The 55,157-nt window shown below is 58.7% G+C and carries 55 protein-coding genes, 4 tRNA genes and 2 pseudogenes (1 of these 61 only partly in view); 38 read left to right on the top strand and 23 right to left on the bottom strand.

Going from position 1 to position 55,157, the window contains the following annotated elements; translation table 11 throughout:
* The first annotated feature begins 352 nt into the window (after window positions 1-352).
* From J5M72_RS03390 to J5M72_RS03360, 7 genes and pseudogenes are all read left to right on the top strand, one after another.
* Window positions 353-853: an Imm21 family immunity protein gene (locus J5M72_RS03390; protein WP_207864015.1), complete on the top strand. Its 501-nt coding sequence runs from the start codon at window positions 353-355 to the stop codon at window positions 851-853.
* Between the two features lie 82 nt (window positions 854-935).
* Window positions 936-2,744: pseudogene (locus tag J5M72_RS03385) on the top strand (RHS repeat-associated core domain-containing protein); the annotation flags it as partial.
* Window positions 2,745-3,113, top strand: coding sequence for a hypothetical protein (locus tag J5M72_RS03380; RefSeq protein WP_169431049.1), 369 nt, complete (start codon window positions 2,745-2,747; stop codon window positions 3,111-3,113). It abuts the pseudogene before it with no gap.
* Window positions 3,114-3,192: 79 nt separating this feature from the next.
* Window positions 3,193-3,456 (top strand): PAAR domain-containing protein, encoded by a 264-nt coding sequence (locus J5M72_RS03375; RefSeq protein ID WP_169431048.1) that lies wholly within the window; start codon window positions 3,193-3,195, stop codon window positions 3,454-3,456.
* A 308-nt stretch (window positions 3,457-3,764) separates the two neighbouring features.
* Window positions 3,765-5,225 (top strand): annotated as a pseudogene (locus tag J5M72_RS03370) (RHS repeat-associated core domain-containing protein); the annotation flags it as partial.
* 218 nt (window positions 5,226-5,443) lie between these two features.
* Window positions 5,444-5,695 carry a hypothetical protein gene (locus tag J5M72_RS03365; RefSeq protein WP_207864014.1) on the top strand — a complete coding sequence of 84 codons (252 nt, stop codon included), beginning with the start codon at window positions 5,444-5,446 and terminating at the stop codon, window positions 5,693-5,695.
* Window positions 5,696-5,707: 12 nt separating this feature from the next.
* Window positions 5,708-6,136, top strand: a complete 429-nt coding sequence (locus J5M72_RS03360) for an SUKH-3 domain-containing protein (protein WP_207864013.1) — start codon at window positions 5,708-5,710, stop codon at window positions 6,134-6,136.
* 183 nt (window positions 6,137-6,319) lie between these two features.
* Here J5M72_RS03360 and J5M72_RS03355 read toward each other — a convergent pair whose 3' ends face one another.
* Window positions 6,320-7,468: an aldose epimerase family protein gene (locus J5M72_RS03355; RefSeq protein WP_207864012.1), complete on the bottom strand. Its 1,149-nt coding sequence runs from the start codon at window positions 7,466-7,468 to the stop codon at window positions 6,320-6,322.
* A gap of 246 nt (window positions 7,469-7,714) precedes the next feature.
* Here J5M72_RS03355 and J5M72_RS03350 point away from each other — a divergent pair, with 246 nt between their 5' ends.
* Window positions 7,715-8,464 carry a hypothetical protein gene (locus tag J5M72_RS03350; RefSeq protein WP_207864011.1) on the top strand — a complete coding sequence of 250 codons (750 nt, stop codon included), beginning with the start codon at window positions 7,715-7,717 and terminating at the stop codon, window positions 8,462-8,464.
* Window positions 8,465-8,485: 21 nt separating this feature from the next.
* Here J5M72_RS03350 and J5M72_RS03345 read toward each other — a convergent pair whose 3' ends face one another.
* Window positions 8,486-9,157, bottom strand: coding sequence for a hypothetical protein (locus J5M72_RS03345; protein ID WP_207864010.1), 672 nt, complete (start codon window positions 9,155-9,157; stop codon window positions 8,486-8,488).
* Window positions 9,158-9,451: 294 nt separating this feature from the next.
* Here J5M72_RS03345 and J5M72_RS03340 point away from each other — a divergent pair, with 294 nt between their 5' ends.
* Both J5M72_RS03340 and J5M72_RS03335 read left to right on the top strand, forming a co-directional pair.
* Window positions 9,452-10,237, top strand: a complete 786-nt coding sequence (locus J5M72_RS03340) for a sulfite exporter TauE/SafE family protein (protein ID WP_207864009.1) — start codon at window positions 9,452-9,454, stop codon at window positions 10,235-10,237.
* Between the two features lie 12 nt (window positions 10,238-10,249).
* Window positions 10,250-10,576 (top strand): hypothetical protein, encoded by a 327-nt coding sequence (locus tag J5M72_RS03335; RefSeq protein WP_207864008.1) that lies wholly within the window; start codon window positions 10,250-10,252, stop codon window positions 10,574-10,576.
* 4 nt (window positions 10,577-10,580) lie between these two features.
* Here J5M72_RS03335 and J5M72_RS03330 read toward each other — a convergent pair whose 3' ends face one another.
* Window positions 10,581-11,045 carry a GNAT family N-acetyltransferase gene (locus J5M72_RS03330; protein WP_207864007.1) on the bottom strand — a complete coding sequence of 155 codons (465 nt, stop codon included), beginning with the start codon at window positions 11,043-11,045 and terminating at the stop codon, window positions 10,581-10,583.
* Window positions 11,046-11,255: 210 nt separating this feature from the next.
* On the opposite strand from J5M72_RS03330, the gene J5M72_RS03325 reads away from it, so the two are divergent.
* The gene (locus J5M72_RS03325; protein WP_169431038.1) at window positions 11,256-11,822 is read left to right on the top strand and encodes a DUF4174 domain-containing protein; all 567 of its coding nucleotides are present in this window, start codon (window positions 11,256-11,258) and stop codon (window positions 11,820-11,822) included.
* A 66-nt stretch (window positions 11,823-11,888) separates the two neighbouring features.
* On the opposite strand, the gene ampC is transcribed toward J5M72_RS03325, so the two are convergent.
* The gene (gene ampC / locus J5M72_RS03320; RefSeq protein WP_207864006.1) at window positions 11,889-13,055 is read right to left on the bottom strand and encodes a class C beta-lactamase; all 1,167 of its coding nucleotides are present in this window, start codon (window positions 13,053-13,055) and stop codon (window positions 11,889-11,891) included.
* Between the two features lie 160 nt (window positions 13,056-13,215).
* Here ampC and J5M72_RS03315 point away from each other — a divergent pair, with 160 nt between their 5' ends.
* Window positions 13,216-14,091 (top strand): LysR family transcriptional regulator, encoded by an 876-nt coding sequence (locus J5M72_RS03315; protein WP_207864005.1) that lies wholly within the window; start codon window positions 13,216-13,218, stop codon window positions 14,089-14,091.
* Here J5M72_RS03315 and gudD read toward each other — a convergent pair.
* Together gudD and J5M72_RS03305 are read right to left on the bottom strand one after the other, a co-directional pair.
* Complete coding sequence (gene gudD, locus J5M72_RS03310) at window positions 14,088-15,431, bottom strand: glucarate dehydratase (RefSeq protein WP_207864004.1); 1,344 nt, start codon at window positions 15,429-15,431, stop codon at window positions 14,088-14,090. The genes J5M72_RS03315 and gudD overlap by 4 nt on opposite strands.
* Before the next feature lie 24 nt (window positions 15,432-15,455).
* Complete coding sequence (locus J5M72_RS03305; protein WP_169431035.1) at window positions 15,456-16,802, bottom strand: MFS transporter; 1,347 nt, start codon at window positions 16,800-16,802, stop codon at window positions 15,456-15,458.
* 364 nt (window positions 16,803-17,166) lie between these two features.
* On the opposite strand from J5M72_RS03305, the gene J5M72_RS03300 reads away from it, so the two are divergent.
* Window positions 17,167-17,883, top strand: a complete 717-nt coding sequence (locus tag J5M72_RS03300) for a FadR/GntR family transcriptional regulator (RefSeq protein ID WP_169431034.1) — start codon at window positions 17,167-17,169, stop codon at window positions 17,881-17,883.
* Window positions 17,884-17,894: 11 nt separating this feature from the next.
* Here the strand turns inward: J5M72_RS03300 and J5M72_RS03295 are convergent, their stop codons facing one another.
* Entirely contained in the window at window positions 17,895-18,788 is an 894-nt protein-coding gene (locus tag J5M72_RS03295) for a DMT family transporter (RefSeq protein WP_243433179.1), read from the bottom strand.
* A gap of 101 nt (window positions 18,789-18,889) precedes the next feature.
* Here J5M72_RS03295 and J5M72_RS03290 point away from each other — a divergent pair, with 101 nt between their 5' ends.
* Window positions 18,890-19,753 carry a LysR substrate-binding domain-containing protein gene (locus tag J5M72_RS03290; RefSeq protein WP_207864002.1) on the top strand — a complete coding sequence of 288 codons (864 nt, stop codon included), beginning with the start codon at window positions 18,890-18,892 and terminating at the stop codon, window positions 19,751-19,753.
* Between the two features lie 6 nt (window positions 19,754-19,759).
* On the opposite strand, the gene yegQ is transcribed toward J5M72_RS03290, so the two are convergent.
* Window positions 19,760-21,088, bottom strand: coding sequence for a tRNA 5-hydroxyuridine modification protein YegQ (gene yegQ / locus J5M72_RS03285; RefSeq protein WP_207864001.1), 1,329 nt, complete (start codon window positions 21,086-21,088; stop codon window positions 19,760-19,762).
* A 156-nt stretch (window positions 21,089-21,244) separates the two neighbouring features.
* Here yegQ and J5M72_RS03280 point away from each other — a divergent pair, with 156 nt between their 5' ends.
* Complete coding sequence (locus tag J5M72_RS03280) at window positions 21,245-22,306, top strand: AI-2E family transporter (protein ID WP_207864000.1); 1,062 nt, start codon at window positions 21,245-21,247, stop codon at window positions 22,304-22,306.
* Here J5M72_RS03280 and J5M72_RS03275 read toward each other — a convergent pair.
* From J5M72_RS03275 to J5M72_RS03265, 3 genes are all read right to left on the bottom strand, one after another.
* The gene (locus J5M72_RS03275) at window positions 22,303-22,485 is read right to left on the bottom strand and encodes a hypothetical protein (protein WP_169431029.1); all 183 of its coding nucleotides are present in this window, start codon (window positions 22,483-22,485) and stop codon (window positions 22,303-22,305) included. The genes J5M72_RS03280 and J5M72_RS03275 overlap by 4 nt on opposite strands.
* A gap of 102 nt (window positions 22,486-22,587) precedes the next feature.
* On the bottom strand, window positions 22,588-22,782 hold the full coding sequence (locus tag J5M72_RS03270) for a hypothetical protein (RefSeq protein ID WP_065259358.1): 195 nt from the start codon (window positions 22,780-22,782) through the stop codon (window positions 22,588-22,590).
* A gap of 245 nt (window positions 22,783-23,027) precedes the next feature.
* Entirely contained in the window at window positions 23,028-23,372 is a 345-nt protein-coding gene (locus J5M72_RS03265; RefSeq protein ID WP_025108898.1) for a hypothetical protein, read from the bottom strand.
* 254 nt (window positions 23,373-23,626) lie between these two features.
* Between J5M72_RS03265 and J5M72_RS03260 the strand changes: the two genes are divergently transcribed.
* Both J5M72_RS03260 and J5M72_RS03255 read left to right on the top strand, forming a co-directional pair.
* Window positions 23,627-24,445 carry a shikimate 5-dehydrogenase gene (locus tag J5M72_RS03260; protein WP_207863999.1) on the top strand — a complete coding sequence of 273 codons (819 nt, stop codon included), beginning with the start codon at window positions 23,627-23,629 and terminating at the stop codon, window positions 24,443-24,445.
* A gap of 190 nt (window positions 24,446-24,635) precedes the next feature.
* Window positions 24,636-25,154: a cupin domain-containing protein gene (locus J5M72_RS03255; protein WP_207863998.1), complete on the top strand. Its 519-nt coding sequence runs from the start codon at window positions 24,636-24,638 to the stop codon at window positions 25,152-25,154.
* Window positions 25,155-25,171: 17 nt separating this feature from the next.
* On the opposite strand, the gene J5M72_RS03250 is transcribed toward J5M72_RS03255, so the two are convergent.
* Window positions 25,172-25,822 carry a DUF480 domain-containing protein gene (locus tag J5M72_RS03250; protein WP_169431026.1) on the bottom strand — a complete coding sequence of 217 codons (651 nt, stop codon included), beginning with the start codon at window positions 25,820-25,822 and terminating at the stop codon, window positions 25,172-25,174.
* Between the two features lie 125 nt (window positions 25,823-25,947).
* Between J5M72_RS03250 and J5M72_RS03245 the strand changes: the two genes are divergently transcribed.
* The gene (locus J5M72_RS03245) at window positions 25,948-26,457 is read left to right on the top strand and encodes a DUF1993 domain-containing protein (RefSeq protein ID WP_169431025.1); all 510 of its coding nucleotides are present in this window, start codon (window positions 25,948-25,950) and stop codon (window positions 26,455-26,457) included.
* Between the two features lie 64 nt (window positions 26,458-26,521).
* Here J5M72_RS03245 and sstT read toward each other — a convergent pair whose 3' ends face one another.
* Window positions 26,522-27,754 (bottom strand): serine/threonine transporter SstT, encoded by a 1,233-nt coding sequence (sstT, locus tag J5M72_RS03240; RefSeq protein WP_169431024.1) that lies wholly within the window; start codon window positions 27,752-27,754, stop codon window positions 26,522-26,524.
* Between the two features lie 338 nt (window positions 27,755-28,092).
* Between sstT and J5M72_RS03235 the strand changes: the two genes are divergently transcribed.
* On the top strand, window positions 28,093-29,253 hold the full coding sequence (locus tag J5M72_RS03235) for an MFS transporter (protein ID WP_007951570.1): 1,161 nt from the start codon (window positions 28,093-28,095) through the stop codon (window positions 29,251-29,253).
* On the opposite strand, the gene nhaR is transcribed toward J5M72_RS03235, so the two are convergent.
* Window positions 29,250-30,149, bottom strand: coding sequence for a transcriptional activator NhaR (gene nhaR, locus J5M72_RS03230; protein ID WP_007951569.1), 900 nt, complete (start codon window positions 30,147-30,149; stop codon window positions 29,250-29,252). The two genes, J5M72_RS03235 and nhaR, sit on opposite strands and share 4 nt — an antisense overlap.
* A gap of 144 nt (window positions 30,150-30,293) precedes the next feature.
* Between nhaR and J5M72_RS03225 the strand changes: the two genes are divergently transcribed.
* Together J5M72_RS03225 and J5M72_RS03220 are read left to right on the top strand one after the other, a co-directional pair.
* Window positions 30,294-30,536, top strand: a complete 243-nt coding sequence (locus J5M72_RS03225; RefSeq protein WP_169431023.1) for a hypothetical protein — start codon at window positions 30,294-30,296, stop codon at window positions 30,534-30,536.
* 28 nt (window positions 30,537-30,564) lie between these two features.
* Window positions 30,565-31,314, top strand: coding sequence for a TerC family protein (locus tag J5M72_RS03220; protein WP_085712478.1), 750 nt, complete (start codon window positions 30,565-30,567; stop codon window positions 31,312-31,314).
* A 73-nt stretch (window positions 31,315-31,387) separates the two neighbouring features.
* Here the strand turns inward: J5M72_RS03220 and J5M72_RS03215 are convergent, their stop codons facing one another.
* On the bottom strand, window positions 31,388-31,555 hold the full coding sequence (locus J5M72_RS03215; protein ID WP_207863997.1) for a hypothetical protein: 168 nt from the start codon (window positions 31,553-31,555) through the stop codon (window positions 31,388-31,390).
* Window positions 31,556-31,786: 231 nt separating this feature from the next.
* On the opposite strand from J5M72_RS03215, the gene J5M72_RS03210 reads away from it, so the two are divergent.
* Entirely contained in the window at window positions 31,787-32,458 is a 672-nt protein-coding gene (locus tag J5M72_RS03210) for a peptidase C39 family protein (protein WP_169431020.1), read from the top strand.
* Window positions 32,459-32,554: 96 nt separating this feature from the next.
* Window positions 32,555-32,761, top strand: a complete 207-nt coding sequence (locus J5M72_RS03205) for a hypothetical protein (protein ID WP_207863996.1) — start codon at window positions 32,555-32,557, stop codon at window positions 32,759-32,761.
* Between the two features lie 54 nt (window positions 32,762-32,815).
* Here J5M72_RS03205 and pbpG read toward each other — a convergent pair whose 3' ends face one another.
* Window positions 32,816-33,754: a D-alanyl-D-alanine endopeptidase gene (gene pbpG / locus J5M72_RS03200; RefSeq protein ID WP_119428003.1), complete on the bottom strand. Its 939-nt coding sequence runs from the start codon at window positions 33,752-33,754 to the stop codon at window positions 32,816-32,818.
* A gap of 228 nt (window positions 33,755-33,982) precedes the next feature.
* The gene (gene folD / locus J5M72_RS03195) at window positions 33,983-34,837 is read right to left on the bottom strand and encodes a bifunctional methylenetetrahydrofolate dehydrogenase/methenyltetrahydrofolate cyclohydrolase FolD (RefSeq protein WP_085712473.1); all 855 of its coding nucleotides are present in this window, start codon (window positions 34,835-34,837) and stop codon (window positions 33,983-33,985) included.
* Window positions 34,838-35,111: 274 nt separating this feature from the next.
* Between folD and J5M72_RS03190 the strand changes: the two genes are divergently transcribed.
* From J5M72_RS03190 to J5M72_RS03140, 11 genes are all read left to right on the top strand, one after another.
* A tRNA-Arg gene (locus J5M72_RS03190) sits at window positions 35,112-35,188 on the top strand.
* 32 nt (window positions 35,189-35,220) lie between these two features.
* Window positions 35,221-35,296, top strand: a tRNA-His gene (locus J5M72_RS03185).
* Window positions 35,297-35,354: 58 nt separating this feature from the next.
* Window positions 35,355-35,439, top strand: a tRNA-Leu gene (locus J5M72_RS03180).
* 76 nt (window positions 35,440-35,515) lie between these two features.
* A tRNA-His gene (locus J5M72_RS03175) sits at window positions 35,516-35,591 on the top strand.
* A 402-nt stretch (window positions 35,592-35,993) separates the two neighbouring features.
* Window positions 35,994-37,304, top strand: coding sequence for a trigger factor (tig, locus tag J5M72_RS03170; RefSeq protein ID WP_207863995.1), 1,311 nt, complete (start codon window positions 35,994-35,996; stop codon window positions 37,302-37,304).
* A gap of 92 nt (window positions 37,305-37,396) precedes the next feature.
* Window positions 37,397-38,032: an ATP-dependent Clp endopeptidase proteolytic subunit ClpP gene (gene clpP / locus J5M72_RS03165; RefSeq protein ID WP_053161532.1), complete on the top strand. Its 636-nt coding sequence runs from the start codon at window positions 37,397-37,399 to the stop codon at window positions 38,030-38,032.
* Between the two features lie 112 nt (window positions 38,033-38,144).
* Window positions 38,145-39,428: an ATP-dependent Clp protease ATP-binding subunit ClpX gene (gene clpX / locus J5M72_RS03160; protein ID WP_016775335.1), complete on the top strand. Its 1,284-nt coding sequence runs from the start codon at window positions 38,145-38,147 to the stop codon at window positions 39,426-39,428.
* A 163-nt stretch (window positions 39,429-39,591) separates the two neighbouring features.
* Window positions 39,592-41,988 (top strand): endopeptidase La, encoded by a 2,397-nt coding sequence (gene lon, locus J5M72_RS03155; RefSeq protein WP_169431017.1) that lies wholly within the window; start codon window positions 39,592-39,594, stop codon window positions 41,986-41,988.
* Window positions 41,989-42,136: 148 nt separating this feature from the next.
* Window positions 42,137-42,409, top strand: coding sequence for an HU family DNA-binding protein (locus J5M72_RS03150; protein ID WP_002552737.1), 273 nt, complete (start codon window positions 42,137-42,139; stop codon window positions 42,407-42,409).
* A gap of 232 nt (window positions 42,410-42,641) precedes the next feature.
* On the top strand, window positions 42,642-44,513 hold the full coding sequence (locus J5M72_RS03145; RefSeq protein WP_207863994.1) for a SurA N-terminal domain-containing protein: 1,872 nt from the start codon (window positions 42,642-42,644) through the stop codon (window positions 44,511-44,513).
* 226 nt (window positions 44,514-44,739) lie between these two features.
* Window positions 44,740-45,612, top strand: a complete 873-nt coding sequence (locus tag J5M72_RS03140; protein WP_207863993.1) for a DUF2242 domain-containing protein — start codon at window positions 44,740-44,742, stop codon at window positions 45,610-45,612.
* Window positions 45,613-45,900: 288 nt separating this feature from the next.
* Here J5M72_RS03140 and J5M72_RS03135 read toward each other — a convergent pair whose 3' ends face one another.
* On the bottom strand, window positions 45,901-46,941 hold the full coding sequence (locus J5M72_RS03135) for an AraC family transcriptional regulator (RefSeq protein WP_169431014.1): 1,041 nt from the start codon (window positions 46,939-46,941) through the stop codon (window positions 45,901-45,903).
* Window positions 46,942-46,944: 3 nt separating this feature from the next.
* The gene (locus J5M72_RS03130; RefSeq protein ID WP_207863992.1) at window positions 46,945-48,075 is read right to left on the bottom strand and encodes a carbon-nitrogen hydrolase family protein; all 1,131 of its coding nucleotides are present in this window, start codon (window positions 48,073-48,075) and stop codon (window positions 46,945-46,947) included.
* A 205-nt stretch (window positions 48,076-48,280) separates the two neighbouring features.
* Here J5M72_RS03130 and J5M72_RS03125 point away from each other — a divergent pair, with 205 nt between their 5' ends.
* On the top strand, window positions 48,281-50,317 hold the full coding sequence (locus J5M72_RS03125) for an NADPH-dependent 2,4-dienoyl-CoA reductase (RefSeq protein WP_207863991.1): 2,037 nt from the start codon (window positions 48,281-48,283) through the stop codon (window positions 50,315-50,317).
* A 41-nt stretch (window positions 50,318-50,358) separates the two neighbouring features.
* On the top strand, window positions 50,359-51,267 hold the full coding sequence (locus J5M72_RS03120; protein WP_207863990.1) for a pyridoxal-phosphate dependent enzyme: 909 nt from the start codon (window positions 50,359-50,361) through the stop codon (window positions 51,265-51,267).
* Here J5M72_RS03120 and J5M72_RS03115 read toward each other — a convergent pair.
* Together J5M72_RS03115 and J5M72_RS29145 are read right to left on the bottom strand one after the other, a co-directional pair.
* The gene (locus J5M72_RS03115; protein ID WP_169431010.1) at window positions 51,264-51,818 is read right to left on the bottom strand and encodes a cytochrome b; all 555 of its coding nucleotides are present in this window, start codon (window positions 51,816-51,818) and stop codon (window positions 51,264-51,266) included. The two genes, J5M72_RS03120 and J5M72_RS03115, sit on opposite strands and share 4 nt — an antisense overlap.
* 270 nt (window positions 51,819-52,088) lie before the next feature.
* Window positions 52,089-52,511, bottom strand: a complete 423-nt coding sequence (locus J5M72_RS29145) for a hypothetical protein (RefSeq protein ID WP_169431009.1) — start codon at window positions 52,509-52,511, stop codon at window positions 52,089-52,091.
* Here J5M72_RS29145 and J5M72_RS03105 point away from each other — a divergent pair.
* Window positions 52,504-52,830, top strand: coding sequence for a hypothetical protein (locus J5M72_RS03105; RefSeq protein ID WP_207863989.1), 327 nt, complete (start codon window positions 52,504-52,506; stop codon window positions 52,828-52,830). The genes J5M72_RS29145 and J5M72_RS03105 overlap by 8 nt on opposite strands.
* Before the next feature lie 112 nt (window positions 52,831-52,942).
* On the opposite strand, the gene phnX is transcribed toward J5M72_RS03105, so the two are convergent.
* Together phnX and J5M72_RS03095 are read right to left on the bottom strand one after the other, a co-directional pair.
* Window positions 52,943-53,770 carry a phosphonoacetaldehyde hydrolase gene (phnX, locus tag J5M72_RS03100; RefSeq protein ID WP_207863988.1) on the bottom strand — a complete coding sequence of 276 codons (828 nt, stop codon included), beginning with the start codon at window positions 53,768-53,770 and terminating at the stop codon, window positions 52,943-52,945.
* 152 nt (window positions 53,771-53,922) lie between these two features.
* Window positions 53,923-55,032 carry a 2-aminoethylphosphonate--pyruvate transaminase gene (locus J5M72_RS03095; protein WP_207863987.1) on the bottom strand — a complete coding sequence of 370 codons (1,110 nt, stop codon included), beginning with the start codon at window positions 55,030-55,032 and terminating at the stop codon, window positions 53,923-53,925.
* Window positions 55,033-55,145: 113 nt separating this feature from the next.
* On the opposite strand from J5M72_RS03095, the gene J5M72_RS03090 reads away from it, so the two are divergent.
* Window positions 55,146-55,157, top strand: the start of a protein-coding gene (locus tag J5M72_RS03090; protein ID WP_169431005.1) for a LysR substrate-binding domain-containing protein. 849 nt of this gene lie beyond the right edge of the window; the window shows 12 of its 861 coding nt (coding positions 1-12); the start codon lies at window positions 55,146-55,148; its stop codon lies beyond the right edge, outside the window.

Raw genomic sequence — 55,157 nt, 5'->3', positions numbered from 1 at the left:
AACGGTTACCTTTAACGCGAAAGCCCATGCAGAAGTCGAAGCGGTGCAGCATGATTATATAAATCTGTCACCTTTAATGTGTTGCCAATGGATCAATTCCTGCTCGTGGGCCTCAAAGGGACTTCACACGTGAAGAACGCGAGCAAATCAATGCATTTGGTACAACAGACGGATGCCACACTTGTGGTGCTACGGAGCCAGGTACGAAGAGTGGCAACTTCATTCCTGATCACCAAACGCCCAACGCGCTCAATGCGGAGGGTAATCCACAACGGTTGTATCCTCATTACAAGGCGTGCAGTTATAAACAGGCCGGTCAAGTTACTCAGGCAAAAAGGAGAGCATTGCTTCCATGAGTAAATTTAACTTTTCTACATGGCTATCCAGCTCAGGCGGTCCGCTGATAGTAATGGACGAATCTAGGGCAAAATTATGGACAGGGATCGACGGTCAGCCATCGGATTATGATCTTGCCTGTCAGGTAAACGATTATGCGGAAAAACTGACAGTCCACGATTCGCAGGTGATGGTTCTAGGTGATGAACCCCTGCAGACAGCGATAGCCACAGCAGATGGCTTGCAACTGATCGTGAGATGGAGGTGGGCTGAAAGTGAGACTGATGTTGAAGCTGAAGTCGAGAAAATTGATTTCGGCTCGATTTTGTACATCGAAAATCTGGTTGTCGAGTGGGCTGATAGAAAATTGGTGGTGTTTGATGCCGCCGACACGTTTGAGGCAGGCGCGTGCCTGACATTCCAGATTCAATCTCCGCGGAGCGAGGTGTTGACGTTCATATATGACCCAACGCCTGATACTTCTCTCTTGATTCATGTTATCAAGCCTCTTGCTTGATTTGGTGTTTCAATAAAGATGGAATAATGGGGGGCGGATTTATTTTTGCATCACTTTTGCACTATATAAATCTGTCACCTTTAACGAACATTACCTCGGACTGGAAAAGCCCACCGTTGCGATCTGGCAGCACGAGTACGACGTGCTCAATCAGCGTGTCGCCACCGTACGCCCCGACGGCCACCGCGTCAGTTGGCTCACTTACGGCAGCGGCCACCTGCTGGGCATGCGTCTGGATGAGCATGAACTGATCGGTTACGAACGCGACGACCTGCACCGCGAAATCGCCCGCCACCAAGGCAATCGCCTGCTGCAAACTCAAAGCTGGGACCCGGCCGGACGCTTGCAGGAGCAACTGCTGGGGCGCAGCGATGACAAAAGCACTCTGCTCAAGCGCGAATATAAATACGACGCTGCCGGCCAACTGACTGACATCAACGACAGTCGTCGCGGCCCGCTCGCCTATCGTTACGATCCGGTCGGCCGACTGCTCAGCGCTGTGACGCGTCAAGGCGTTGAAACGTTCGCCTTCGACCCGGCCGGTAACCTGCTGGATGACAAGACCGCCGAAATCCGTCGTCCACTGGATCTGACGCCGCCGCGCAGCAAACTGGTCGACAACCTGCTGCGCGAATACGCCGGCACCCACTACGACTACGACGAACGCGGCAACCAGATCCAGCGCTGGCACAACGGCCAACGCAGCGATATGCGTTGGGACCTGTTTGATCGACTGGTACATTTCGAAGATCCGCGCCTGTCCGTTGAATTCGCTTACGACGCACTGGGGCGCCGCCTGCACAAAAACTCCCGCGCGCACTACAAACAGCGCCCGGAAGCCGGTTCCCTCTGGAACAGAAACGAGCACGCCCGCAAACAGCGTGAACTGGGCTGCGGTTTTACGCTTTACGGTTGGGACGGCGACAATCTTGCGTGGGAAAGCAGTCTGGCGCAGGGCGATGGCGAACCGGGTCGCACGGTGCATTACATCTTTGAACCGGGCACTTTTGTACCCGTTGCACAGGCTGTACGACATGCGCCGATCAAGCTGATGGGGCTGCCGGATTACAGTGGTGAATACAGCCTTGATGAAGACCCAGTGTGGAATCACAAGGCAACGGCGTTACCGTTTGATGCGTTGGCCTGGTATCAATGTGATCACCTCGGTACACCGCAGGAACTGACGGATTCACAAGGCAATATGGCTTGGACCGCGCAGTACAAGGCGTGGGGGCAGGTGAAGGAACAGCGCTCGGACTGGGCGCGGCAGCATGGCGTGACGAACCCTATACGGTTCCAAGGGCAGTATCACGATCATGAGACGGGGCTGCATTACAATCGACACCGGTACTATGACCCAAGTGTTGGCCGTTTCATTAGCAAAGACCCGATCGGTTACATGGGAGGGCTAAATCTTTATGCATATGCACCAAATCCGACAGGCTGGGTCGATAGCCTTGGTTTGAGTGCAACATGCCCATGTGAATGTAATAAAGTACTTGAAGCTGAAGGTGTAGTGACAGGTCGCCATGGCGACCTTCGAAAAATAGGGGGGCTCCAAGACTCCCACCACATCTATCAGGATGCGTCGATGAATGGAATTTCAGGTTATAAATACAATGATGCGCCAGCGATAAGCCTTCAAGGAAGAAACCCAGACGGAACCACACGAGGAACTCCGCATTATAATGCTAATCGAGCCCAAGATAAGGCATCAACTGCCGGCCTGCTAGGAAGTGAGACTGTCGTAGCCTTCAAGTCGCTACGTGCTGCGGGACTTAGTCCGAAGGCAGCGAAGTGTGCGACACTCCAGGCTCGTGGCTACTTCACCGGTATTAAAGCCAACGCGGGTACCAGCACCGCAACACCTTCCAAGAGACGGAGTCGATAAATGAGTACACCCACCAATCACGAAGCTTATGCCAAGACCCAATTGCTCGTAGAGGCCATCGATCGACGTGACACGTCTACACTTGAGCAAGATTTTGGAATATCCAGCGCGGTTGCTGATGAGATTTTTGAGTGTATTGATGATTATTTCGCTAAAGGCACCAAGATATCCATCGCGCCTGAAGAAAAGGCTTTTGACTCAAGCAAGCAAGGCCGGCCTTACATTGATGTATATGAAACTAATGAAAAAGCGCTCGGCTTAGAATGTGTTCTTTTTGCTGATGGTGCACCTGGTGAAGCGATCCTTCACCTCGAGATTTCCGGAGTTAATGGGGGGCTGAGGGTTTATTACAAGTACATTGGTTCCTAATGGCTCGCAGAAATGCTAAAGTTATCGCGGTCATTGAATGCAATTGATTACTAATACACCGGTTTAGGAGAGTTGCCCTATGAAAGACGTTATCCGACTGGGCGACTCCACAACTCACGGTGGCAAAGTTCTTGAAGCATTCACCCAAGCCGACTTCAACGGCAAACCTATAGCTGGGGTGGGTCACAAGGTGAGTTGCCCTCTGTGTAAAGGGATTTTTCCAATCGCCGAGGGCAGCAGCACCTATACCGTCGATGGCACGCCAATCGCCTTGCACGGCATGAAAACCGTTTGTGGGGCCGCATTGATTGCTAGTGGTCCTAAAGGGACGGTTATCTGCTGAGTCTTGTGGGTGTGAACTATCCATTTTGAATCGCACTAATTTCGAAGGCTCTGATCGGCCGCACTTTGCCGATACTTCAATCAAGGCTGCTTACGACCCAGAGTGTGTAAAAACGCTTCGCCAAAACTGAAGTATGGGCATCTACGTTAAATCTGATATTTAACGGCACGTTAGAAGATGTGGATTTCTCGTAGAAGCGAGATTTTTAGTTCGGTTTTGAGTACCTGTCGCGCTCAAAAACAATTTTATACAGCTTTGGCCATTTGTAGTGGTTCCTCTGCACTATATGACTCTGTCACCTTTAACGCTTGGTGCTGGCCAAAAACGCCGACAGCCGCCTGCAATGGTTCCACGACCCGGCCGGCAATCTGCTGCGCGAACACCAACATTACCTCGGACTGGAAAAGCCCACCGTCGCGATCTGGCAGCACGAGTACGACGTGCTCAATCAACGTGTTGCCACCGTTCGCCCGGACGGTCACCGTGTCAGTTGGTTGACCTACGGTAGCGGCCACCTGCTGGGCATGCGTCTGGATGAGCATGAACTGATCGGCTACGAACGCGACGACCTGCACCGCGAAATCGCCCGCCACCAAGGCAATCGCCTGCTGCAAACTCAAAGCTGGGACCCGGCCGGTCGCTTGCAGGAACAACTGCTGGGGCGCAGCGATGACAAAAGCACTCTGCTCAAGCGCGAATATAAATACGACGCTGCCGGCCAACTGACTGACATCAATGACAGTCGTCGCGGCCCGCTCGCCTATCGTTACGATCCCGTCGGTCGACTGCTCAGCGCCGTGACGCGTCAAGGCGTTGAAACGTTCGCCTTCGACCCGGCCGGTAACCTGCTGGATGACAAGACCGCCGAAATCCGTCGTCCACTGGATCTGACGCCACCGCGCAGCAAACTGGTCGACAACCTGCTGCGCGAATACGCCGGCACCCACTACGATTATGACGAACGCGGTAACCAGATCCAGCGCTGGCACAACGGCCAACGCAGCGATCTGCGTTGGGACCTGTTTGATCGACTGGTGCATTTCGAGGACACGCGCCTGAGCGTGGATTTCGCCTACGACGCGTTGGGACGCCGCCTGCACAAGAACTCCCGCGCCCACTACAAACAGCGCCCGGAAGCCGGTTCCCTCTGGAACAGAAACGAGCACGCCCGCAAACAGCGCGAACTGGGCTGCGGTTTTACGCTTTATGGATGGGATGGCGACAACCTTGCGTGGGAAAGCAGTCTGGCGCAGGGCGATGGCGAACCGGGTCGCACGGTGCATTACGTCTTTGAACCGGGCACTTTTGTCCCTGTTGCACAGGCTGTACGGCATGCGCCGATCAACCTCATGGGGTTGCCGGATTACAGTGGTGAATACAGCCTTGATGAAGACCCGATGTGGAATCACAAGGCAACGGCATTACCGTTTGATGCGTTGGCCTGGTATCAGTGCGATCACTTGGGCACGCCGCAGGAACTGACGGACTCACAAGGCAACATGGCCTGGACCGCGCAGTACAAGGCGTGGGGGCAGGTGACCGAGCAGCGTTCGGACTGGGCGCGGCAGCATGGCGTGATGAACCCGATCAGGTTCCAGGGGCAGTATCACGATCATGAGACGGGGCTGCATTACAACAGGTATCGGTACTATGATCCGGCCACAGGGCGTTTTGTCAGTAAGGATCCTATTCGCTATGCCGGCGGTTTGAATTTTTATGCATATGCTCCAAATCCAGTAAATTGGATCGACCCGCTTGGATTAGCAAAGTCTGGTCGTTGGGAGCCTGTCGGCAATGGCCGCATTCGGATAGACCCACCGCATGTGGAAAATACGAATCAACAGGTTCACGCTCACTGCCAATGCAAGACAAGGAAGGCTGAAGTTGTGGTTAACAAGGATGGGTCTCAGAGCCATGGTACGCGGGGTAGCGTCTCTGAACTCACGCGGAAAGAAAAAGACTACCTTCGGGATAAAGGTTTCAATCTATGAAAACGCTGACTAAGTTCACCGTGCACGGGACCGCTGTCGGGAGTGATACGAGTATTCAGCTGGATGAGGTTTCGATTCTTGCTGATCCACAAACGATTAGAGAGCTTGGTGTTTTTCTTATTAATGCATCGTATGAGATGTCAACGAATGGACTTGAGCATATGCACCTTCAAGATATAGTTGAAGACTTCGACTATGACGCGAATGTGGACTTTATTGCACTTAATAGCGACATAGTTAAAACGTGACCGGATGCTGACGTGCCCCCGCTGATCGAACTTCCCGAAAGCCTGCGTCCACTGTTTCTCGCCGCAGGTTGGCCCACTACCGGCACCGAACCATTGCCCGGTTTCGTCCCACCTGAACACCCGGCCACGGCCCTGCTTGAACAGCTCGCCGGGCTGCGGGTGGGCACCTGTGGCGCAGGCGAGGAATGCGCTACCAGTGATGTCGCATTCGGCACCTTTGAACATCTGCATGGAAGCGAAGAGTTCCTTGAGTGGCAGCAACGCCTGGGCAGTACCTTGGTGAGCATCGCCGAAGTCCAGCACGGTCACGGCGCGCTGTTGATGGACGAGCGGGGTCGCTGCTACGTCTTGAGCCTTATCCATGACGAACTTTGGATGCAGGGACGTGACTTCATTCAGGCCATGGAAACCCTGATATTCGGGCGCAAGGCCGGAGAGTGAGGCGAGTTCCCATGACTTGGTGAGTGTAAAGAGTTCGTCTGTCTGTTGGTGCTGATACGATTTTGAGTGGGCAGCAGGCTAACCCTGGGGTTCAAAAAGCAAAAAGATCGCAACCTGCAACAGCTCCTACATCAGGATCAATTTTCCCCTATAGACGCTGCCACAGCCTGCGATCTTTTGCTCTTACTTAGCAGAAAACTTCAACACCACGGTCTGGGTGTAGGTCTGTCCCGGATCCAGCCGGGTGCTCGGAAAGTTCGGCTGGTTCGGCGAGTCTGGATAGTGCTGGGTTTCCAGGGTGAACGCGCCCCAGTGCGGATAGACCTTGCCACCCTTGCCCTTGACCGTGCCGTCGAGGAAGTTGCTGGTGTAGAACTGCACGCCCGGTTCGTTGGTGAACAACTGCAAGTGGCGACCGGATTGCGGGTCGCTGACTTCGGCGGCGAGTTTGCTGACGTCACCCTTGGTGTCCAGCGCCCAGTTGAAGTCGAAGCCGCCTTGTTTCTCTTCAGCGAATTTCAACTGCGGATGGTCGGCCTTGATGTGCTGGCCGATGGCGGTGGGTTTGGTGAAGTCCATCGGTGTGCCGGCCACGGGCGCCAGTTCGCCGGTCGGGATCAGTTTGGCGGTGACCGGGGTGTAATGGCTGGCGTGCAGGGTGGCGACCTGTTTGAGGATGTCGCCGTTGCCGGCGCCGGCGAGGTTGAAGTAGCTGTGGTTGGTCAGGTTGAGCACCGTCGGTTTGTCGGTGCTGGCCTTGTAGTCGATGCGCAGTTCGTTGCTGTCGGTGAGGCGGTAGGTCACTTCGGTGGTGAGGTTGCCGGGGAAACCCATTTCGCCATCCGCCGACAGGTAGGTCAGGGTCACGCCGACCGAATCCTTGTCCTTGGTTTCCTTCGCCTTCCAGACCTTTTTGTCGAAGCCCTGCGTGCCGCCGTGCAAGGCGTTGGTCTTGTCGTTCTGCGGCACTTGATAACGCTTGCCGTCGAGTTCGAAAGCGCCATCGGCCAGACGATTGCCGAAGCGGCCGATGGTCGCGCCAAAGTACGCGGTGCCTTTCTGGTAGCCCTGCACATCGTCGAAACCGAGGACGATGTCGTCGAGCTTGCCGTGTTTGTCCGGCACTTGCAGCGCCTGCAAGGTCGCGCCGTAGGTGATGACCGTGGCTTGCATGCCGTGGCTGTTGCGCAGGATGTATTGCTCGACGGGGGTGCCGTCATTGGTTTTACCGAAGGCTTTGTGTTCGCTGGACAGGCCGGCGGCCTGGGCGGAGAGGGTGGCGATCATCAGGGACAGTCCGAGGCCGCAGAGTGAGTGTCTGGATTGAAGCATGGTTGACCTTCCATTTTGTTGTTGTTTTGAAAATCGTTAAATAGTCATGCTAATTATCGTGTGAATGAAGATTTATAGCGGATTTAGCGTTTATTGCAAAAATAAAGTCCGACTAAATGAAAAAGGCAACCAGCACCGAAGGTCGGGAATCCACCCTGGCACCGCACTTTTGCGAAATCCCCGGCTCTATCCATGGCCAGGTTGCGGTGACTCCCGCCGCACAGGAATGTGTCCTTCAAAGAATTCATGCCGAGAGTTTTGCCTCACATCGCTGCATTCATTCACCGCCCGTGCCTGCTGCTGGCCTGCCTGTCGACGCTGCTGTTCGGCGGTTGCAGCCATCAGGACGGCAACAATTTCATCACCCAGATGCGCGAGGGCAGGCCTCAGGAGTTTCTCCAGACCAGCGTCGACCGCATGGCTACGCTGGCGATGCGCGACAACCTCGACAGCCTCTATCGCTTGATGGGCAAGTTGTACCTGCGCAACCCGGACGAGCTGCGCAAATCCGGCTTCCTCGACATCCGCACGGCGGTCAAACAGGTGCGACTGGCCATCGAACAGCAGCAACCTCTGCCAACTCTCGGCGGCAAGAAAGATCTGGCGGCACTGAGCTATGCGATGAGCCCCGAGTTTCTCGGTGACCGGGTCGGCGCCTTCATCTATGCGATCGGCAGCATGCTGGTCACTGCCCACGGCAACCGCACCGAGTTCTACATGACCGATGCGATCAACCCGACCTTCGTCAACAACGCCGCACGCAACATCGAAAAAGCCACGTGGATCCTTGCCCAGCGGCAGAACAAGGAAGGCCAGCCGCTGCTGTTCTCCAACGAAATTTCAGAAGAGGGCAGCAACCTGAGCTTTGCCACGGAGTTCGGCAAAGTCGTGGCGCGCCTGGATCTGCTGACCCAGATGCTCGACGAGCGCTACCGGCGCATCGGTTTGAATTACGCCCAGAGCCTGCTGTTTTTGAATTTTTTGCCGGTGCAGTAAAAGAGTTGGACCGACTCTCTTTTATTGGTTGGGGAGACGGCAGACGACACTCGCGATTTTTTGATCGTAGAATTTCAGGTTGATGAAAACATGCCCTGGGTAGTCGATGATTTGATAAGCGAAATACTGCGGGTTCAGACCATGGCTTGGAAACTCTTCAAAATCGCAGTGCGCCAAGGCAATCAGGTCGAGAATTTTTTCGCGTGCCTCAGGTGTCGCACTTTCGTCGATGCCCAAAAAGAGAGGGTGAACTGCAAGCACTGAGTCAAGTTTCTGTTCCTCTTTCGTGTGATGGTGATAGACACCCTTGGCAATTTTTTCGAGTGCCTGTTCGATCACCTCGAAATTAACTGGCCCGGTCGGATGCTGGATGTACTGTTTTGGCGCGACTTTTTCTATGCCGAAACGACCAATGATCTGACTGTCCTTCTTAACGTGGCGAATAATCCCTCGCACAGTCCGCTGGAGTACCTCCGGGTGTACGTCAGCTGAGGTCCCGACCAGCATTTGCATGAGTTGCTCATCAATGTGAGATTGATCAGGGTTGTGTTCGGCGCAGGAAGGCACAGTGATCAGATCTGCCAACCCTGCATCTTCGCCTTTGGGGAACAGGCAGCGTGGGGGGACATGCTCCCGTCCTTCACTCGGTTTGTCACAGCAATAACACGTCTCTTCAGTGGTGCTCGCTTGCATTTCTTCTTCCTTGGAATGTTTCAGTGGGTGATAGCCTTCACATACTGAATGATGTGCCTGTGATTAGTGGCTTAATGATGGCTTTGCCGAGCATGTCACAGGACTTTCTCTACAAACCACTATCCGAAAGTATCAGGACGATCCATCGTCCATCGGTTGCCTGATCTGTTGCCGTTGCCCATGAAAAGTTGATGAATGAAAAAGAATAACGATAGATCCGATCGATATAGGGCGTTATAAGAAAAATGGTTATGCTGCGGGCCGGATTTTCCTGTGGTTCGTCTGGACGTCTTAATGGAATTGGCAAATTTCGGCCTGGTGATTGCCGGGCTGGTTGTGGGGTTCATCGTCGGCATGACCGGTGTCGGCGGCGGTTCGTTGATGACGCCGATCCTGCTGTGGTTCGGCATCAATCCGGCCACGGCGGTGGGCACGGATCTGCTGTACGCGGCCATCACCAAATCCAGCGGCGTGCTGGTGCACAGGAAGAACAAGAACATCGACTGGGCCATCACCGGCTGGCTGACCCTGGGCAGTGTCCCGGCGGTGGCGATGACCTTGTGGTTCCTGAGCACCCTGCACACCGCGCCGGACGCGATGAACGCCATCATCAAGCAGGCGCTGGGCTTCGTGCTGTTCGCCACGGCGCTGGCGATTCTGTTCAAGAAGCGCCTGCTGGAATTCGCCCACAAACGCGCCGGCGGCAACTACAACCCCAGCGGCACTCGCTTGAATATCATGACGGTGATTACCGGTCTGATCCTCGGCACCATGGTCGCCCTGACCTCCATCGGTGCCGGCGCCCTCGGCACCGTCGCGCTTTTCATCCTCTATCCGCTGCTGCCGACCCGCCGCCTGGTCGGCACCGAAATCGCCCACGCCGTCCCGCTGACCCTGGTCGCCGGCCTCGGCCACGCGAGCATGGGCAACATGGACTGGAGCGTGCTGGGCTTTCTGCTGGTCGGCTCGCTGCCGGGCATCTGGCTCGGCAGCCACCTGACCGGCCGCGTCTCCGATGAACTGCTACGTCCGTGCCTGGCGACGATGCTGGTGTTGATCGGTTACAAGCTGGCGTTCTGATCGGCAGCAGCCATGAGCGAAACCACATTCCATTGCAATGGCCGTCTCGCCATCACGGTCGAGCCCCGGGAAATGCGCATGAGCCACTGGCTCTACGCGCCATTGGTGGTTGACCAGCATCGTCAACAGACGCTGCTGGACTTGAGTGGCAGCCAGTGGGACCTGATTTCCACTACCAATGAAACCGCTGGTGCTATTGATCTACTGCTGCGCAAATATCCGGGCGACAAGCCAACTTTGATCTTGAACGTCAACCTCGATGACGGAAGGCTTCGCCTTGACGGCCGATGCGTTGATCCATCGGGGCTGGAAGCGGCGCTCGATTTGGCGCTGAGCTAAGTGCTTAATGGCTGAGCGAGCGCTTCATCACCGTCACCGGCAAACCGTCGTATTCCGTTTCTTCCAGCACCTCCCAACCCAGCCGCGCATACAGCGACTGCGCGGCATCGGAGTACAGGTACAGCTGCGGGACGCCCAGGGCGGCGGCTTCCTCGACGATGCGGTTGACCAGTTGCGAGGCGATGCCGCGGCCACGCTGTTCGGCCTTCACGTAGACCCCGGCCAGCCACGGCGTCAGTTGCGGGCGCGTGTCCATGTCGCTGTCGATCAGCAGTGCACCGCCGAGCAGTTTTCCGTCTTCGATCGCCACCACCACGCTGGGAATCGCACCTTTACCGCAGGCGGCGCGCATACGTTCAGTGCGGCTGGCGAGGGTGTCTTTGGGGCTGTACTGGCCCCATTCCTTGAAGTTCAGTTCAGCCAGTTCCTCGATCAGTTGCGGGTGATGGCAGAGGTAGTCGATGTGCATGCGCGTTGAACTCCATTTCACAGGTTGAACAGCCACCCTAATGCGCTCATAAAAGGTAATCAAATGCGCGAGAGGATCGTGCGTATCCGGTTGCGCAAAATCGGTGCTGACCTAAGCTTTGGGCAAGGCGAAACACTTTTGGCGGGCAGCCCCCGGAACAATCGCCGCGATGCGCAATCATTAGAGCGTGGATATCAAAAGGAGATGCGCATGCTCATCAGGTCACTGACCCTGACACTCTTGCTGGCGATTGCCGGCCCCCTGTTCGCCGCCGACGGCGATTCCCCTCTGGACGTCGACAAGGGCATCAACCGCCCGGTGATCGTGATCGCTTCCAGTACGGTCGATTCTTATTGGGTCAGCCTGAAAAAAGCGCTGGACGACCCGGCCAACAAACAAGGCATCGCCGACCGCAAGATCAAGGTTTACACCATCCTGAGCATGAGCGGTCAGGTCGATGGCAAAAGCCTGGAGCAGCAGCAAACCATGGCGCTGCTGCGCTCGCTGAAGCTCGGCGCCGGGGCGTATCCGAAGGTCTTTCTGGTGGGCAAGGATGGCGAGACCAAGCTCTCGGCTTCGGGGGATGAAGCGGCGGCGGTCGATTTGAAGAAGATTTTCGACACCATTGATGCGCTGCCTGCCGCCGAGAAAGAAGCCACTTCCACTGTGGTGACTGCCCCGGCTGCTGCTGAACCGGCGCCGGCCAAGGGTGCGAAAGGGACAAAACCGACGAAGCCAACCAAACCGGCCAAGCCGCCGGAAATGCCGGATGATTGATGTTCCGATTCAGCGGTTATCAAAAAACGGGCGACCTTCTCAGGTCGCCCGTTTTTTATGCCGTGATTACCGGGTCAACTCACCCAGAATCCTGTGCGCAATCTTCACCCGCTCTCCATTCGGATAGTTGCGGTTCGCCAGAATCACGATCCCGACTTTCTTCGACGGCACGAACGCGACGTAGGCGCCGTAGCCTGCTGTAGAGCCGGTCTTGTTCAGCAGCACGTTCGCCGGTTCCGCCTGTGGCGGGTTGAGCCATTTGACCTTGTGCGGTTCCATGGCCATCGGCGTCGAGTTGCCGTCCAGCAGGCGGTCGAGGCTGATCGGGTAGGTATAGCGTTCCCAGCCCAGGCCTTGAGTCATGTCGCCGACGGTGTAGTAGCCGGTGTGGGTGAGGGCGATGGCTTTTTGCAGGGGTGTTTCGAGTTTGGCGGTGTCGAGGTTGGCCTCGACGTATTGCAGCAGGTCGGCGGCGCTGGTTTTCACGCCGTAGGCTTCGGAGTCGAGGGCGCCGGGGCTGACTCGAACCGGTTTGTTGTTCTTGTCATAGCCCTGGGCGTAGAGCTTTTCTTCAGAAACCGGCACGGACAGGAAGGTGTGCTTGAGCCCGAGTTTCGGCAGCAGGGTTTCGGTCATGACCTGATTGAACGGCTGTCCGAGGCTTTTCGCCGCCAGATAACCGAACAGGCCGATGCTCGGGTTGGAATACAGGCGATGGCTGCCGGCCGGAAAGGTCGGTTTCCACTGTTGGTAATAGCCGAGCATCTTGTCGGCAGAATCCGCGGCATCCGGGAATTGCAGCGGCAGGCCTCCCGCGCTGTAGGTGCCCAGTTGCAGCAGGCTGATGTGGTCGAAAGCGCTGCCTTTCAGTTCGGGCCAGTGCTGGCTGGCCTTGTCGGAGAATTGCAGTTTGCCGCTGGCCTGGGCGTAGGCGGCGAGGGTTGCGGTGAAGGTTTTGCTCACCGAGCCGATTTCGAACAGGGTGTTTTCATTCACCGCTTGTCCGGTGCTTTTGTCAGCGACACCGTAGTTAAAGTAATGCGCCTTGCCATCGACAGTCACGGCCACCGCCAGACCCGCGATGTCCTGTTGCTGCATGACCGGGGTCACGGTGGCCTTGACCAGCGCCTGTAATTGATCGTCGGTTTGTGGGGCGGCCAGGCAGGTGGCGGCGCTGAAGAAAAGTCCGAAAGCGCTGAAAGACTTGAGTTTGTTCAGGTTGATCGAAGACATGTTTGAATCACTCTCCATGAGTGCTAATGGTGTTATCCCGCTACACTGCGAGCGTTTTTTCATTGGGCTGCTGATCGGCGCCGCCAAATCTAGGCAGTCCGGCGTCGTTCGACAAACGATGAAAACTCGGACGAGCCATTAGAAAAATTTGGGACTTGGCATGATTCGACCTCAATTGCCGTTGAATGCATTGCGCGCCTTTGAAGCTTCTGCGCGCCACCTGAGCTTCACGCGTGCGGCGGTGGAGTTGTGCGTGACCCAGGCGGCCGTCAGCCATCAGGTCAAAAGCCTGGAGGCGCAACTCGGTGTGATCCTGTTCAAACGCCTGCCCCGTGGGCTGATGCTGACCGGCGAGGGCGAAACTCTGCTGCCGGTGCTGACCACCTCGTTCGATCATATCGCGCAGATGCTCGAGCGTCTGGCGGGCGGGCAATATCGGGAAATGCTCACCGTCGGCGCGGTCGGGACTTTCGCCGTGGGTTGGTTGTTGCCGAGGCTGGCGGACTTTCAGGCGAAACATCCGCTCATAGATTTGCGACTGTCGACCAACAACAATCGAGTGGACGTCGCCGCCGAGGGGCTGGATTACGCGATCCGCTTCGGTGCCGGGGCATGGCACGGCATCGAGGCGATCCGTTTGCTGGAGGCGCCATTATCGGTGCTCTGCGTGCCGGAAATTGCCCGGCAACTGCACACGCCGGGGGATCTTCTGCAGCAGCGTTTGTTGCGCTCCTATCGCACCGATGAGTGGCCGGAATGGTTTCACGCGGCCGGTCTGGCGACCCATGCCGCGCCGCCCCAGAGCATTGTGTTCGACTCGTCGCTGGCGATGATGGAGGCGGCATTGCAAGGCGGCGGGGTGGCACTGGCGCCGCCGTTGATGTTTGCCCGGCAACTGGCGGCGGATCTGATCCGCCAACCCTTTGCCATCGAAATCACCACCGGCAGCTATTGGCTGACGCGGTTGCAGTCACGGCCGGAGACGTCGGCGATGGCGGCGTTCAGACACTGGTTACTGGAGGTTGCGCAGGCTTAGCGCACCAGGCACGGCTTCTTGTTATCAAACGTCCAGCCCGGAATCAGAAACTGCATCGCCACGCTGTCATCCCGCGCGCCGAGCCCCATGCCTTTATAGAGTTCATGGGCCTTGGCCACCTGATCCATGTCCAGCTCCACGCCCAGCCCCGGTTTCTTCGGCACCTGCACGCAGCCGTCGACGATTTGCAGCGGTGCCTTGGTCAGACGCTGGCCGTCCTGCCAGATCCAGTGGGTGTCGATGGCGGTGATGTCGCCCGGCGCGGCGGCCGCGACGTGGGTGAACATCGCCAGGGAAATGTCGAAGTGGTTGTTGGAATGCGAACCCCAGGTCAGGCCCCATTCGTGGCACATCTGGGCCACGCGCACAGAACCCTGCATGGTCCAGAAATGTGGGTCGGCCAGCGGAATGTCCACCGACTGCAACTGAATCGCGTGGCCCATTTCACGCCAGTCGGTGGCGATCATGTTGGTAGCGGTTTTCAGCCCGGTGGCGCGACGGAATTCAGCCATCACTTCACGGCCCGAATAACCGTTTTCCGCACCGCACGGGTCTTCGGCATAGGCCAGTACATGATGCTGGTCGCGGCACAGTCGGATCGCTTCTTTCAGTGACCACGCACCGTTCGGATCGAGAGTAATGCGCGCGTCGGGGAAGCGCTCGGCCAGTGCGGTCACCGCTTCGATTTCGGCATCGCCGCTGAGCACGCCGCCCTTGAGTTTGAAGTCCTTGAAGCCGTAACGCGCATGGGCCGCCTCTGCCTGACGCACTACGGCGTCGGCGGTCATGGCTTTCTCGTGACGTACGCGGAACCAGTCGTTGTCGGCATCCGGTTCGCTGCGATAGGCGAGGTCGGTTTCCCGGCGATCGCCCACGTAGAACAGGTAACCGAGCATCTTCACTTCATCGCGCTGCTGGCCTTCGCCGAGTAACGCAGCCACCGGTACGTCGAGGTGCTGGCCGAGCAGGTCGAGCAGGGCGGCTTCGAGCCCGGTGACCGCGTGAATGGTGATGCGCAGGTCGAACGTTTGCAGACCACGGCCGCCGGCATCGCGGTCGGCGAAGGTCTGGCGCACCTGGTTGAGGATCTTCTGATACGTGCCGATCGGGCTGCCGACCACCAGGCTGCGGGCGTCTTCGAGGGTCTGGCGGATGCGTTCGCCGCCGGGCACTTCACCGACGCCGATGTGGCCGGCGTTGTCCTTGAGGATGACGATGTTACGGGTGAAAAACGGCCCGTGGGCGCCGCTCAGGTTGAGCAGCATACCGTCGTGGCCGGCCACCGGGATGACTTGCATTTCGGTGATGATCGGGGCTTTGGCGATGTCGTGTGCGGTCATGTCTTGTTGTCCTTTCAAACGGATTCAGGCGTGTTTCGGCGCGGCATCGGCTACGGCGATGTCAGGAGCGGATTTGGGTGTCATGCGGGCGGCGAACACGATGATTGCGGCGATGATCGAGGTTGCGGCCAGACCATAGAGGCCGCCCTGAATCGAACCGGTGTGTTGTTCCAGCAGGCCGAAAGTGGTGGGGGCGACGAAGCCGCCGAGGTTGCCCACCGAGTTGATCAACGCGATCACGGCAGCGGCGATTCGAGCATCGAGATAGGCCTGCGGAATCGGCCAGAACAGTGACGACGCAGATTTGAAACCCAGCGCAGCAAAGCAGATCGCGACGAAGGCAAAAATCGGCCCGCCAGTGGTGGACATGAACATCCCTGCGGCGGCGATCAACAGCGCCGTGGCCACCCACGCCTGCTGGTGTTTCCACTTCGCCGAGAACGAGGCGAACGCGTACATGCCGATGATCGACAGCAGCCACGGAATCGAGTTGAACAGGCCGACCTGGAAGTCGCTCATCTCGCCCATCTTCTTGATGATGCTCGGCAGCCAGAACGTCGCGGCGTAGATAGTCAATTGAATGAAGAAGTAGATCAGGCAGAACAGGATGATCTGGCGATCCTTGAGCAGCTTGCCCAGCGACGGCCGGATCGGCGTTGCGGCTTCGCGGGCCTTCTGTTCATCGTCGATGGCTATGACCAGCGCATCCTGCTCGGCGCGGGTCAGCCACTTCGCATCGTGGGGTTTGGCGTCGAGCCAGAACCAGACGAACACGCACAGGCCGACCGAGAACATCCCTTCAATGAAATACATCCACTGCCAGCCGTGCAGGCCCAGGCCTTCGATCTGCAACAGCAGGCCGGACAGCGGACCGGAAATCAGCGAGGCCACGGCCGAACCGCTCAAGAAAATCGCAATCGCCTTGCCGCGCTCGGCCCCCGGCAACCAGCGGGTGAAGTAGTAGATCACTCCGGGAAAGAACCCGGCTTCGGCCACGCCGAGCAAAAAACGCAGGATGTAGAAGTGGGTTTCGTTCTGGATGAACGCCATCCCGGCGGCCACCAGGCCCCAGGTGAGCATGATGCGGGTCAGCCAGATTCGTGCGCCGACCTTTTGCAGCAGCATGTTGGAGGGGACTTCGAACAGCGCGTAACCGATGAAGAACAGTCCGGCACCGAAACCGTAGGCCGCGGCACCGATGCCGAGGTCATGTTCCATGTGAGTGCGGACGAAGCCGATGTTCACCCGGTCAATGTAATTGACGATGAACATGATCACGAACAGCGGCAGGACGTGGCGTTTGACTTTGGCAATGGCGGAGGACAGCACCGAATCGGCGCCCTCGTTCATCCCGGCAATGGATGATTTCACTTGGTTTTCTCCCACTCGTTATTTTTATGCGGGGTGTGGCTGGGTGTTGCGTTGTTGATAGACATCATACAACTAGATTTTTTTGTCCTACAAGCGGGAGAGGTCAATCAAATTTGTCTACGGCGATCGGTTTTTATGCTCTTTTAGGTTTTTAGTGCCGTTTTTGTTGGCTTTTATAGGGGTTGTGACAGGCGTGGCAAAGCATTCCATGCCAGTGGTCGTGGGGCGACTGCTCGGCGCAACGGGAGATTTTCTAGCTGAAATCGAGTGTTGTCATACAAGTTGATCCCCGGAGTTCATAGGAGCTCATACAAGTCATCGCACCCAGTGCTACGATCGTGTGTCCTGATCACCGGAACCGACCATGCAAGAAGACCTCGACGCACCTGCTCGCAAACGCGCGCACAACCTGGCCCATGACCTGGTGGAAAAACTCACCCAGAGCATCCTGCTCGGCCAGATGCTGCCCGGTGACAAGCTGCCGTCGGAAAACTCGATCGTTCAGGAACACGGCGTCAGTCGCACCGTGGTGCGCGAGGCGATTTCCAAGTTGCAGGCGTCGGGACTGGTGGAGACGCGGCACGGCATCGGCACCTTCGTGATCGAACGCGCACCGGAGCAGGGGTTGCGGCTGAATGTCGACACCGCACTGGGCGTACGCAGCATTCTCGAGTTGCGCATGGGTCTGGAGACACAAGCTGCGGCGCTGGCCGCGCAGCGTCGCACCGAGCAACAACTGGTGCAGATGCGTCAGGCACTCGATGACTATCAGCGTCTATTGGCCAACAACGACAGCTGCGTTGAAGCCGACCGGCGCTTTCATCTGCTGATTGCCGAAGCCACCGGCAATGTCTGCTTCACCGAAATCATGCAGCACCTGGGCAGCGCGATGATTCCGCGCACGCGGGTCAATGCGGCAGAACGCGGGGCGGTGGATTTGAGCAAGCTCGGGCAACTGGCGAATCTTGAGCATGAGGCGATTTTCAACGCGATCAAACGTCAGGATCCGGACGCGGCGCGGGCGGCGATGTGGCTGCACCTGAGCAACAGTCGTGACCGGTTTTCGGCAGGCGGAGCCTGAAGCGCCGCGGCTCACATCTCAATGGCCCGCACCACCGCCGGCCGCTCCAGATTCAACGCCAGCACGCTGATCAACACTACCGCCGACCCCACCAGCACCAGCAGCGTCGGACGTTCACCCAGTCCCACCGAAGCAATCCCCATCGCAGTCGGTGGAATCAGGTACAGCGTCATCGTCGCCCGGCTCAGGTCCACATGCTTTAGCACGAATGCCCACGCCAGGTAGGCGAGGGCGCTGGGAAACACCCCCAGACCCAGCACCGCCCATTGCACCCGCAGCGGCGCATTGATCACGCTGTCGACCAGCCCCGGCAAGTAGATCAACAGCAACAGCGTGCCGGACCACACCGTGTAGCAAACCAGCGTCAGTCCGTCGTAGCGCCGGGCGTGGTGTTTTTGCAGGGCGAAGTAAACGCTCCACGACACCGCCGCCAGCAGGATCAGCAAACCATGGGCGTCGATGCTGCCGAGACCGCGATCGCCGCTCACCACAATCACCACGCCGACCAATCCCAGCAACACGCAACCCCAGCGCCAGACGCTGACCCGATCCTTGAACAGAAACCGCGCCAGCAGCGTGCTGAACAGCGGTGTCGATTGCGCCAGCACACTGGATGCGCCGGCGCTGACGCTTTGCTGGCCGATGTTCAGTACGACGTGGTGCAGGCTGACGGCAAAAAAGCCCAGGGCCAATAACAGTGGCAGGTCTTGAAAGCGCGGTAGGTGAATGCCTTTGAAGCCTGCAATCACTGCCATGAACAGCGATGCCAGCAGAAACCGCAGCAACGCCAGATGACCGGGATCGTAAGCTTGCAGGCCGATGTGGATGCCGGTCGGCGAATAGGCCCAGCAGCCGACGACGAAGGCCATGGCCAACAGGATTTTCAAAGGCGAAGTGGAAGGCATGAGCGAGGCACCAAGAGGGTTGATGCGTCGAGTATCCGGGTCGCCAATCATTCGTCACAACTGACTTATACTGCGCAAACCGTTCACTCAGAGTGATGATTATGGAGCTGGCACAGATCCGCATGTTCAAGACCGTGGCCGAGGTCGGCAGCATCGCCAAAGCCGCCGAAAGGCTGTTTTGCGTGCCGTCGAACATCACGGCGCGGATCAAATCCCTGGAAACGGAGCTGGGTGTGGCGCTGTTTCTGCGTGAAGGGCGGGGGTTGCGGATCAGTCCTGCGGGGCAGACTTTTCTCGCCTATGCAGAAAGGATTCTGGCACTGACGGCCGAAGCCAAGCGCGCAGTCGATCCCGGCGCCGAACCGTCCGGGCCGCTGCGCATCGGCGCCATTGAATCCTCGGCCACCGGGCGACTGCCGCGCCTGCTGGCGAAATTTCACAAACGCTATCCGAACGTGGCGCTGGAACTGACCACCGGTACCTGGGGGCAATTGCTCGACGATACGGTCAGTCATCGCCTGGACGGCGCGATCGTTGCGGTGGACGTCGAACGCTCCCGGCTCAAACGCACGCCGATGTATCGCGAAGAATTGCTGTTGATCGCATCGACCTCGTTCGGGCCGGTGCGCAACCTCGCCGATTTGCAGGACAAGACCGTGTTCATGTGGCCGCAGGGTTGTCCGTATCGCGCCGCGCTGGAGCACTGGCTGTTGCGCCAGGGGCTGTCGCTGCCGATTGTCAGCCTGGCCAGTTACGGGGCGATTGTCGGTTGTGTGAGTGCCGGGGCGGGCGTGGCGCTGGTGCCCAAGGGCGTGTTCGAGCAATACGCCAAAGGCGCGGGGTGTACGGGTTTCGAGTTTCCCGAACTGACGGCCATCGACAATTTGTTCTACTGGCATGAAAACGCCGGGGTGCACCCGGCGCGTGAGGCATTTGTGGCGATGTTGCGTGAGGAGTTTGCTTGAGCCGGATCAGGCTCCGCTCACGTCGCGCATCAACAGCCCGAAGTGCAGATCCACGGCGTCCGGAATCGGCAAGTACACGGTGTGCCCATCTCCCGGTGCCACGTCGATGGCTTCGCCCTTGAGGTTCTGCAGTTCCTGCAGATCAAAATGGAAATTGCCCTTGGGTGTCATCAGTTCCAGATGATCGCCCAGGGCAAATCGGTTCTTCACCTTGACCTCGGCGAGCCTGTCCCGACGTTCGCCGGTCAGCTCGCCAACGAATTGCTGACGCTCTGACACCGAGCTGCCGTTCTGGTAGTTCTGGTATTCGTCATGGACGTGCCGACGCAGGAAACCTTCGGTGTAGCCGCGCTGGGCCAATGACTCCAGATCGGTCATCAGGCTGCGGTCGAATTCACGGCCGGCCACTGCATCGTCGATGGCCCGGCGGTACACCTGGGTAGTGCGTGCGCAATAAAAGTGGGATTTGGTCCGGCCTTCGATCTTCAGCGAGTGCACGCCCATGCGGGTCAGGCGCTCGACGTGCTGCACCGCGCGCAGGTCCTTGGCGTTCATGATGTAGGTGCCGTGCTCGTCTTCGAAGGCCGGCATCATCTCGCCGGGACGATTGGCTTCCTGCAACAGGAACACCTGATCGGTGGGGGCGCCGAGGCCGAGGGTCGGTTGCGGTTCGAAGCTCTGCACGATTTCGCCGAGCGAGTTCTCGGTGGCTTCCTGGGCCGAGTATTTCCAGCGGCAGGCGTTGGTGCAGGTGCCTTGATTGGCGTCGCGTTTGTTCATGTAGCCCGAGAGCAGGCAGCGGCCGGAATAGGCCATGCACAGCGCGCCGTGGACGAATACTTCCAGCTCCATGCCCGGCACTTGCTCGCGGATTTCGCCGATCTCTTCCAGCGACAATTCACGGGACAGGATGATCCGACTCAAGCCCTGCTGTTGCCAGAATTCGACACTCGCCCAGTTCACCGTGTTGGCCTGCACCGAGAGGTGGATCGGCATCTGCGGGAAGTGCCGGCGCACCAGCATGATCAGGCCGGGGTCGGACATGATCAGCGCGTCCGGTGCCATTTCGATCACCGGCGCCAAGTCCTTGAGGAAGGTCTTCAGTTTGGCATTGTGTGGCGCGATGTTGACCACCACGTAGAAGCGCTTGCCCTGGGCCTGGGCTTCACGAATGCCGAGCGCCAGATTGGCGTGATCGAACTCGTTGTTGCGCACCCGCAGGCTGTAGCGCGGCTGGCCGGCATACACCGCATCGGCCCCATAGGCGAAGGCATAACGCATGTTTTTCAGGGTGCCGGCGGGGGCGAGCAGTTCGGGGGTGAAGGAGGTCGTCATGGCGGCGTCGGTCGCAAAAGCGCGGCAGGGTAGAGCAGTTGCGCCGAGGGTTTATTGATCTGGATCTATGCTCCATGAAGAAACACGGCACTCGCGCTGATGCTGGCTGACTAAACGGGACGGGCGCGGGTGGCGCCTGACTGACCTGGACCGGACATGAACCAAAAGAGTCTGCAATTCAAATCCCTCACCGTGCTGCTGTTTCTGGTGACGGTCGCCTTCATCTGGATCTTGCTGCCGTTCTACGGCGCGGTGTTCTGGGCAGTGATCCTTGGCATCCTGTTCGCACCGATGCAACGTCAGTTGCAGCTGAAATTCGGCTGGCAACGCAACCTGACCTCACTGTGTACCTTGAGCATCTGCCTGGTGATCGCAATCTTGCCGGTGATCGTCCTCAGTGCGCTGCTGGTGCAGGAAGGCGCGACGCTTTACGACAATATCGAAAGCGGCAAGCTCGATATCGGCGCCTATCTGGCGCAGTTCAAGCACAGTCTGCCGCCTTACTTTCAGCACCTGCTTGATCGCTTCGGCATGGGCGAGCTCAATGCCTTGCGCGAGAAGATCGTCAAGGCTGCCATGCAGGGCAGTCAGGCGCTGGCGAGCCAGGCATTCAGTTTCGGCCAAGGAACTTTCGAGTTCGTGGTGAGTTTTTTCATCATGTTGTATTTGCTGTTTTTCTTCCTGCGCGACGGCGCCGAACTGGCGCGCAAAGTCCGCACGGCGGTGCCGCTGGAAGAGCATCACAAGCGGCGTCTGCAACTGAAATTCAATCGGGTGGTGCGGGCCACGGTCAAAGGCAACCTGCTGGTGGCCATTACGCAAGGTGCGTTGGGCGGGGCGATTTTCTGGTTTCTCGACATTCCCAGTGCCTTGCTCTGGGCGGTGCTGATGGCGTTTCTGTCGCTGCTGCCGGCGGTGGGGGCAGGGATCGTCTGGGCGCCGGTGGCGGTTTACTTCCTGCTCAGCGGGATGATCTGGCAGGGCGTGGTGCTGGGGCTGTTCGGGGTGTTCGTGATCGGTCTGGTGGATAACGTGCTGCGCCCGATCCTGGTGGGCAAGGACACCCGGATGCCGGACTACATGATTCTGATCTCGACCCTGGGCGGACTGGCCGTGTTCGGTCTCAACGGTTTTGTGATCGGGCCGCTGATCGCTGCATTGTTCATGTCGAGCTGGGCGTTGTTCATCGAGTCCAAACCGAAAGTGCAGCTGCCTTAAGCCTTGAACGGTCCGTCGATCAGTCGTTGCGACAGCGCCTGAGCGGCTGGCAAGGAGGTGAGCGGACCGCTGACCGGCTCGCCGTCGCGCACCAGATACCAGCAGGCGAGCAGGCCCAGCTCTCTGAGCGATGCGGGAACCGCGCTGCCGACAACGGACATGATTTGAACCTGAGCCATGACAAGTACCTCCATCAATCGATGGAGCTACCTTAGGGATTCGGCCGTTTCAGGGACAATCAACGCTTTCGATAGTGGTCATTGACGCCGTTGAGGGCCGGGTCAATCGACCACCTGGTCAAGCATGTGCACGATCTCGTGCTCGTTGAGCAGACCCTTGCGCACCAGGTTTTCCGCCAGCAGCGAGAGAAATTTCGCCGTGCGGTGGCCTTCCAGGTGCTTGAGCTCGGTCAGGGCGTTGTAGACCTTGCCCGACGTGCATAAACCGACGATGCGGTGCGGATTCTGTGTTGGCATTCCAGTCGTCCTTGTTTTTATCAACCTGTTGTATGCGGACGGATTCAGATTGCGGTTCCGTCATGACAAATAGATGACCGTTGTGTGTTTCGGCCCAACGGTCGAGCCCATCATGCCGACTTTAACGGGTGGAACTGTCTCCACAGCGACCTTGGCGAGATTTTTTCAGACGTTGGCCGACGGACGGTCGGCTTTCTCAAGGCCAAAAAAAGCCCCGCTGTAAAAGCGGGGCTTTGTCTGTGTGCTTACCAGCGACCACCGTAGTAGTGCGGGTGGCCGTAATAACCACGGGGCGGACCGTAGTAGACCGGGCCCGGAACATAAACCGGTTGCTGCACATAAACCGGGGCCGGCTGGTAGTAGACCGGTGGCGGCGGTTGCTGCACGTAGACCGGTGCCGGTTGAGCGTAAACAGGCTGTTGGACGTACACCGGCCGATCCTGGTTGATGAGCGCCGAGCCGATGATGGCCGAGCCGACGATCGCACCAAATACCGCCGGACCCTGCCAGCCACCGCCGTGGGCTTCTGCCTGACCCGTGATCGCGAATGCACCAATCAACAAGGCCACGATGGGGAGTTTACGAATCATGATTAATCCTCGGTTCTTCGACCCGGCGTCCGGGCCTGCATCAGGCTCGGGATAGCGCGGGGATACTTCTAAGACAGCAACATTTGGAAAAACAGCACGGCGGCTGGGTAAATTTTGTGTAAGGTCTGTACCGGTTTGCTTACCGGGTTTCGTGCGTCGGCTGCGATGCCCGGAACAGACCGCCTTATGATCGTTCAGAACCCGATGGCCTGGCTAATCCCGTCCATCCGAAAGTGCATTCGAAGGAGCCTCCCATGCAGATGAACCCCAACAAAGACACCCAATTGTGCATGTCCCTGTCTGGGCGTCCCGGGAATTTCGGTCTGCGTTTTCATAACCATTTGTACGAGCAATTGGGCCTGAATTTTTATTACAAGGCCTTCAGCAGCCAGGATCTGCCGGGGGCTGTCGGCGGGATTCGGGCGCTGGGCATCCGCGGTTGCGGGGTGTCGATGCCGTTCAAGGAAGCGAGCATTGCGCTGGTCGATGAGCTGGATGCCTCGGCGGCAGCGATCCAGTCGATCAACACCATCGTCAACACCAACGGCCATCTCAAGGCCTACAACACCGATTACATTGCGATTGCCCAGTTGCTGGAAACCCACGCGGTGCCGAAGGACTCGACTTTCGCCCTGCGCGGCAGCGGTGGCATGGCCAAGGCTGTGGCCAGTGCCTTGCGCGATGGTGGTTACAAAAACGGTCTGATAGTGGCCCGCAATGAGCGCGCCGGGCGTGCACTGGCGGACTCCCTGGGCTATCGCTGGCAGGCGGAACTGGGCGACGAGCGCCCGCAGATGCTGATCAACGTGACCCCGGTCGGCATGGACGGCGGCCCGGAAGCGGGACAGCTTTCTTTTGACGTGGATGTGATCAAGTCTGCCGACACTGTGTTCGATGTGGTGGCGATCCCCTCGGAAACCCCGCTGATCGTGCGTGGGCGTGCCGAAGGTAAAAAAGTGATCACCGGGCTGGAAGTGATCGCGATCCAGGCGCTGGAGCAGTTTGTGCTGTACACCGGTGTGCGGCCGACGGTCGAGCAGTTCGAAGCAGCGGTGGCGTTTGCCCGCAGCTAAAGAGCTTGGGTCGTGCGGTGCCTGACCGGGCCTTTTCGCGAGCAAGCCCGCTCCCACATTGAAATGCATTTCCCCCCTGTGGGAGCGGGCTTGCTCGCGAAGGCCGCGACATGGTTTTTGATCCGAACAGTTTGCCTATACTGCCGGATCAGCAAGCACAGACTTGCCCTTCACAAAAGCCGAGGTTTGCATGCATCCGCCCATTCTCAACCTGAATGACGTCGAACTCGAACCGCTGCCCGAAGCCTTGGCTCCCGAAGGCGAAACCGCCGGGCGTTATCAGCAACGATTCGCCCGGGTCGGCCAGCAATTAGGCGCGCAGAAGCTCGGTTATCGGCTGTATGCGCTGCCGCCGGGCATGCGTGGCAGTCCGTTTCACAGTCATCGGGTCAATGAGGAAATGTTTTACGTGGTGGCCGGGGAAGGGGAGGTACGCCTCGGTGCCGAACGTTTCCCGATCCGCGCCGGCGACGTGATCGCCTGCCCGCCGGGCGGCCCGGAAGCGGCGCACCAGATCATCAATACCAGCTCGCAGGAACTGCGCTATCTGGCGGTCAGCACTCAGCAGCAACCGGAAATCTGCGAGTACCCGGATTCGAACAAATACGCGGTGATGGACAACTTTAATATCGATGCCGAAGGCAATGCCTCGGGCTTCGTGGCGGTGGCGCGGCAGGCGGACGGGGTGGATTACTGGGACGGCGAATAGCGCCGTCCCCGGTGTGCTTATTCCTCGAGGCGGGCCAGACGCTCTTCCAGTGCCGCAATGCGCGCTTCCAGCTCTTCGATGCGCTCCACTGACACACCGCTGGCAGCCCCGCGATCACTCGGGTTCTGCCGCGCCGCGATAATCGCCTCGATGTCCGCCGGATCGCCCAGTGCGTGGGTGTAGCGATCCTCGCGCTGGCCGGCCTGGCGTGGAATCAACACCGCCAGATCGCGAGCGATCAGACGTTCCAGCTGATGCACCACTTGTTCGGCGTCTTCGAACTCATGCATGCGACCGCTGCGGGTCAGCAGCTCGTTGACGGTCTGCGGGCCGCGAAGAAACATCAAACCGGTCAGGATCAATTGCGCCGGCACCAGTTCCAGCGCCTTGTCGACCTTGTGCTCCCAGCGGTCGGCGCGACTGCCCATCACCAGTTTGGCAAAGCCGCGACCTTCGAGGGCGCGCAGGCTCTGGCCGACCTGGCCCTGGGTCAGGTTCATCACCGGTTCCCGGCTGGTCTTCTGATTGCAGGCCAGCACCAGCGCGTTGAGGGTCAGCGGATAGGTTTCCGGGCTGGTGGCCTGTTTCTCGATCAGCGAACCCAGAATGCGGATTTCCGTGGCGTTGAGCCGTGGTTCGTCGGAGCGGGTTTCAAATTCTGTGGTCATCGCGCGTTCCCTCTGCAGTCGAAGGCGCCTAGCCTAATCCTTGCTGGATAAAAGACAAGCCGCGCCGCCATGCGAGCATGGCTATAATCGCCCCACGATTCACCCAGCCACCACGTGAGACTGTCATGACCATTTCCTTGTACGCCGCATCCGTTCCGGTTTTCCAACAAATGCTCAACGCCCTGAGCGATGTGCTGAAAAAGGCTGAAACCCACGCCACCGAGAAAAATATCGACCCGAACGCCTTCCTGCAGGCCCGCCTGTACCCGGACATGTTCCCGCTGGTGCGCCAGGTGCAGATCGCGGTGGACTTCGCCAAAGGCGTTTCCTCGCGTCTGGCTGAAGTCGAAATCCCGAAATACGACGACACAGAAACCACCTTCGCCGAGCTGCAAGCGCTGATCGCCAAGGTCCTGGCCTTCATCGGCGAGTTCAAGCCTGAGCAAATCAACGGCAAGGAAGGCATCGAGATCGTGACCCGTCCGGGCACGCCGAAAGAGAAGCGCTTCAGTGGCCAGGCTTACCTGCTGAGCTACGGCCTGCCGCAGTTCTTCTTCCACGTCACCACCGCTTACGACCTGCTGCGCCACAACGGTGTGGAAGTGGGCAAGCGCGATTACATGGGCGCGTACTAAGCCCTGCGTATGAAAAAGCCCGCCAAGGTTTGCGCCTTGGCGGGCTTTTTGTTGCGCTGGATTTTTACGCCGGACGCTGGGTTTTCTGTTCTTCGCCCAGGCACGCGGCGGCGGTGAACAGTACGTCGGTGGAGGAGTTCAGCGCCGTCTCGGCCGAGTCCTGCAGCACGCCGATGATGAAACCGACTGCAACCACTTGCATGGCAATCTCGCTCGGAATGCCGAACAGGCTGCACGCCAGCGGGATCAGCAACAGCGAACCGCCAGCTACACCGGACGCGCCACAAGCGCAGATCGCAGCAACAACACTGAGCAGGATCGCGGTCGGGATGTCCACGGCGATGCCCAAGGTGTGCACGGCGGCGAGGGTCAGCACGGTGATGGTGATCGACGCGCCGGCCATGTTGATGGTCGCGCCCAGCGGAATCGAGACCGAATAGGTGTCTTCGTGCAGGCCCAGACGCTTGCTCAGCTCCAGGTTGACCGGAATGTTCGCTGCCGAGCTGCGGGTGAAGAACGCGGTGATGCCGCTTTCACGCAGGCACTGGAGCGTCAGCGGGTACGGGTTGCGGCGCAGCTTCCAGAACACGATCAGCGGGTTCATCACCAGCGCCACGAACAGCATGCAGCCCAGCAATACCGCCAGCAGGTGCGCGTAACCGACCAGCGCGCCGAAACCGGAGGTGGCCAGGGTCGAGGCCACCAGGCCGAAAATCCCCAGCGGTGCGAAGCGAATTACCACGCGCACGATCAGGGTCACGCCGTTGGACAGGTCACTGACGACTTCGCGGGTGGTGTCGCCGGCGTGGCGGATGGCCACGCCCATGCCGATGGCCCAGGCCAGAATGCCGATGAAGTTGGCGTTCATCAGTGCGCTTACCGGGTTATCGACCACGCTCAGCAGCAGGCTTTGCAGCACTTCGCCGATGCCGCCCGGAGCGGTCACGGCAATGTTGTCGGTGGACAGCACCAGATGCGACGGAAACATCGTGCTGGCGATCACCGCGACTACGGCGGCGGCGAAGGTGCCCAGCAGATAGAGGAACAGAATCGGCCGGATATGGGTTTCCTGACCGTGCTTGTGGTTGGCGATCGACGCCATGACCAGCACGAACACCAGGATCGGGGCCACGGCTTTCAGCGCCGAGACGAACACCTTGCCGATGAATGCGGTGCCCTTGGCGGCCTCCGGCGCGAACAGTGCCAGGGCGATGCCGGCAATCAGGCCAATCAGGATCTGCGTGACCAGGCTGAGGCTTTTAAGGCGTTGCAATAGAGAAGGGGATGAAACGGTCATGACGGCATCTCTGGTTTTTTTATAGGGTGCAAGGTCGCGTGATCCGGGCGTTGAATCGGGGGCAGGCCACAGACACGAACCGAAAGGGCTGGCGCGACAGTCACACCGTTAAACGGGTGGCTGAACAGGGTGTACGTTTTGCAGGGCGCGGACTTTATCACAGCGTAGGCCTTGTCCTTCAGGCCTGTGACGATCTGCCACCGAAACGTTCGGCCACATAGACAGGTTTGTGCAAGTCACCCGGGAAACACTCTGTTAAGATTGCGCATCCTTATTTTCAAGTTCTGCCGGCGGGCCTTCGGGTCAACGCTGGTGTCGTCGTTTTGCTGGAGTTCCTCATGCTGTTGCCCATCCTTCTGTTGTCCGCCGCCGGGTTTACGGTGCTGACCACAGAGTTCGTCATCGTCGGCCTGTTGCCGGCAATTGCCCGCGACCTGGCCGTCACCATCCCGCAAGCCGGGCTGCTGGTGACGCTATTCGCTTTCACCGTGGCCATGTTCGGCCCGTTCTTGACGGCATATTTCGCCCGTTTCGAACGGCGCAAACTGTTTATCACCATCCTGATCATGTTCGGCCTGGCCAACACCGTGGCAGCACTGGCGCCGAACATCTGGGTCATGGCCATTGCCCGGTTGATTCCGGCGTTGGGGCTGCCGGTATTCTGGGCCCTGGCCAGTGAAACGGCGGTAGACATCGTCGGCCCGGACTTTGCCGGCCGCGCCATCGCCAAGATCGGCTTCGGGATCGTCTGCGCCACGGTGTTCGGCATCCCCGTCGGCACGCTGATTTCCGATGCATTCGGCTGGCGCAGTGCGTTCGCCATTCTGGCGGTGATCGCGTTCGCCAAGGCCTTGTTGCTGTTTGTCTACTTGCCGAAAACCAGCCTGCACCAGCATCAGGTCAGTTTCGCTTCGCAGTTCAAGATCCTGCGCAGCCCGCTGATGCTCGGCCATGTGCTGCTGTCGATCCTGGTGTTCAGCGGCATGTTCACCGCCTACACCTATCTGGCGGACATTCTTGAGCGTCTGGCCGGCTTCAATGGCACCGTGGTCGGCTGGTGCCTGATGGGCTTTGGCGCGGTCGGTCTGATCGGCAACTCGCTGGGCGGTCGCGCGGTGGATCGCCATCCGCTGATGGCCTCGGTGATGTTCTGCGCGTTCATGATTCCCGGGATGGTGGCATTGGTGCCGAACATCAATTCGTCGCTGGGTCTGGCGGCGGCGATGGGCATCTGGGGCGTGACTCAGGCAGCGCTGTTTCTGGTCAGTCATGTGCGCTTGATGAAAGCCGCACCGGAAGCGCCGGCCTTCGCCGCGTCGCTGAACATCGCCGGGGCCAACCTGGGGATTGGTCTGGGCGCGATCATTGGCGGTCGGGTGATCGACAGCGCCGGTCTGGGCTTCGTGGGTTTCGCCGCCGCCGGGTTCATTCTGCTGTCGATTTTCCTCGCCATGGTGCTGATGGTGCTCAAGCCGCGCGACGTCTGTGCGCCGGCTTAAAAGGCTGTAAACAGCTCGCGTCGGGCACCTTCGGTAATCGCTTTGATGCCGGGGTGCTTGACCTTGCGCTCCACCGAGATCGCGTAGAACGACTCGCTCACCGCATCGGTCTGGCCGATCAACTCGACGCCATACTGGCGTTTCACCTCATCGGCAATCACGCTCGGGCCAATGAAAATCCCGCTGCCGGATTGGCCGAACGCCTGCATCAAGGCGCTGTCATCGAACTCCCCGACAATCCTCGGCTGAATCTGCTGCTCCGCGAACCAGCGCTGTAAACGGCTGCGCACCACGGTTTCTGCGCCGGGGATCAACAGCGGTGCACCGTGCAGGCTGCGCGGGAAATCCTGACCGTATTGCGCCGCCAGTTCGGCGGTGGCGAAGAAGCTGATCCCGCATTCGCCGAGCTTCTGGCTGTAACCCTTGATGTCCAGATGCGAGGGCATCGGGCTGTCGGAGATCACCAGGTCCAGGCGCTGGATCGCCAGATCCGCCAGTAATCGCTCGAGTTTGTCTTCGCGGCAGGTGATTCGCAGCGGTTCGCTCAACTCCATGGTCGGCGCGATCAGTCGATAGACGATGGATTTGGGCACCACGTCCGCCACTCCCACGCGGAACAGGATCTGTTGCTCATTGGGCTGGGCGCGCAGCATCAGTTCCAGCTCGCCGCCGAGCTGAAACATCTGCTCGGCGTAGGGCAGGGCCTGGCGTCCGGCTTCTGTGAGTTCGAGTTGCCGGCCGACCCGTTGAAACAACTCGATGCCATAGGTCTGTTCGAGCAGTGAAATCTGACCGCTGATGGTCTGTGGCGTCAGGTTCAGTTGCTCGCACGCGCGTACGATGCTGCCGGTCTTGGCCACCACCCAGAAGTAATGCAGTTGTCGGTAATTGAGCATGGGGTTGGGTCCGCCAGATACAGTTCGTATAAATCGAAGTATAGCCGCTAAAAATACGAATTTTCCTGAAGTGTTTGTCTCCCTAGAATGCCCAGCCATCGACGGGCGGTCTGTGACCCTGTCTGTTCATACGAAGGAAACCTCATGAAATACACGATCCCGGCACTGATGTTTACGTCTTTACTGCTTATGGCGGGTTGCGACCAGGCGGAAAAAAGCGCCCAGCAACTGATGGGCAAGGCCGCCGAGAGCGCCAAGCAGGCGATCGACGATACGCACAAAGCCGCCGAGCAGGCGCTCAGTGAGGCCACTGGCGGTCTGATCGAGAAAAAAGAAGCGCCGGAAAAAGATGCGGACAAATCCGAATCTTCCTCCAAGACCATCTAAATCGTCTTACAAGAGTCAGGACTGACCCATGGAATACCTGTTAGAACTCGCTTCCAGCCCGACGGCCTGGATTGCTTTGGCCACACTGGTGGTGATGGAGATCGTGCTCGGCATCGATAACCTGATCTTCATCTCGATCCTGACCAACAAGCTGCCCGAGCAGTACCGTCAGAAAGCCCGCCGTCTGGGTATCGGCATGGCGCTGATCATGCGTCTGGCCCTGTTGAGCACCATCGCGTTCATCGTGCAGTTGACCGAGCCTGTCATCGAGATCCTTGGTCAGGCGTTCTCCTGGAAGGACATGATCCTGATCGCCGGTGGCCTGTTCCTGGTGTGGAAAGCGACGACCGAGATCCATCACAGCATGGACCCGGTGCCTGACGATCCGAAGTCGGCGACCTCGACAGTGACCCTGGGTTTTGCCGCCGCCATCGGGCAGATCCTGATGCTGGACATGGTGTTCTCGATCGACAGCATCATTACCGCTGTCGGCATGACCGAACACTTGCCGATCATGGTGATCGCGGTGGTGGTTTCGGTACTGGTGATGCTGTTTGCGGCTGACCCGCTGGCGAAGTTCATCAACGATAACCCGTCGGTGGTGATGCTGGCCCTGGGCTTCCTGATCATGATCGGCATGACGCTGATCGCCGAAGGCTTCGGTGCCCACGTGCCGAAAGGTTATGTGTATGCCGCCATGGCGTTCTCGGCCGCGATTGAGGTGTTGAACATGATGTCCCGTCGGGCGAAGCAGAAGAAGCTGGCTGCCCAGGCGTAACCGCTGAAAAATCGAAGGCCGCGTGACTGGCAAGAGTCGCGCGGCCTTTTTTGTTTGAATCGATTGAAAGAAGTCAGTGCGCAGTGGCGTGACGGGCGTTGTGTTTTTCGATCTTCCTGGTCGGTGCAGGCTGCGCAGGGTGGTGATGGCGGCGGGAAATACGCAGCACACCCCACAGCATGGCGGCGGCTACGGCCAGCCAGCCGGCAATCAACATCACAATGGTCATGGTCAGGCTCATCGGTGCCTCCTCTTTGCCCTGCGTCGGGCGCTCACTCTTTTGCTGTCTATCGAGTGACAGTCTAGTCGCTGGCGTGTTTCAGCCTATTGACCAAAGGTCGGTGGTGACCAATCACTTCGCTCTATGCAATCGATGCATCTGCCTCTTTGGGCTATACCGCAGCGTTGCGCCGTCCTATGATCCTCGACCACGCCGGAACACGATGACCGGTAACTGATCAAGAGAGTGACGATGGTGCAGCTATTTTCCCGGATTCGCGCGGCCCTGCTGGTGGCCGGTTGCGTGACAGCGTTGGTGGGGTGTGCAGGCAGTGTGGCGCCGGAAGTCCAGCGTCTGCCGGAACGGGTCGAGCTCAGCGGCACCTTCTATAGGGGCGAAGCCAATCAGAGCGGGCCACAGGTGCTGGCCAGTCTGCTGTCGCAGCAAGGCATCGTGATCACCCCCGGGCTGTTGGAAAAACCTCTGCACCTGCCGGGTGCCGAGGACAAGCTTCAGCAGAACATGCAGAACCTTGCCCGCGAATACGGCATGGTCGTATACCCGGTAGATGCCCGCTTGCCGGCGCTGCTGACCCAGGTGGCGGCGGGGTATCCGGTGATGGTGCGTTTCAGTGAAGGATCGGCGTTCTGGGCAGAGCCGCGTTACGCGATCCTTTCCGGCTATGACCGCAAGAAGCAGAAGGTTCTGCTGCGCGCGGGGATGAACCGTCGTGAACTGATGAGTTTCAGTGCTTTTGAATCAGCGCTCGAGAAGTCGGGGGGCTGGGCGGTATTGATTCAGAAACCGACCCAGATCCCGGCGTCCGTCGATCGGCAGCGCTGGTTGAAAGCCGCCGACGAACTGGCGCAGGCCGGCCAGGAGCGTGAAGCCGCGCAAGCGCGCAAGGCATTGGGAGCGCAGTGAGAGTCCGTTCGTCCCCTGCCGGGCACCCGGGAACGGGGCTGCGCTCTTAAAGGTAACGCCCGATTATTCGGGTGATTACCCGAATGAGAGGTGCGTATGAGTACGGATTCGAGCTTTGACGACCATAAACCGGACAGTGTGCCGACCACGCCGGAGCCTGACGTGGATCCGGTGCTCGATCCGGACAGTCCCCTGCGTGATCCGCTGGCGCGTCCTGCGGTAGTGACCCCGAAGCATCGCCCCGACCCCTGTGCTGGTGACGGCATTCCCGATGATGATCAGATGCCGCTGCCCAACGACTGAACCGGCAGACGTAAAAAAGCCCCGAATGTTCGGGGCTTTTTCTTGTGTCGCGGGTTACTTGGAGGCTTCGACCACGCCGCTCTGGCGACCCTTGAGGTTCTTCTCGGCCTTGTACTGCTGGGCCACCGCCGGAACGTTGGTGCTCCGGCCGGTTTCCATCCAGCTGCGGATGCGGCTGGCATCGGCGAAGTGGGTGTATTTGCCGAATGCATCGAGAATCACCAACGCAACCGGGCGATTGCTCATTCGCGTCACGAGTACCAGGCAGTGGCCGGCGGGATTGGTGAAGCCGGTCTTGGTGATCTTGATGTCCCAGTCGGCCTTGTTCACCAGGTGGTCGGTGTTGCGGAAACCCAGGGTGTAATTGGGTTTGCGGAACGAGACGGTCTTTTCCTTGGTGGTGGTGAGTTCGGTCAGGATCGGATGCTTTTGCGCAGCCATCAGCAATTTGCTCAGGTCGCGGGCGGTGGAAACGTTGCGCTCCGACAGACCGGTCGGTTCCACAAAGTGGGTGCTGGTCATGCCCAGCGCCTTGGCCTTGGCGTTCATCGCTGCGATGAAGGCTGCATAACCGCCGGGATAGTGATGGGCGAGGCTCGCGGCGGCGCGGTTTTCCGAGGACATCAGGGCGATCAGCAGCATCTCGCGGCGCGGCAGTTCGCTGCGCAGTTTGACCCGGGAAAACACGCCTTTCATTTCCGGGGTGTGGCTGATGTCGACGTCAATCCATTCGTCCATGTTCTGGTGGGCTTCAACCACGACCAGGCCGGTCATCAACTTGCTGACGGAAGCGATCGGCACGATCACGTCCGGATTGCTGGAGTAGATGACTTTGTTGGTCTGCAGATCCATCAGCAGAGCGCTGCCGGAGGCAATCTTCAACTGTGAAGCGTCTCGGGGAGCAGCGGTGGTTTCGGCGGCGTTGACCGTTGGCGTGAGGAGCGTGCCTGAAAATGCAAAAACCAGGCTCAGGATGGACAGACGAATATTCACGCGGGCGAACTCATGAAGGTTGGATATGCCGTTTTTTGTAACGGACTGTGTCGTAAAACGACGCATTCTAGGAGTATGGCTGAAGATCTGTCGATGGTTGTTTGAAGGGCATGAAAAAGTCGTGAAAAGCCCTGTAAAAATAGGGGTTTCCGGCGAACGGTAAAGGTTTATTCGAGGATATGAAAAACCCCGCACTGGGCGGGGTTCTCGGAGTGCGGAAAACGCGACTCAGGCGTGCAGGGTTTCTGCTGCGTAGAGGGTGTTTTCCAGCAGGCAGGCACGGGTCATCGGGCCGACGCCGCCCGGGACCGGAGTTATCCAGCCAGCGCGAGGCAGGGCGGTTTCGTACACGACGTCACCGACCAGTTTGCCGTCGTCCTGACGGTTGATGCCGACGTCGATCACGATCGCGCCTTCCTTGATCCACTCGCCCTTGACCAGGCCCGGCTTGCCGGCGGCCACCACCACCAGATCGGCGCGGCCGACGTGGCCGGCCAGGTCCTTGGTGAAGCGGTGGGTCACGGTCACGGTGCAGCCGGCCAACAGCAGTTCCATGGCCATCGGGCGACCGACGATGTTGGAAGCGCCGACGACCACTGCGTCCATACCGTAAAGATCGACACCGGTGCTTTCCAGCAGGGTCATGATGCCTTTCGGGGTGCAGGGGCGCAGCAGCGGAATGCGCTGGGCCAGGCGACCGACGTTATAAGGATGGAAACCGTCGACGTCCTTGTCGGGGCGGATGCGCTCCAACAGCTTGGACGCGTCCAGGTGCTCAGGCAGAGGAAGTTGAAGCAGAACGCCGTCGATTGCCGGGTCGTCGTTCAGTCGATCGATCAGATCGGTCAATGCTTCCTGAGTGGTTTCGGAAGGCAGGTCATAGGCTTGGGAGAGGAAGCCGACCTCTTCACAGTCTTTACGCTTGTGCGAGACATAAACCTGAGAGGCAGGATCGCTGCCGACCAGGATCACCGCGAGGCCAGGAGTGCGCAAGCCTTGCTCGCGACGTTCGGCTACCCGTTGAGCGATCTGCTGGCGCAGGCTGGCGGCGATTGATTTGCCGTCGATTAGTTGTGCAGTCATTGCGCGTGATTAACCATCGAGAGGGGAAAAAAAGAGAACGCATTCTCGCATGTCAGACGGTGAGGGCAAAGGCGCTTGGTCAGCAAATTCCCCTAAGCCCTTTAATTAAATGAATTTTTTTCAAAAAGGATTTGACGACCTTCAGGGCTCTCTATACTATTCGTCGCACTTGTCGGGCACAGCCTAGCACTGGTTAAGAAGGTCGAGCGAAATCAACGTTTTGCGAGACTGGAAAGCACTTAGTTTGTAGTCCTCCAAGGGTACAGCTAACAAGGCGCCCGTAGCTCAGCTGGATAGAGCATCCGCCTTCTAAGCGGATGGTCGCAGGTTCGAGTCCTGCCGGGTGCGCCATTAGGCAGCATTGGCACAAGTAACGCGATATGGTGGGCGTAGCTCAGTTGGTAGAGCACGGGATTGTGACTCCCGTTGTCGTGGGTTCGATCCCCATCGTCCACCCCATATTTCGAAAGGCGCCAGATGTAACAGTCTGGCGCCTTTGCTTTAAAAAGCTTCATCCGCGGATGTGGTGGAATTGGTAGACACACTGGATTTAGGTTCCAGCGCCGCGAGGCGTAAGAGTTCGAGTCTCTTCATCCGCACCAATCAAAGCTTCATTCATGCCGTTGGCCGGGTGAAGTTCTACAAAGAAGTTGTTTGGCTTCTTTGGCACGCAATATGGTGGGCGTAGCTCAGTTGGTAGAGCACGGGATTGTGACTCCCGTTGTCGTGGGTTCGATCCCCATCGTCCACCCCATATTTCGAAAAGGCGCCAGACTTAACAGTCTGGCGCCTTTTTTTGTTTTACGGTTTCGGGTTTTCGGCGACTGCCGGTTTCGGGTCGCAGGGCAGGGCGCTTCGTCGTATCAATGTTGCTCGATGATGCCGCGCTGCCCGCCAGCCTTGTATGCAGGGCTGGCTGTCAGGGAGATGATTCAATCGCCTCTATATATAGAAGAGGTTGGTGCAGGGCCCTGGCTTGATTGGCTGTATTTGCTAACAGGGCGAGGCGCAACCGTTTGTCCCCGTCTTCAATTTGCCTGCTGTTTTTTTACCCGTTTTCAGTAGGGTGACTTCTTGAGTTTGACCTACTAGAATGCTTGCCCTTGATTCTTGGGTCGGAAACGGCCGGCTAACGTCTGTGCAACGAGGAATATCCATGCAAGTTTCTGTTGAAAATACTACTGCTCTTGAGCGCCGCATGAGCATCACCGTGCCGGCTGAGCGCATCGATACTCAGGTCAACAAGCGTCTGCAGCAGACTGCCCAGAAGGCCAAGATTGCTGGCTTCCGTCCAGGCAAAGTGCCAATGAGCGAAATCAAGCGCCGTTTCGGTGCTGATGCGCGTCAGGAAGCGATCGGCGACGTGATCCAGTCCTCCTTCTACGAAGCTGTGGTTGAGCAGAAGCTGAACCCGGCCGGTTCGCCATCGATCGAGCCTAAGTCGCTCGAAGCTGGCAAGGACCTGGAATACGTAGCCGTATTCGAAGTGTTCCCTGAGTTCACCGTTGCCGGCTTCGAAGGCATCACCGTTGAGCGTCTGAGCGCTGACGTGGCTGACGCCGATCTGGACAAGATGCTGGACATCCTGCGCAAGCAGAACACCCGTTTTGAAGTGGCCGATCGCGCTGCCCAGAACGAAGACCAACTGAACATCGATTTCGTTGGCAAGGTTGACGGCGAAGTATTCGCTGGCGGTTCCGCCAAGGGTACTCAGCTGGTGCTGGGTTCCGGTCGCATGATCCCTGGCTTCGAAGAAGGCCTGGTTGGCGCCAAGGCCGGCGAAGAGCGCGTTCTGAACCTGACCTTCCCAGAGGACTATCAGAACCTGGACCTGGCTGGCAAAGCCGCCGAGTTCACCGTGACCGTCAACACCGTTTCCGAGCCAAAACTGCCTGAGCTGAACGAAGAGTTCTTCGCTCAATTCGGCATCAAGGAAAGCGGCATCGACGGCTTCCGCACCGAAGTTCGCAAGAACATGGAGCGTGAACTGCGTCAGGCGATCAAATCCAAGGTCAAGAATCAGGTAATGGACGGTCTGCTGGCCACCAACCCGATCGAAGTGCCTAAGGCTCTGCTGTCCAACGAAGTCGACCGTCTGCGCGTGCAGGCTGTTCAGCAGTTTGGTGGCAACATCAAGCCTGACCAGCTGCCGGCCGAGCTGTTCGAAGAACAAGCCAAGCGTCGCGTTGTCCTGGGTCTGATCGTGGCTGAAGTGGTCAAGCAATTCGACCTGAAGCCAGACGAAGCCCGCGTTCGCGAAATGATCCAGGAAATGGCTTCGGCTTACCAAGAGCCTGAGCAGGTTGTGTCCTGGTACTACAAGAACGAGCAGCAACTGAACGAAGTCCGTTCGGTTGTGCTGGAAGAACAAGTTGTGGATACTGTTCTGCAGAAAGCTAGCGTGACCGACAAATCGGTCTCTTACGAAGAAGCGGTCAAGCCGGTAGAAGCTCCAAAAGCCGACTGATTGTTTCTGCGTTAGAAGCACACACCATAAGCCAGCCTTCGAGCTGGCTTATGCGTATTCAAGACATGACTATTTGGGAGTGACTGCAGAGCATGTTCCGTAATTCCTATATTCAGCAGAACTCTGATATCCAGGCCGCAGGCGGCCTGGTCCCGATGGTTGTCGAGCAGTCTGCTCGTGGCGAGCGCGCCTACGACATTTACTCGCGCCTGCTCAAGGAGCGAGTGATCTTTCTGGTGGGTCCGGTAGAGGACTACATGGCCAACCTGATCTGTGCGCAATTGCTGTTCCTTGAAGCGGAAAACCCGGACAAGGACATCCATCTTTATATCAACTCCCCGGGCGGCTCGGTGACAGCGGGTATGTCGATCTACGACACCATGCAGTTCATCAAGCCAAACGTATCGACTACCTGTATCGGTCAGGCGTGCAGCATGGGCGCGTTCCTGCTGACCGCAGGGGCTCCAGGCAAGCGTTACTGCCTGCCGAACTCGCGTGTGATGATTCACCAGCCACTGGGCGGTTTCCAGGGCCAGGCGTCGGACATCGAAATCCATGCCAAGGAAATCCTCTTCATTCGCGAGCGTCTGAACACGCTGATGGCCAAGCATAGCGGTCGCACGCTTGAAGAAATCGAGCGCGACACCAACCGCGACAACTTCATGAGTGCTGAAGCTGCGAAGGAATATGGCTTGATCGATGAAGTGATCAACCAGCGTCCAGCTTAAAATAAGCAGCTCAAAACAGGCCTGATCGGCTGGTCCGATCAGTGGCGGGCTTGAAAAAGCCCGCAATAGCCTTCATCTTGTGTTGCAAGCCTATCGGATTTGGATCGAACGAATGACTGACACCCGCAACGGCGAGGACAACGGCAAGCTGCTCTATTGCTCCTTCTGTGGCAAAAGCCAGCATGAAGTGCGCAAATTGATTGCCGGCCCCTCGGTCTTTATCTGCGACGAGTGCGTCGACCTGTGCAATGACATCATCCGTGAGGAGGTGCAGGAAGCACAGGCCGAAAGCAGCGCGCATAAATTGCCTTCGCCTAAAGAAATCAGCGGCATCCTTGACCAGTACGTCATTGGTCAGGAACGTGCCAAGAAGGTTCTCGCGGTAGCGGTGTACAACCACTACAAGCGCTTGAACCAGCGTGACAAAAAGGCTGACGACGTCGAACTCGGCAAGAGCAACATCCTGCTGATCGGCCCGACAGGCTCCGGTAAAACCCTGCTGGCCGAAACACTGGCCCGCCTCCTGAACGTTCCGTTCACCATCGCCGACGCAACCACCCTCACCGAGGCGGGTTATGTAGGTGAAGACGTCGAGAACATCATTCAGAAGCTGTTGCAGAAGTGCGATTACGACGTAGAGAAAGCCCAGATGGGCATTGTCTACATCGATGAAATCGACAAGATTTCGCGCAAGTCCGACAACCCGTCGATCACCCGGGACGTTTCCGGTGAAGGCGTGCAGCAGGCCTTGCTGAAGTTGATCGAAGGCACGGTCGCTTCCGTTCCGCCGCAAGGTGGCCGCAAGCATCCGCAGCAGGAATTCCTGCAGGTCGACACCCGTAACATCCTGTTCATCTGCGGTGGTGCGTTCTCCGGTCTGGAGAAAGTTATTCAAAACCGTTCCACCAAAGGTGGCATCGGTTTCAACGCAGAAGTGCGCAGCAAGGAAGAAGGCAAGAAAGTCGGTGAGTCCCTGCGTGAAGTCGAGCCTGACGATCTGGTCAAGTTCGGTCTGATCCCGGAATTCGTCGGTCGTCTGCCGGTCCTTGCGACGCTGGACGAGCTGGATGAGGCTGCATTGATGCAGATTCTCACCGAGCCGAAAAATGCCCTGACCAAACAGTACGCCAAGCTGTTCGAGATGGAAGGCGTGGATCTGGAATTCCGTTCAGACGCGCTGAAATCGGTCGCAAAACGTGCCCTGGAACGTAAAACCGGTGCCCGTGGCCTGCGTTCGATTCTCGAAGGCGTTCTGCTCGACACGATGTATGAAATCCCCTCGCAGTCCGAGGTGAGCAAAGTCGTGATCGATGAAAGCGTAATTGAAGGCAAGTCCAAGCCATTGTATATCTACGAAAACAGTGAGCCGACGGCCAAGGCAGCGCCGGACGCGTAAGTGTCCACCCTGCCGGAACAAAGAAGGGGCCTTCGGGCCTCTTTTTTTTTATGTCGTTTTTTACATCCGCTTTGCGCTTGTTTTTTTTCAAGGCAGCCCCCATCTTGGTTTCAAGCTTAATTCCATCTGATTACGGCCGTATGGCCGCCGTAGAGGCGAAATCATGAAGACCACCATCGAATTGCCTCTCCTGCCATTGCGTGATGTCGTTGTGTATCCGCACATGGTTATCCCGCTGTTCGTGGGGCGCGAGAAGTCCATCGAAGCCCTCGAGGCCGCGATGACGGGTGACAAGCAGATCCTGCTGCTGGCCCAGAGAAACCCGGCTGACGATGATCCCGGAGAAGATGCCCTCTATCGCGTAGGCACCATTGCCACGGTTCTGCAGCTTCTCAAGCTGCCCGATGGCACCGTCAAGGTTCTGGTCGAAGGCGAGCAGCGTGGCGCGGTCGAGCGCTTCAGCGAAGTCGACGGCCACTGTCGTGCCGAAGTGGCGTTGATCGACGAAGTCGATGCCGCCGAGCGCGAGTCCGAAGTGTTCGTGCGCACACTGCTGTCGCAGTTCGAGCAATATGTCCAGTTGGGCAAGAAGGTCCCGGCTGAAGTCCTGTCGTCACTCAACAGCATCGATGAGCCAGGCCGTCTGGTAGACACCATGGCTGCGCACATGGCGCTGAAAATCGAGCAGAAGCAGGAAATCCTCGAAATCATCGATCTGGCTGCCCGGGTCGAGCACGTTCTGGCACTGCTGGATGCCGAAATCGACCTGCTGCAGGTCGAAAAACGCATCCGCGGCCGCGTCAAGAAACAAATGGAGCGCAGTCAGCGCGAGTACTACCTGAATGAGCAGATGAAGGCCATTCAGAAAGAGCTCGGTGACAGCGACGAAGGCCACAACGAAATCGAAGACCTGAAAAAGCGTATCGACGCTGCCGGTCTGCCGAAAGATGCCCTGGCCAAGGCCACCGCCGAGCTGAACAAGCTCAAGCAGATGTCACCGATGTCGGCCGAAGCCACCGTCGTGCGTTCTTACATCGACTGGCTGGTGCAGGTGCCGTGGAAGGCCCAGAGCAAGGTGCGTCTGGACCTGGCCCGTGCCGAAGACATTCTCGATGCCGATCACTACGGTCTGGAAGAGGTCAAGGAACGCATCCTTGAGTACCTCGCCGTGCAGAAACGTGTGAAAAAGATTCGTGGTCCGGTGTTGTGCCTGGTTGGCCCTCCGGGTGTGGGTAAAACCTCGCTGGCGGAGTCGATTGCCCACGCCACCAACCGTAAATTCGTGCGCATGGCCCTCGGTGGGGTGCGTGACGAAGCGGAAATCCGTGGTCACCGTCGGACTTACATCGGTTCGATGCCAGGAAGATTGATTCAAAAGATGACAAAGGTGGGCGTCCGCAACCCGCTGTTCCTGCTCGATGAAATCGACAAGATGGGCAGCGACATGCGTGGCGATCCGGCGTCGGCGTTGCTGGAAGTGCTCGATCCGGAGCAGAACCACAACTTCAACGATCACTATCTGGAAGTCGATTACGACCTGTCGGATGTGATGTTCCTGTGTACCTCGAACTCGATGAACATTCCGCCGGCGCTGCTCGACCGAATGGAAGTGATCCGTCTGCCGGGTTATACCGAAGACGAAAAGATCAACATCGCCGTCAAGTACCTGTCGCCAAAGCAGATTGCCGCCAACGGCCTGAAGAAGGGCGAGCTGGAATTCGACGAAGAAGCGATCCGTGACATCATCCGTTACTACACCCGCGAAGCCGGTGTGCGTGGCCTCGAGCGGCAGATTGCCAAGGTCTGCCGCAAGGCGGTCAAAGAGCATGCGCTGGAAAAACGCTTCTCGGTGAAAGTGACAGCTGATCTGCTGGAGCACTTCCTCGGCGTGCGCAAGTTCCGCTACGGTCTGGCCGAGCAGCAGGATCAGATCGGTCAGGTGACCGGCCTGGCCTGGACTCAGGTTGGTGGTGAATTGCTCACCATCGAAGCGGCCGTCGTGCCGGGCAAAGGGCAACTGATCAAGACCGGTTCGCTGGGTGACGTAATGGTCGAATCGATCACTGCCGCCCTGACCGTGGTGCGCAGCCGTGCCAAGAGCCTGGGCATTCCCCTGGACTTCCATGAGAAGCGCGACACGCACATCCACATGCCGGAAGGTGCTACGCCGAAAGATGGCCCTAGCGCCGGTGTAGGCATGTGTACCGCATTGGTGTCGGCGTTGACGGGTATTCCTGTGCGCGCCGACGTCGCCATGACCGGCGAGATCACCCTGCGTGGTCAAGTCCTCGCCATTGGCGGCCTGAAGGAAAAGCTCCTGGCTGCACACCGTGGCGGAATCAAGGTCGTGATTATTCCGGAAGAGAACGTGCGTGATCTGAAGGAGATTCCTGACAATATCAAGCAGGATCTGCAGATTAAACCGGTTAAATGGATTGACGAGGTCCTGCAAATTGCGCTGCAATACGCGCCGGAGCCCTTGCCGGATGTGGCTCCGGAGATAGTTGCCAAGGACGAAAAACGTGAGTCTGACTCTAAGGAAAGAATTAGCACGCATTAGTACGCATTTGCCTGGGGGGCTTCCTTGACAGCTTTTTAGAGCCCTTGTTATAAAGCGGCTCTTAAGTGTCTGTAGGCCATTCAGCACTCGTTTTTGCTTTCACCAAAAAACTTAGAATCATACTCAAATAGATATAAGGGGACTTAGAGTGAACAAGTCGGAACTGATTGATGCTATCGCTGCATCCGCTGATATCCCGAAAGCTGCTGCTGGCCGTGCGCTGGACGCTGTAATCGAATCCGTCACTGGCGCTCTGAAGGCTGGCGACTCCGTAGTTCTGGTAGGTTTCGGTACGTTCTCGGTAACCGATCGTCCAGCTCGTATCGGTCGTAACCCACAGACCGGCAAGACTCTGGAAATCGCGGCTGCCAAGAAGCCAGGTTTCAAAGCCGGTAAAGCCCTGAAAGAAGCTGTCAACTAAGTTTGATTCAGGTTTTTACCCATCCGGGTCGGGGTCAAGCCTGACTTGGCAGCGGAGCGGTAGAGCAGGCAGTTTGGAATAATTGTCTGCTACGCCGGGATCGAGGGTTCGAGCCCTGTCCGCTCCGCCAGTTACGAGAAGGCGCATCCTCGGATGCGCCTTTCTTCTATCCGGATTCTACCCACGCTCCACGGTTGCCTAATTTTGAAGTTCAACCGTTTCTGGGGGACGCATGCTGCAGAATATCAGGGACAATTCACAAGGCTGGATTGCCAAGACCATTATCGGGGTCATCGTTGCACTGATGGCCCTGACCGGTTTCGATGCCATTTTCAAGGCCACGACTCACACCAACGAGGCGGCCAAGGTCAATGGTGAAGAAATCAGCCAGAACGAGCTGAGCCAGGCCGTTGACATGCAACGCCGTCAGCTGATGCAACAGCTGGGCAAGGACTTCGATGCTTCCTTGCTCGACGAAAAAATGCTGCGCGAATCGGCCCTCAAGGGTCTGATCGATCGCAAGCTGCTGCTGCAAGGCGCAGAAAAATCGAAGTTCGCTTTCTCCGAAGCGGCGCTGGATCAAGTGATCCTGCAAACGCCTGAGTTTCAGGTCGATGGCAAGTTCAGTTCCGACCGCTTTGACCAGGTGATCCGTCAACTGGGCTACAGCCGGATGCAATTTCGCCAGATGCTGGCTCAGGAAATGCTGATTGGTCAGCTGCGCGCCGGTGTGGCAGGCAGCGGCTTCGTCACCGACGCCCAGGTCCTGGCTTTCGCCCGCCTGGAAAAGCAGACCCGCGATTTCGCTTCGCTGAACATCAAGGCTGACCCGGCCGCCGTCAAGCTGACCGACGATGAGGTCAAGGCTTACTACGACGAGCACGCGAAGGAATTCATGACCCCGGATCAAGTGGTCATCGATTACCTCGAGCTGAAGAAGTCCTCGTTCTTCGATCAAGTTGCCGTCAAGGACGAAGACCTGCAGGCGGCATATCAGAAAGAAATTGCCAACCTGTCGGAACAGCGTCGTGCGGCGCACATTCTGATCGAAGTGAACGACAAGACCACCGAGGCCCAGGCCAAGGCGAAGATCGAGGAAGTTCAGGCACGTCTGGCCAAGGGCGAGAAATTCGAAGCGCTGGCCAAGGAGTTCTCGCAGGATCCGGGCTCGGCCAACAATGGCGGCGACCTGGGTTATGCCGGCCCTGGCGTGTACGATCCGGCCTTCGAGAAAGCCCTGTATTCGCTCTCCAAGGATCAAGTATCCGAGCCGGTTCGCACCGACTTCGGTTTCCACCTGATCAAGCTGCTGGGTATCGAAGCACCTGAGGTGCCGACCCTGGCCAGCCTGAAAGACAAGCTGACTCGCGAACTGAAAGCCCAGCAGGTCGAGCAGCGTTTCGTCGAGGCGACCAAGCAGCTGGAAGACTCCTCGTTCGAGGCGTCTGACCTGGCTCAGCCGGCGCAGGATCTGAAACTGACCGTACACACCTCCAAGCCGTTCGGCCGTGAAGGTGGCGAAGGTGTAGCAGCCAACCGCGCCGTGGTCACGGCGGCGTTCAGCAACGAAGTGCTGGATGATGGTGCCAACAGCACCGCCATCGAACTGGATCCGGAAACCGTGATCGTGCTGCGCGCCAAGGAACACCTCAAGCCTGCACAACTGCCGCTGGAAGCTGTGGCGACTGCCATTCGCACCCAGTTGGCCAAAGAGCACGCCAGTGCGGCTGCCAAGACCAAGGCTGATGAGCTGATCACCAGCCTGCGTGAGGGCAAGACCCCGCTGGACAAGGCAATTGACGGTCAGAACTGGAAAGTCACCCAGGCCGCCACTCGCGCTCAGGAAGGTGTGGATCCTGCGGTGCTGCAAGCGCTGTTCCGCATGCCGAAGCCGGCCTCCAAGGACAAGCCGACTTTCAGCAGCGTGACACTGCCTGATGGCAGCCTGACCATCGTGCGTCTGAACGCTGTGAACGAAGCCGCTGCGCCGACCGATGAAGAGAAAGCGCAATACCGTCGCTTCCTCGCTTCTCGCGAAGGCCAGCAGGACTTCGCTGCGTACCGCAAGCAACTGGAAAGCGAAGCTGACATCAAGCGTTTCTGATGTCTGACTGAGCGACAAAAAATGAGCCCCGGATGAACATTCGGGGCTTTTTTTTGCCTATCAATCACTGGGTGACAGGATTTTCATCGACCATTGACCAGATTGCCTTTTTCCCTGCACCCATGACCGGTAGAGTTGTAACTGTTTTAAGACACTAATCGGTAAGCCGCGGGGCAGCGATATGTTGCACAATACGCCCCGGACCGTTTTTCCCTCAGGATGTTTAATGTTGAATTCTATTTCCGTGCGTTTTTTCGGGTTGGCGTTGTTGCTGACCGCCGCTGCCGGCTGCTCCAAGGACAAACCTATCTACGAGCATGAGAACTTCGACGACTCCGGCACCTTCTCGCGCAACTATCCAGTCACCGATGCCGCCAGCTGCGAAGCGGCGCGCCGTGCGTTGCTCAGCCAGGGCTACATCATCACCAGCAGCGACCCGAAACTGGTCAGCGGACACAAGAGCTTCCAGCAGACCGGTGAAACCCACATGGAGATCAGCTTCAACGTGGTGTGCACCGATGACGGCAGCGCCGCGCACCACGCGACGGTGTTCGCCAACGCCCTGCAGGACCGTTACGCGCTGAAGAAGACCAACAACTCGGCCAGCCTCGGGGTTGGCGTGCTGGGCTCGGTGTCGATGCCGATCGGCTCCTCTGACGACTCGATGGTGAAGGTGGCCAGCGAAACCGTGTCTTCGCAGAAGTTCTACGAGCGCTTCTTCACCCTGGTCGAGCTGTTCCTGCCGGCCGAAGCCAAGAAAGCCGCACACATCACCGAAAAGCCTAAAACCGACCTCGGCATGCCTGAAGCCAAGGCAACACCGGCAGCGCTGACTCCTACGCCGGCTGCTGAACCGACACCTGTCGCCGCACCTGCCACACCTGCCGCGACTCCAGCCCCTGCCGCTGCAGAGCCGACTCCAGTCAGCTCGGAGCCGGTCGTTCCGCCAGCTGAAGCGGCACCGATCACTCCGGCACCGGGTTCGGAGCTGGTTCCAACACCTGGGCCGGCAACCGAAGTCATTACGCCACCGGCCAACCCGACCGACCTGCCGCCACCTTCCGAGCCGATCCCGGCCATGCCCGCCTCCGGGCAGTGATCTTCACGCCATGGATTCGACAACTGTCGGATCCATGGCGTTTTCATCGAAAAATCCCGCGATAAATTCCTGACTGCCTGCTACGTTTGTTGCATGAAGGCCGTGTTTCATTTTTCCTTCATGCGGGCACTTTATGCTCGGGGCACTGGTCGATTGTTCCAGGCCATTTTCAAGTTTGCGGTCAGGGGGATTACACGATGGATGACTATCAAGAAGAACTGCTTGAATTCCAGGCCTACGAACTGGATTCACCGGAGCCTGCGGAAGACGCCACCGAGCTCTGACGCTTCAACCGGTCTTGCGGTGACTGCGGCGAAATTCGCCCGGTGTCTGGCCGTTCCAGCGCTTGAAGGCGCGCTGGAAAGCTTCGGCCGAGGCAAAACCCAGCAGGTAGGCGATTTCACCGAACGCCAGTTCAGTGTCGCGGATGTAGGTCATCGCCAGATCACGGCGAGTATCGTTGAGGATGGCGCGGAACTGTGTGCCTTCCTCGGCCAGTTTTCGCCGTAACGTCCAGGTCGGCAGCTTCAGGCGCGCCGCCACTTCTTCCAGGTCCGGTTCGCGACCCCCATTGAGCAACGGCCCGAGCAATTGCGTGATGCGTTCACGCAGGCTGCGGGTGCGGGTCAGTTGTTCCAGTTCCCGTTCACACAGTTGCAGCAGATGTTTCCAGGTGCTGGGGCAGTGCTGTGGGTTGCGTTGGGCCAGGCTGGCGAGGCTCAGGCGCAGTTGGTTGTGTTCGGCGCCGAACTGGATCGGGCACTCGCCGAGCACGGCGTAGGCGTCGCGGTAGTCAGGTGTGTCGAATTCGATCTCTATCCGTTCGGCGCGCAGCGGTTCGGGGCTGAGGCTGGACAACTGATGCAGCCAGCCGGCGATGATCGAGTCCACGACAAAGCGGTTGTAGGCGTTGTACGGGCTGATTGAGTAGAAGCGCAGCCAGGCTCCGCTGGCATCCTCGTGGAAACTCGACTGGCCGCGATAATTAGAGCCATACAACGGCTCGAAGCGCGTCAGGCAGCGGGCGGCTTCGCGCACGGTCGGGGCCTGCGCTGCCGTGACGCCGGCCAACCCCGCCTGGCTCAGACGACTGAGCTGGCCCATGCGCAGGCCGAGGGCCGGATCGCCAGTCAACTGGATCGCACCATGACCCAGGCGCATATAGCGCGGGATCGACAGGCGTGCGCCGGCCTCGGCCAGCCGCGCGGTGTCGAGCCCATATTGTTCAAGCAGCGGCTGCGGGTCGGCGTCATGGCTGCGCACGGCATCGGCCAGGCTATGGACGAAGCCCACTGACAGATCCCCGAGACGCATCGGCAGCGGTTTCATGGTTTACAGCCAGAGGTTCAGCAGACGCGCACCACGGGCTTCGCCGTCGGCGAACTGCTGGCCATTGCTGCTGAGGAAGCTCTGCCCGGAACTCGGTTTGTCCCAGAACTGCCCGCGCAAAAACACGCTCATGCCGGCAATCGCCCGGCTGCCCGGCGGTTGTGCCGTCAGGGTCAGGCGATGCCAGGCCTGGCCTTCGCTGACCTCTCCCGGTTTGAGGCTGACCGAGTCCGGCACGTTCAAGCCTCTATAGCCCTGCCAGGGTTGATCCCACACACCATGGCCGATGACGAACGCAGGCACCGCGATCAGTTGCGCGCCTTGCGCGTCGAGCTTGCGATAGTTGTCCGGATACCAGCTGTCGTTGCCGATCAGCACGCCGAGGCGTCCAGCGGGGGTGTCGACCACATTGATCTGTGAAGCCTCGCCAGTGCCGGTCGCTTCATCCTGATCGAAGATCGGGCGCATCTGTCGCTGAGGCTGGCCGAGCGGGGCACCGTCACGACCGAACACCACACTGGTGTTGTACAGCGCGCCGCTGCCGGTCTTGAGTCGCCCGTCGATAATGTTCGGCTCGGGCAGCACGATCGAGCCGGCCACCAGGGTGATATGAAATTCTTTGGCCAGACCGCCGAACAGCAGCTGATAGTCCTTGGCCATGTCTCGGGATTTCATCCGCAGGTGGGCGTCATCCAGACGGTTGCTGCCCTTGGCGGTGAGCCAGGCGCGGGCAAACTGCAACGGGTTGCTGGCGGCCAGCCAGTTCATCGCTTCCTCGAGGGTGGGGGCCTGGTACAACTCGTCTTTTTCGCCGCTGATCATCAGCCAGGTGCCGACATGTTCGGGCAACACCACGATGGTTTTGTCATTGAGCAAACCCTGATCCTGCGCTTGCTGCAGATAGGCCGCGAGTTTGCGGTGCAGGCGTTCGGAACTTTGATAATCGGTGGGGAACAGTTCCGGCTGAATACCCAGCAGGTTGCCACGATCGGCGCGGGTGCCCTGATCGACCGCCAGTTTGATCCGCAGGTCCGACAGGTAGTGACCGGCCGGGCGGTCAGCCGCCCACATGGCGTAGAAGGTGAGCGCGGCGACGAGCGCCATGGAAAGGGTCAGGTACAAAAGTTTGCGCATGAAATCCAACAACAGCCGGGTACAGGGTGTGCGGACAGGGTAGGGCGCCAGCCCCGGCTTGCCAAGGGGCGCTGCGCATTTGGATCAATAACTTGTCAGTTCCGGTCATTGAGTGACAGCGATGCGACTCCTAATCTGTCGAACATGACTGACGGGGGACACAGAGCTCCCGCATTTTCCGTGATCGCTCGCTGTGGAGTTACCGATGACCGCCACTTACCCGCACCTGCTGGCCCCGCTGGACCTGGGATTCACCACGTTGCGCAACCGCACCCTGATGGGCTCGATGCACACCGGCCTTGAAGAGAAACCGGGTGGCTTCGAACGGATGGCGGCGTACTTCGCCGAACGCGCCCGTGGCGGCGTCGGCCTGATGGTGACGGGCGGTATCGGCCCGAACGACGAGGGTGGCGTGTACTCAGGCGCGGCCAAGCTGACCACCGAGGAAGAAGCGCTCAAGCACCGCATCGTCACCCGCGCCGTGCATGAAGCGGGCGGCAAGATCTGCATGCAGATCCTCCACGCCGGCCGTTATGCCTACAGCCCGAAACAGGTCGCACCGAGCGCGATCCAGGCGCCGATCAACCCGTTCAAGCCCAAAGAGCTGGACGAGGAAGGCATTGAGAAGCAGATCCGCGATTTCGTCACCTGCTCGGTACTGGCCCAGACTGCCGAGTATGACGGCGTCGAAATCATGGGTTCCGAAGGTTATTTCATTAACCAGTTCCTCGCCGCCCACACCAACCACCGTACCGACCGTTGGGGCGGCAGTTACGAAAATCGCATGCGCCTGCCGGTGGAAATCGTTCGCCGCGTACGTGAAGCGGTTGGCCCGAACTTCATCATCATCTTCCGCCTGTCGATGCTCGATCTGGTGGAAGGCGGCAGCACCTGGGAAGAAATCGTCACCCTGGCCAAAGCCATCGAGCAGGCTGGTGCGACCCTCATCAACACCGGTATCGGCTGGCACGAGGCGCGGATCCCGACCATCGCCACCAAAGTGCCGCGTGCGGCGTTCAGCAAGGTCACGGCCAAGCTGCGCGGATCGGTGAACATTCCGCTGATCACCACCAACCGCATCAACACCCCGGAAGTCGCCGAGCAAATTCTCGCTGAAGGCGATGCCGACATGGTTTCGATGGCGCGGCCGTTTCTCGCCGACCCGGACTTCGTCAACAAGGCCGCTGAAGGCCGCGCCGACGAAATCAATACCTGCATCGGTTGCAACCAGGCCTGCCTCGATCACACCTTTGGCGGCAAGCTCACCAGCTGCCTGGTCAATCCGCGTGCCTGCCACGAGACCGAGCTCAACTACCTGCCGGTCCAGCAGATCAAGAAGATTGCCGTGGTCGGTGCCGGCCCTGCCGGTCTGTCCGCCGCAACCGTGGCCGCCGAGCGTGGGCATCAGGTGACGCTGTTCGATTCGGCCAGCGAGATCGGTGGTCAGTTCAACGTCGCCAAGCGTGTGCCGGGCAAGGAAGAGTTCTACGAAACCCTGCGTTACTTCAAACGCAAACTGCAGACCACCAACGTCGAGGTGTGCCTGAACACTCGCGTTGATGTGGCAAAACTGGTGGAAGGCGGTTACGACGAAGTCATTTTGGCCACCGGCATTGCGCCGCGTCTGCCGGCAATTCCGGGTGTCGAGAACGCCAAAGTGCTGAGCTATCTGGATGTGCTGCTCGAGCGCAAACCGGTGGGCAAGCGTGTGGCGGTGATCGGCGCCGGCGGTATCGGTTTTGACGTGTCGGAATTCCTCGTGCATGAAGGTGTGGCCACCAGTCAGGATCGCGCTGCGTTCTGGAAAGAGTGGGGCATCGACACGAATCTGGAAGCCCGTGGTGGCGTGGCCGGGATCAAGGCTGCCCCGCACGCACCGGCCCGTGACGTGTTCCTGCTGCAACGCAAGAAGTCCAAGGTCGGCGACGGTCTGGGCAAGACCACCGGCTGGATTCACCGCACCGGTCTGAAGAACAAGCAGGTGCAGATGCTCAACAGCGTCGAATATCTGAAGATCGACGACGAAGGCCTGCACATCCGCATCGGCGAAACCGGCGAGCCGCAAGTGTTGCCGGTGGACAACATCGTCATCTGCGCCGGCCAGGATCCGCTGCGTGAGCTGCATGACGGTCTGGTCGAAGCCGGGCAGAGCGTGCACCTGATCGGCGGCGCCGATGTGGCGGCCGAGCTGGACGCCAAACGCGCGATCAATCAGGGTTCGCGTCTGGCCGCCGAGCTCTGATCCACCCTAGAATGCCGGCTCTTTTTACAGAGCCGGCATTCATGTTTCCGCCTCCCATCGACTGGCTACCTCAAGCCCCCCTCGAAGCGCTTCATCTGGACTGGCTCACCGCCGCCGGGGTTGAAGTCGCCATCCTGCGTCTGGACCGGATCGACCCGCTGATCAGCGGCAACAAGTGGTTCAAACTCGTTGAACACCTGAAAGCCGCCGACCGTGCGGGCGCCGAAGGCATCATCAGCCTCGGCGGCGCGCACTCCAATCATCTGCATGCACTGGCCGCGGCGGGTAAACGCTTGGGATTCACGACGGTCGGCCTGTTGCGCGGGCATCCGCAGGACACGCCGACGATCAGGGATCTACAGGATTTCGGCATGCAGTTGCATTGGCTCGGTTATGGCGGTTATCGGGCTCGGCACGCGCCAGGGTTCTGGCAGCCGTGGCGGGCGCAATACCCGACGCTGCATCCGGTGCCTGAAGGCGGCGGCGGTTTGCCGGGGGCGCAGGGTTGCGCATCGTTGAAGGATCAGGTCAGTCAACAACTCGGCAAGCTCGGCTGGGACAACCATGACGGTTGGTGGCTGGCCTGTGGCACCGGCACGACGCTCGCGGGACTGGTGCTGGCAGAGTCGGGTGAACACTCGGTGTATGGCGCAATGGCCGTGCCCGACGATCACGGTGTCGCGGCCAACGTTGAAGCGATCGTCGGAGATCTCGGAGGCTACGAACTGATCGACGCCAGCCGTGGCGGCTTCGCCAAAATCGATGCGCCGTTGCTTGAATTCATCGCGCAGACCGAACAGGCCAGCGGCGTTCCCCTCGAACCGCTGTACACCGGCAAGGCCTTGCTCGCGCTCAAACAACACATCGAGGCGGGCCGTTTCAAGAGTGGAACGCGCCTGATCTTCATCCACACCGGCGGCTTGCAGGGCCGGCGTGGATTCGAGGGCTAGGTTTCGTTGCGCTTGGGCATCATCCGCAGCAACGTGTTATCGCCCACCACGTAATGGTGATACAGCCCCGCCAATGCATGCAGGCCGATCAGCCAGTAGCCGGCGTTGCCGATCAACACATGCCAGTGTTCGACCTGTTTGGCGAGGGCTTTATCTTCGTGCACCAGCAACGGCAGGTCGAAGCCGTAGAACATCACCTGATGGCCCTCGGCGCTGGTAATCAGCCAGCCAAGAATCGGCATGCTGATCATGAACAGGTACAGCGCCCAGTGCATCAGACGGGCCAGTACGGTCTGCCATTGCGGTGAAGCGGGGAAAATCTTCGGCGCCGGGCCGATGCTGCGGGCCAGCAGGCGAAACCACACCAGGACGAACACGGTCAGGCCGAGCATGTAATGCACTTCGCGGATCAGCGAGCGGCCGCCGCTGCCCTTGGGGAAGATGCCACGCAACTCCATGCTGGCGTACACCAGCACCAACAACACCAGCATCAACCAGTGCAACAGGACTGACACGGTGCTGTAGCGTGATTCGGAACTTGTCCACGGCATACGGTGTTTCCTCACGGATCAGGGTCGAAACGTGCCGTTCTTGAGCGACGGCATGCTTTAACTGTAATCGCGTTTAAGTATTTTTGCCCGGCGTCGAACAGTTTTTTTCCAGTCGTCCAGTAGTTGAATTACATCAAGCGTATCGGATGTATTTTTTGCTGAGTATTGGTCAGGTGTAAGGTTTTATTGTTTATGTTTTGTATTGGTGTGGATTTGAGTGGTTTTAGCGAAGTGGTTAATGTCGTTGAGCAGCAGTCAGTATCGTTTGTGTCAGGTATTGAGTTGCGATAAAAATTTCAGGTTATTTAAAAAGGATTTGAATATGGCAGTCAGTATTATTCTGGATAAAAAGCAACAGCAACAAATGACCCGCAAGGCCATGGCAAAACGTCCGGTCTCGCGGCCATCGGTAAAGCCACCTGTCAAACCTCCTGTTACTCCGGTCAAGCCACCCGTGAAACCCCCGGTGACTCCAGTCAAGCCACCCGTGAAACCCCCGGTGACTCCGGTCAAGCCACCCGTGAAACCACCCGTGAAACCAGTCACTCCACCCGCCAAACCTTCATCGCCAAACAAGCCTGCTCCAGCCAAACCACCGGTAAAGCCTGCGCCACCGACCGGCAAACCGCCGGTAACGCCGGTCAAGCCACCTGTCAGTGTAAGGCCGCCCATGCCGTGGCCGACCTTGAACATCAATGTCGATCCTGTGGCATTGATCAATTTGCTCAGTGCAATGGGCGTGGCGAAAAATCCCGATGGTTCGATTTCGCTGAGCGATGGCAGCCTCGTCAATCCCGGGCAAACGGCAGTCACACGTCCCGACGGGATCATCCAGCACGTTGATGGCAGGGTGGAGCATCCTGACGGGCGCATCGTCTGGCCGGACGATACTGTTGAATACCCGGACGGGCGTATTGTCTGGGCCGATGGAACCGAGCAACTTGCCGATGGTTCTATCAAGTATCCGGACGGTCTTGCTTACGATGCGCAAGGTAACTTGCAGGCGCTGTAATCAATAATAATTCGAAAGGGATTTTTGATATTTGTGCTTGTTGTCGGCAGGCATAAATAAATGTCGCCAACTTTTTAAAAAAGTTGGCGGCGTTCTTTTCTATCAAATGAAATTATCCGTTCTGCGGCATCTCGCCATTGGCCAGACGCTTGTTGATGTCAGCGATCACTTCCGGCAGATCGCTGATGGTGTCGATCATGTAGTGCGGACGCGAGCCTTCGAACAGGGCGTGAATGCGCTTGCGTTCGCTGGCCAGGGCGTCGCTGCCCAGTGCGCGATAGCCTTCGTAATCCAGGCCCAGCGCATTGCCGGAGCAGATCAGTGCCACGGTCCACATCCCGGCGCGTCGGCCTTCGAGAATACCCGGCACGGTGTCGTCGATCTTCACGCAGGCGGCGACATCGTCGATGCCCAGCGCAATCACGTTGGCCAGGGCCTGGGCCGGCCATGGACGGCCGTTCGGCACTTCGTCGGTGGCCACGACGTGGTCGGCGATGTAGCCGTTGGTGGCGGCCAGTGCCACGACCTTGTCCATCACTTGCTTCGGATAGCCGGAGCAGGAACCGATCTTGATGCCTTGCTGGCGCAGGTTGGCGATGGTCTCCAGTGCGCCGGGAATCAGCGCCGAATGCTCGGCGATTTTCTCGATCTGCAGCGGCATGAAGCGGTTGTAGATCGCGGTCACGTCATCGTCGGTCGGGGTGCGGCCGAACGCCTTGCGATAGCGCTCGGCAACCTGCGGCTGATCGCACAAGGTGCGGATGTGATCCCACTTGCCCATGCCCATCGGGCCACGGGCCTCCTCGATGGACACCTGGACGTCGAACTCGGCGAAGGCTTCAACGAAGATCTGGGTCGGCGCGAAAGAACCGAAGTCGACCACGGTGCCGGCCCAGTCGAGGATGGCGGCTTGCAGCTGGGTTGGGTTGTTGTAGTTCATGGAGAAATCCTGCAGGAATGAGTTGTTTTGGCGTTCGGTGTACCTGTGGGAGCGGGCTTGCCCGCGATGGCGGTCTGACATTCACCATGGATGTCGACTGCCAAGGCCTCATCGCGGGCAAGCCCGCTCCCACAGGGGATTTGTGGTGTCGCTTAAATTTCCAGAACTTCCATCTCGCGCAGCACTTCACCCACCGCCGCGACGGCTTCGCGCATCTGCGCCGGGGTGACGTGGCCGATGCAGCCGACGCGGAAGGTTTCGACCTGGGTCAGCTTGCCGGGGTAGAGGATGTAACCCTTGGCCTTGACCCGTTCGTAGAAGTCCTTGAACTGGTAGCGCGGATCTTTCGGTGCGTGGAAGGTCGCGATGATCGGCGCCTGGATCGCAGCGGGCAGGAAACTGCGCAAGCCGAGTTTGCCCATCTCTTCCATCAGCGCCTGGCAGTTGGCGGCGTAACGCGCATGCCGTGCCGGCAGGCCACCTTCTTCGTTGTATTGCAGCAGCGCTTCGTGCAGCGCGGCGACGACATGGGTCGGCGGGGTGAAGCGCCACTGACCGGTCTTCTTCATGTAGCTGTGCTGGTCGAACAGGTCCATCGCCAGCGAATGCGAATTGCCGGCGGCAGCGGCCAGAGATTCCTTGCGGGCAAACACGAAACCCATGCCCGGTACGCCTTCCAGGCATTTGCCGGAGGCGGCGATCAGTGCATCGAACGGGACCTTCTGTGCATCCACCGCAAGCGCGCCGAAAGAGCTCATGGCGTCGATGATCAGGCGTTTGCCGTGTTGCTCGACAACCTGAGCGATTTCCGGCAGCGGATTGAGGATGCCGGTGCTGGTTTCGCAGTGGATCAGCGCGACGTGGGTAACGGCGTTGTCGGCGCGCAGCAGGCGGTCGACGTCGGCGGCGGTGGTCGGTTCGTCTTCAGCGGTTTCGAAGGTGCTGAACGAGCGGCCGAGCACTTCGCAGATTTTCGCCAGACGCTTGCCGTAAGCACCGTTGATCAGCACCAGTACCTTGCCGTCACGAGGGACGAGGGTGCCGATCGCAGCTTCGACGGCGAAGGTGCCGCTGCCCTGCAAAGGTACGCAGTGATGGCTGTCGGCGCCGTTGAGGATCGCCAGCAGTTGTTCGCACAGGCTGGCGGTCAGTTGGTTGAAGCGGTCATCCCATGAACCCCAGTCGACCATCATCGCCTGGCGGGTGCGGGCCGAGGTGGTCAACGGGCCGGGAGTGAGCAGGATGGGTGCGGCGGTACTCATTCGTGTGTCCTCGCGATAGCGCTGTGGGATGAAGCTACGGGGCCTACGTTGCAATTCGGCGGGTCATCAATCAAATTGTTTGTTGTTATGCCAGCCATCAGTGAGGTTTATCCATGAACCTGTTT

The sequence above is a fragment of the Pseudomonas sp. 58(2021) genome (genome assembly GCF_017491585.1).
Classification (GTDB): domain Bacteria; phylum Pseudomonadota; class Gammaproteobacteria; order Pseudomonadales; family Pseudomonadaceae; genus Aquipseudomonas; species Aquipseudomonas fluorescens_BT.
The sequence above is the reverse complement of the archived record's forward strand: the minus strand, read 5'-3'. Positions and strand labels throughout refer to the sequence as shown.

Coding starts and splice junctions, on each gene's coding strand:
- J5M72_RS03340 (WP_207864009.1), top strand. CDS start 9,452: ATGGAATTGGCAAATTTCGGCCTGGTGATTGCCGGGCTGGTTGTGGGG.
- J5M72_RS03215 (WP_207863997.1), bottom strand. CDS start 31,555: ATGAGCCTGACCATGACCATTGTGATGTTGATTGCCGGCTGGCTGGCC.
- yegQ (WP_207864001.1), bottom strand. CDS start 21,088: ATGACGACCTCCTTCACCCCCGAACTGCTCGCCCCCGCCGGCACCCTG.
- J5M72_RS03275 (WP_169431029.1), bottom strand. CDS start 22,485: ATGGCTCAGGTTCAAATCATGTCCGTTGTCGGCAGCGCGGTTCCCGCA.
- J5M72_RS03380 (WP_169431049.1), top strand. CDS start 2,745: ATGAGTACACCCACCAATCACGAAGCTTATGCCAAGACCCAATTGCTC.
- J5M72_RS03355 (WP_207864012.1), bottom strand. CDS start 7,468: ATGCTTCAATCCAGACACTCACTCTGCGGCCTCGGACTGTCCCTGATG.
- J5M72_RS03225 (WP_169431023.1), top strand. CDS start 30,294: ATGAAATACACGATCCCGGCACTGATGTTTACGTCTTTACTGCTTATG.
- J5M72_RS03125 (WP_207863991.1), top strand. CDS start 48,281: ATGACCGCCACTTACCCGCACCTGCTGGCCCCGCTGGACCTGGGATTC.
- J5M72_RS03330 (WP_207864007.1), bottom strand. CDS start 11,045: ATGCACATCGACTACCTCTGCCATCACCCGCAACTGATCGAGGAACTG.
- J5M72_RS03325 (WP_169431038.1), top strand. CDS start 11,256: ATGCTCATCAGGTCACTGACCCTGACACTCTTGCTGGCGATTGCCGGC.
- J5M72_RS03280 (WP_207864000.1), top strand. CDS start 21,245: ATGAACCAAAAGAGTCTGCAATTCAAATCCCTCACCGTGCTGCTGTTT.
- J5M72_RS03250 (WP_169431026.1), bottom strand. CDS start 25,822: ATGACCACAGAATTTGAAACCCGCTCCGACGAACCACGGCTCAACGCC.
- J5M72_RS03140 (WP_207863993.1), top strand. CDS start 44,740: ATGTTGAATTCTATTTCCGTGCGTTTTTTCGGGTTGGCGTTGTTGCTG.
- J5M72_RS03095 (WP_207863987.1), bottom strand. CDS start 55,032: ATGAGTACCGCCGCACCCATCCTGCTCACTCCCGGCCCGTTGACCACC.
- clpX (WP_016775335.1), top strand. CDS start 38,145: ATGACTGACACCCGCAACGGCGAGGACAACGGCAAGCTGCTCTATTGC.
- J5M72_RS03350 (WP_207864011.1), top strand. CDS start 7,715: ATGCCGAGAGTTTTGCCTCACATCGCTGCATTCATTCACCGCCCGTGC.
- J5M72_RS03390 (WP_207864015.1), top strand. CDS start 353: ATGAGTAAATTTAACTTTTCTACATGGCTATCCAGCTCAGGCGGTCCG.
- J5M72_RS03375 (WP_169431048.1), top strand. CDS start 3,193: ATGAAAGACGTTATCCGACTGGGCGACTCCACAACTCACGGTGGCAAA.
- J5M72_RS03265 (WP_025108898.1), bottom strand. CDS start 23,372: ATGATTCGTAAACTCCCCATCGTGGCCTTGTTGATTGGTGCATTCGCG.
- gudD (WP_207864004.1), bottom strand. CDS start 15,431: ATGACCGCACACGACATCGCCAAAGCCCCGATCATCACCGAAATGCAA.
- J5M72_RS03260 (WP_207863999.1), top strand. CDS start 23,627: ATGCAGATGAACCCCAACAAAGACACCCAATTGTGCATGTCCCTGTCT.
- J5M72_RS03295 (WP_243433179.1), bottom strand. CDS start 18,788: ATGCCTTCCACTTCGCCTTTGAAAATCCTGTTGGCCATGGCCTTCGTC.
- J5M72_RS03145 (WP_207863994.1), top strand. CDS start 42,642: ATGCTGCAGAATATCAGGGACAATTCACAAGGCTGGATTGCCAAGACC.
- J5M72_RS03300 (WP_169431034.1), top strand. CDS start 17,167: ATGCAAGAAGACCTCGACGCACCTGCTCGCAAACGCGCGCACAACCTG.
- J5M72_RS03315 (WP_207864005.1), top strand. CDS start 13,216: ATGATTCGACCTCAATTGCCGTTGAATGCATTGCGCGCCTTTGAAGCT.
- nhaR (WP_007951569.1), bottom strand. CDS start 30,149: ATGCTCAATTACCGACAACTGCATTACTTCTGGGTGGTGGCCAAGACC.
- J5M72_RS03220 (WP_085712478.1), top strand. CDS start 30,565: ATGGAATACCTGTTAGAACTCGCTTCCAGCCCGACGGCCTGGATTGCT.
- J5M72_RS03365 (WP_207864014.1), top strand. CDS start 5,444: ATGAAAACGCTGACTAAGTTCACCGTGCACGGGACCGCTGTCGGGAGT.
- clpP (WP_053161532.1), top strand. CDS start 37,397: ATGTTCCGTAATTCCTATATTCAGCAGAACTCTGATATCCAGGCCGCA.
- phnX (WP_207863988.1), bottom strand. CDS start 53,770: ATGAACTACAACAACCCAACCCAGCTGCAAGCCGCCATCCTCGACTGG.
- J5M72_RS03290 (WP_207864002.1), top strand. CDS start 18,890: ATGGAGCTGGCACAGATCCGCATGTTCAAGACCGTGGCCGAGGTCGGC.
- J5M72_RS03115 (WP_169431010.1), bottom strand. CDS start 51,818: ATGCCGTGGACAAGTTCCGAATCACGCTACAGCACCGTGTCAGTCCTG.
- tig (WP_207863995.1), top strand. CDS start 35,994: ATGCAAGTTTCTGTTGAAAATACTACTGCTCTTGAGCGCCGCATGAGC.
- folD (WP_085712473.1), bottom strand. CDS start 34,837: ATGACTGCACAACTAATCGACGGCAAATCAATCGCCGCCAGCCTGCGC.
- sstT (WP_169431024.1), bottom strand. CDS start 27,754: ATGACCGTTTCATCCCCTTCTCTATTGCAACGCCTTAAAAGCCTCAGC.
- J5M72_RS03270 (WP_065259358.1), bottom strand. CDS start 22,782: ATGCCAACACAGAATCCGCACCGCATCGTCGGTTTATGCACGTCGGGC.
- J5M72_RS03205 (WP_207863996.1), top strand. CDS start 32,555: ATGAGTACGGATTCGAGCTTTGACGACCATAAACCGGACAGTGTGCCG.
- J5M72_RS03120 (WP_207863990.1), top strand. CDS start 50,359: ATGTTTCCGCCTCCCATCGACTGGCTACCTCAAGCCCCCCTCGAAGCG.
- J5M72_RS03345 (WP_207864010.1), bottom strand. CDS start 9,157: ATGCAAGCGAGCACCACTGAAGAGACGTGTTATTGCTGTGACAAACCG.
- lon (WP_169431017.1), top strand. CDS start 39,592: ATGAAGACCACCATCGAATTGCCTCTCCTGCCATTGCGTGATGTCGTT.
- J5M72_RS03255 (WP_207863998.1), top strand. CDS start 24,636: ATGCATCCGCCCATTCTCAACCTGAATGACGTCGAACTCGAACCGCTG.
- J5M72_RS03335 (WP_207864008.1), top strand. CDS start 10,250: ATGAGCGAAACCACATTCCATTGCAATGGCCGTCTCGCCATCACGGTC.
- J5M72_RS03130 (WP_207863992.1), bottom strand. CDS start 48,075: ATGCGCAAACTTTTGTACCTGACCCTTTCCATGGCGCTCGTCGCCGCG.
- J5M72_RS03135 (WP_169431014.1), bottom strand. CDS start 46,941: ATGAAACCGCTGCCGATGCGTCTCGGGGATCTGTCAGTGGGCTTCGTC.
- J5M72_RS03245 (WP_169431025.1), top strand. CDS start 25,948: ATGACCATTTCCTTGTACGCCGCATCCGTTCCGGTTTTCCAACAAATG.
- J5M72_RS03235 (WP_007951570.1), top strand. CDS start 28,093: ATGCTGTTGCCCATCCTTCTGTTGTCCGCCGCCGGGTTTACGGTGCTG.
- J5M72_RS03210 (WP_169431020.1), top strand. CDS start 31,787: ATGGTGCAGCTATTTTCCCGGATTCGCGCGGCCCTGCTGGTGGCCGGT.
- ampC (WP_207864006.1), bottom strand. CDS start 13,055: ATGTCTTCGATCAACCTGAACAAACTCAAGTCTTTCAGCGCTTTCGGA.
- J5M72_RS29145 (WP_169431009.1), bottom strand. CDS start 52,511: ATGTTCAAGGTCGGCCACGGCATGGGCGGCCTTACACTGACAGGTGGC.